Source organism: Isoptericola sp. NPDC019571 (assembly GCF_044389385.1).
In the GTDB taxonomy this organism is placed as follows: Bacteria; Actinomycetota; Actinomycetes; order Actinomycetales; family Cellulomonadaceae; genus Isoptericola; species Isoptericola nanjingensis.
On sequence record NZ_JBIRXZ010000010.1, the window covers coordinates 18,741 to 75,932 of the forward strand.

Here is a 57,192-nt window from a genome sequence, read left to right on the forward strand (position 1 = left end):
CCTTTTTTCGGGGGCAGCCCACGCTCTTTTCGGGGTCTCCCCCCGCCCCGCCCCCGGGGCCGCCCCCCCACCCCCCCCCCCCCCCCCCCCCTCTCTATCTCGGCGGGGGAAGTTCAGCCCTTCTCGGCGCGTGCGGCCGACGACTCGGCCTTCTGCTCCACCTTCTCGCCGGGCTGCTTCGGCGGCACGGAGGCCTTGCGGAACTCGTCGCGCGGGTCGTGCAGGGAGCCGAGGGACACGATCTCGCGCCCCATGAGGAACTGGCCGACCCAGCCGATGAGGATGCGCACCTTGCGGTTGCCGGTCGGCATCGCCATGACGTGGTAGCCGCGGTGCGCGAGCCACGCGAGCGGGCCGCGCAGCTTGAGGAAGCCGAACAGCTCCGCGACGCCCTTGTACAGGCCGAGGGACGCGACGACGCCGACGCTCTTGTGCGCGTAGTCCTCGGGCTGCTGGCCCTTGAGGACGGCGACCAGGTTGTCGGCGAGCTTCGTCGCCTCGCGGATCGCGTGCTGCGCGTTCGGCGGGCAGAACTGGCCGGGGTTGAGCACGTCCGGCACGGCGGCGCAGTCGCCCGCGGCCCAGGCGTCGGGGACGATCTCGCCGTCCTCCGTCGCGACCTGCAGGGTGGGCTTGACGATGACGCGGCCCATCCGGTCGAACGGGAGGTCCGACTCCTCCTTGATGACCGGGTTCGCCTTGACGCCGGCGGTCCACACGATCGTCTCGGTGTCGAACTCGACGCCCGTCGAGGTGACGACGTGCCCGTCCACGCAGGACGACAGGAACGTGTTGAGGTGGAACTCGATGCCGCGCTTCTTCATCTCGTCGAGCGCCCACAGGCCCATGGGCTCGGAGACCTCGGGGAGGATGCGGCCCGAGCCCTCGATCATGACGAAACGCAGGTCCTCGGCGTCGATCGTCGGGTAGTTGCGCGTGGCGTACCGCGCCATGTCCTCGATCTCGGCCAGCGCCTCGATGCCGGCGAAGCCGCCGCCGACGAACGTGAACGTCAGCATGCGCTTGCGCGCGTCCGCGTCCCACGTGGACGAGGCGACGTCCATGCGGTTGAGCACGTGGTTGCGGACCGCGATGGCCTCCTCCACGTTCTTGAAGCCGATCGCGTTCTCCGCGAGGCCCGGGATGGGCAGCGTGCGGGAGACGGAGCCGAGGCCGACGACGAGCTGGTCGTACGAGACCTCGTAGTCCGGCCCCTCCTCGGGGTGGATCGTGATCTTGTGCCCGGCGTGGTCGATGTGGTTGACCAGGCCCTGCAGCACGTCGATGCCCTTGAGGGCCTTGCGGTGCGGGGCGACGACGTCGCGGGCGTCGATCGAGCCCGCGCCGGCCTCCGGCAGGAACGGCGCGTAGGTCATGTACGGCCGCGGGTCGACGACGACGATCGCCGCGTCCTGCTTGCCGAGCTTGCGGCGCAGACGACGCGCCGCGTAGAGACCGACGGAACCACCGCCGAGGACGACGATGCGGGGCACCTTGCGGGGCCGCGGGGCCGCGGCGGGCGCGTCCTGGACAGAGGTGTCCGACGACAGAACGTTCTGAGGCATGAACACCATTCTACGACCGCGCCGGGGGCACGCAGTCGGGCCGTCCACCCTGCGACCCCCGGCAGCTTTCGCGCAGGTCAGGCCGCACGGGTCACACGAGCGAGAGGGCGATGCCGTCGAGGATGTCGCTCTCGCTGGTCACGACGTCGGTCAGCGTGCCGCCCGCGGCGGCGACGTCGTCGCGCACCCGCCGCACGACCTCGGACCAGACCAGCGCGCCCGCGCCGATGACGTCCGCGCGACCGGGGTGCATGAACCCGAGGGCGAGGCGCTGCTCGCGAGTGCGGTGCAGCAGGTCGTCGCACGCGGCGAGCACCCGGTCGACGCCGAGGACGGCGCCGTGCACGGCATCGCGCCGGTACTCCGTGAGCCCCAGGACGTGCGCGGTCACCGACGTCACCGAACCGGCGAGCCCGACGAGCGTCGTGGTCCGGCCGAACGGCACGGTGCGGGCGGCGTCGTCGAGCGCGGCGCGCACGTCGGCGCGCGCGGCCTCCACCTCGGCCGGCGCGGGCGGGTCGGAGTGCAGGTGGCGCTCCGTCATCCGCACCGACCCGACGTCGAGCGAGAGGGCGGCCTCCGGCGTCGTCGTGCCGAGCACCAGCTCGGTCGAGCCGCCGCCGAGGTCCACCACCAGGTACGGCCCGGGGTGCTGCGCGGCGACGCCCGCGGTCGCTCCGCGGAACGACAGCTCCGCCTCCTCGCGGCCCGAGGCCACCTCGGCGTCGACGCCCAGCGCCGCGCGGACGCCGTCGAAGAACTCCCGCCGGTTGCGCGCGTCGCGCGTGGCCGACGTCGCGACGAAGCGCACGCGCGTGGCGCCCGCCTCGCTGATGACCCTCGCGTAGTCGCGCGACGCCTCGAGCGTGCGCGCGAGCGCCTCCGGGGCGAGCTCGCCGGTGCGGTCCACGCCCTGCCCGAGCCGCACGATGCGCAGCTGCCGGTCGATCTCGGTGAGCGTGCCGCCGGGGCCGACGTCGGCGACCAGGAGGCGGATGGAGTTGGTGCCGCAGTCGATCGCGGCGACCCGCGTCGCGCGGGTGGAGCTCTCTGTCACGGGCGACACTGTCTCATCCGACACCGACGGCCCGCCTGCCGGACGTCAGCAGGTGCAGCGGTCGGGCCGCCACTGGTCGCGGACGAGGGCGAGCGCCTCGTCGCCGAGCGGGTTGACCCCGGGCCCGGCGGCCAGCGCGTGCCCCATGAGCACGTGCACGCACTTGACGCGCGTGGGCATGCCGCCGGCGGAGATGCCCTCGATCTCGTCGACCCGCCCGAGCTCGGCGCGCCGGGCGAGGTAGTGCTCGTGCGCCCGGCGGTACGCGGCCGCCAGCTCCTCGTCCTCGGCGAGGCGCGCCGTCATCTCCTTCATCACGCCGTCCGCCTCCAGCCGCGACGCGGCGGCGACCGCCCCCGGGTGGGTGAGGTAGTACGTGGTCGGGAACGGCGTGCCGTCGGGCAGCCGCGGCGCGGTGCGCACGACGAGCGGGCGACCGCACACGCAGCGGGCGGCGATGCCGACGACGCCGCGCGGCTCACGGCCGAGCTGCTCGGCGAGCACCTCGAGGTCGCGGTCGGTGACCACGGTCGGGTCGGCGTCGCCGACGGGGGCGGAGTGGTCGGTCATAGGGGCGGTCCTCGGGGCGTTCGCGGGCGGGGCAGCACCCATTCTCCCCCGGGCGCTCCGCCGCCGGCGCCGCTGCCGGGGTGCGTCCGCTCACCACTCCGCGAACGAGCCGTCCGCGTGCCGCCACACGGGGTTGCGCCACCGGTGCCCGACGGCGGCCCGCTCGCGCACGTAGTCCTCGTCCACCTCGATGCCGAGGCCGGGGCCGCGCGGGATCTCGACCGACCCGTCGGAGTAGGCGAAGACGGACGGGTCGACGACGTAGTCGAGCAGGTCGTTGGAGGTGTTGTAGTGGATGCCCAGGCTCTGCTCCTGGATCACCGCGTTGTAGGTGACGGCGTCGAGCTGCAGGCAGGCGGCGAGCGCGATCGGCCCGAGCGGGCAGTGCGGGGCGACGGCGACGTCGTACGCCTCGGCCATCGCCGCGATCTTGCGGACCTCGGTGATGCCACCGGCGTGCGAGAGGTCGGGCTGGATGACGTCGACGACGCCGGACGTGATGACGTCCTTGAAGTCCCACCGCGAGTACAGGCGCTCCCCCAGCGCGATCGGCGTGCTCGAGGCGCGCAGCACGTCCGCGATGCCGTCGACGTGCTCGGACAGCACCGGCTCCTCGACGAACATCAGGTGGTACGGCTCCAGCGCCTCGAGGAGGACCCGCGCCATCGGGCGGTGCACGCGTCCGTGGAAGTCGACGCCGATGCCGACGTCGGGCCCGACGGCCTCGCGGACGGCGGCGACGTTGGCGACGACCCGTTCCACCTTGTCCCGGGTGTCGAGGTACTGCAGCTCCTCGGGGCCGTTCATCTTCACGGCGGAGAAGCCGCGGCCGACGGCCTCGACCGCGGCCGCCGCGGTCTCGGCCGGCCGGTCGCCGCCGATCCACGAGTACACCTTGATGCGGTCGCGCACGCGCCCGCCCAGCAGCTCGTGCACGGGCACCCCGAGGGCCTTGCCCTTGATGTCCCACAGCGCCTGGTCGATGCCGGCCAGCGCGCTCATGTGGACGCCGCCGCCCCGGTAGAAGCCGGAGCGGTACAGCACGGTCCAGTGGTCCTCGATCTGCCGGGGGTCCTTGCCCACCAGGTAGTCGGACAGCTCCTCGACGGCGGCCGCGACGGTGGCGGCGCGCCCCTCCAGGACGGGCTCTCCCCAGCCGACGATCCCCTCGTCCGTCTCGATCTTGAGGAACAGCCAGCGGGGCGGGACGGCGAACGTCGTCAGCGACGTGATCTTCACGGCTTCCCTTTCAGCGTGCGACGCGCGGTGAGTGGTTCGTGTGCTCGGCCCAGACGCGGACGAGCTCGGCGGCGCGCACCGCGACCGTCTCCGCGGTGTCGCCCGGCCGGTACAGCGAGGTGCCCAGGCCCGCGCCGGCTGCACCTGCGCGGGCCCACTCGCCGAGGGTCGTGGCGTCGACCCCGCCCACGGGGACGAGCGCTGTGCCGGCGGGCAGCACGCTCGCCCAGGCCCGCAGGCCCGCGACGCCGACCGCGGCGGCCGGGAAGAGCTTGACGGCGGTGGCCCCGGCGTCGAGCGCGGCGAACGCCTCGGTGGGCGTGGCCGCCCCCGGGTAGCTCTCCAGCCCGAGCCGCACCGTCTCCGCGACGACGTCGGGCCTCGTGTTCGGCGACACGACGAGCGACGCCCCGGCGTCGGCAGCTCGGCGCACGTCGTCGGGGGTGAGCACGGTGCCCGCCCCGACCCGCGCGTCCGGGCCGGCGGCCTCGCGGATGCGGCGGACCGACGCCAGCGGGTCGGGAGAGTTGAGCGGCACCTCGACGGCGTCGAACCCCGCCCCGAGGACGGCGGCCGCGACGTCGACGGCCTCGGGCGGCGTCACTCCGCGCAGGATGGCGACGAGGCCGACGGGTCGGTGCGTCATGAGAGTCCTTCCTCGGTGCGGGACGGGGTGGTGGCGTGGTGGCGGCCCCGGGCCCCGGGGCCGGGTGCGGCCACGAGCCCGGCGTCGCGGGCGACGCGCCACAGGCCGCGCACCGCCACGTCCTGGCCGGCGACGCGCGCGGCGGCGCCGTGGCGCCCGAGCGCCCGGTCGTAGCGACGCGCGGTCGCGCGGGAGGCGCACACCGTGACGCGCGGGGCCGGGTCGGCGCGCAGCGCGTGCCGCACCTCGGACCCGACGAGGAGGCCCGAGACGTAGTCCGCCACCTCGGCCGGCCGGAGCATGCCCGCCATGACGAGGGTGCGCGCCGTGAACAGCAGCGCCGCCAGCCCGCGCTCGTCCCCGCGCCGCGCCTCGGCGTCGAGCCCGCGGTCGAACACCGCCCACGAGCTGGGCCCGGGGACGTCGTCAGCACCGTCGTCGGGGCCGCCGTCGGCGAGGCGGGCCAGGATGCTGTCGCGCAGCAGGAGGGCGTACAGCTCGCCGGTCATGACCGTGCTGAAGCCCGTGACCAGGTCGCCGTCGAGGTGCACCCACTTGGAGTGGGTGCCGGGCAGCACCGCCGTGGCGAGCGCCGCGCCGCCCTCCTCCCGGGCCTCCTCCAGCGCGCCGAGCAGCTGCACCTCCTCCCCGCGCAGGACGTCGGGGTCCGGCCCGACGACCCGAAGGCCCGGCACCAGGTGCACGACGGTGCCGACGTCGGTCCCGGTCACCGGCACGGGCGTGAGGTGGTCGGCGAGCCGCGGGAGCGCCGCCGGCACGTCGAGGTACCCCGCGTCGGCCCACCCGTGGTTGGAGCCCACCATCCCCGCGGCCAGCACGGGCAGGCCGGGGCGGCGGTCGAGCCAGGACCCGCACAGGCGCACGAACGTGCGCTCGAAGGCGGCGGCGCGGTCCGGCGCGGAGCCGGCGCCCGCGGAGCAGAGGAGGGTGCCGTCGTCCGTGCGCACCTCGTCGAGGACCCCGCCGGCGGCGTCCAGGAGCCAGCCCCGGAAGCTGGAGGTGCCCCAGTCGAGGGCGACGAGCGCGGCGTCGCGTTCGGGTACGTCATCGGCCATGGTCGTGAACGGTAGGCAGCAGTTCCCGATGACGAGAACTGCGTCCCTATTATCGGGATAGCCTCGTCGTCGTGAGCCTGCCCCTCCCCCCGGAGTCCCCCGCGCCCTCGGGCACGCAGACGCTGGCCCGCGGCATCGCCGTCGTCGACGCCGTCGCACGCGGGCACGGCCGCCTGCGCGACATCGCCGCCGACACCGGCATCGGCCGCAGCACCGCCCACCGTCTGCTGCAGCTCTTGCTCGCCACCGGGTACGTGCGCCGGCTCGAGGACGGCCGGTACGCGCTCGGCCCGGCGCTCATCGAGCTCGGCTACCAGGCGCTGCAGGAGAACCCGGTCGCCGACGTCGCCCCCGGGCCGCTCCGGGCGCTCGCGGCCCGCGTTTCCGACACCGTGCACCTCGCCGTCGAGGACCGCGGCCAGGTGCTCTACCTCGACAAGATCCCGGGCACCCGCGGCGCGGAGATGCGCTCCCGGGTCGGGCACCGGATGCCGCTCACGCGCACCGGGGTGGGCAAGGCCCTGCTGCTCGACCGCCCCGACCGGTGGCGCGAGCAGTTCGTCGCCGAGCGGCGCGTCGGCGGGGTAGCGCCGGAGGGGCCGGCGGCCGACGTGCTCACGCCCGACGAGTTCGTCGCCGTCATGGAGGCGTCCGCCCGTCGTGGGGTCGCGTTCGACCTGGAGGAGAACGAGCCCGGCATCCTCTGCGTCGCAGCGCCCGTGCGCGACGCGTCCGGCGCGATCGTCGCCGCCGTGAGCGTCGCCGCCACCCGTCCGTACATGCCGCCCGCGCGGGTGGAGTCGCTCGTGCCCGTCGTCCTCGACACCGCCGCCACCGTCGCGGCCGGGCTCGGCCACCGGCCGGGCGGCCGCTGACCCACGGCCCGCCGGCGCGGGTCAGCCTCCCGACGACGGGCTGGGGGAACCGCCGGGCCCCGGCTCGTCGCCCGTGGCGTCGTCGCCCGTGCCGTCGTCCGTGGTGGCCGGTCCGTCGGCCACCCGCACCGACTCCCAGACCGACTGGTACCAGGGCACGCTCGGCCCCGTGGACGTCCCCACCGGCCCGGAGCCCACGGCCTCGCCCGTCACCGGGTCGACGTCGTCGTCCCCCGCCGCGTCGGGGTCGACGACACGCCACACCCTGTCGGCCGGCATGACGAAGCTGAGGCGCGACCGCGCCTGCTCCTCGACGTACGACCGGTCCTCCCAGCGGCCGAGCTCCACCTCCAGCCGGTCGCGCTCGGCCCGGTTCTGGGCCAGCTCCGTGCGCAGCCGGTCCAGCTCGTGCGCCTGCGTCACCGCGCCGCGCACCGTGGGCAGCAGGAGCACCACCGCGAGCAGCACCACCACCGACAGCACGATGAGCCGGACGGTGAGCACCTCCGGCAGCACGAGCCCGTAGCGGCTGCGCCGCCGGTCCTCGCGCGCCGGCCCTGCCGGACGACGCGACCCGCGCCGCGTGCTCGCCGTGCCCGCGCCGGAGCCCTTGCCGGAGCCCTGGGACGCACCCTTCGACGTGCCCTTCGCGCCGGCGCTCTTGCCCGTGCCCTTCGCCGGGGCCTTGGGCTTGGTTCCCACCGACGCGTTCGACGTCGTCGTGGGCCGCGCGGAACCGCCGCGCGCCCCCGAGGGCCGCGACGCCGGACGGCGGGCGGCGGGCGAGGTCGGGCGACGGGCAGGCACGCCCCGATTCTGCCGAGCCGCACCGCCCTCGCCCGGGACCGTCGTCGGCGCGCCCGCGAGGACGACCCTCCGAGGCGGCACCGAGTCTCCCCGGGGGGTAGTACGCATCTCCGCGAGGTAGTACTACCTCGCGGAGATGCGTACTACCTCGGCGCGGTGCGTACCACCTCGTGGGACGACGACGGCCGGCCGCCCCCGAGGGGAGCGACCGGCCGTCGTCGTGCAGCGTCCGGGGTGTCAGCCCTGGAAGCGCGGGAAGGCCGAACGGCCGGCGTAACGACCGGCGTCGTCCAGCGCCTCCTCGATGCGCAGGAGCTGGTTGTACTTGTTGATGCGCTCGCCGCGGGCGGTGGCGCCGGTCTTGATCTGGCCGGCGTTGGTCGCGACGGACAGGTCGGCGATGGTGGTGTCCTCGGTCTCGCCGGAGCGGTGCGAGGTCATCGTCGTGAAGCCGTTGCGCTGCGCGAGCGTGACGGCGTCGAGCGTCTCGGTGAGCGTGCCGATCTGGTTGAGCTTGACCAGCAGCGAGTTGGCGGCCTTCTCCTCGATGCCGCGGGCGAGGCGCTCGGGGTTGGTGACGAACAGGTCGTCGCCGACGACCTGCACCTTGTCGCCGACCTCGGAGACGAACTGCGTCCAGGCGCCCCACTCGTCCTCGGACAGCGGGTCCTCGATGGAGACGATCGGGTAGTTCGCGACCAGGCCCTCGTAGAGCTTGATCATGTCCTCGGTCGAGTGCACCTCGCCGTTCTTGAAGTGGTACGCCCCGTCCTTGAAGAACTCGGTCGCGGCGACGTCCATCGCGATGGCGACGTCGGAGCCCGGCGTGAAGCCCGCCTTCTCGATCGCCTCGACGATGAGGTCCAGGGCGGCGGAGTTCGACGGCAGGTCGGGGGCGAACCCGCCCTCGTCGCCGAGGCCCGTGGAGAAGCCCTTGCCCTTCAGCACGCTCTTGAGGGCGTGGTAGACCTCGGTGCCCGTGCGCAGGGCCTCCTTGAAGGTCGGCGCACCGATCGGCGCGATCATGAACTCCTGGAAGTCCACCGTCGAGTCGGCGTGCGACCCGCCGTTGATGATGTTCATCATCGGCACGGGCAGCACGTGCGCGTTCGGGCCGCCGACGTAGCGGAACAGGTCCAGGCCGGCCGACTTCGCGGCGGCCTTCGCGACGGCGAGCGAGACGCCGAGGATCGCGTTGGCGCCCAGCTTGCCCTTGTTCGGGGTGCCGTCCAGCTCGATGAGGGTCTGGTCGATGATGCGCTGCTCCTCGGCGTCGTAGCCGATGAGCTCGGGGGCGATGTCGTCGATGACGGCGTTGACCGCGCCCTCGACGCCCTTGCCCAGGTAGCGCCCCTTGTCGCCGTCACGGCGCTCGACGGCCTCGAACGCGCCGGTCGAGGCGCCCGACGGGACCGCGGCGCGGGCGAAGGTGCCGTCGTCCAGCGCGATCTCCACCTCGACGGTGGGGTTGCCGCGCGAGTCGAGGATCTCGCGTGCTCCAACGGCTTCGATGCTTGCCACGGGTGCTCCTTCAGACGGGGGTCCGCGGGCGACCGCGCGACCACGCTCAGGCGAGTGCCCGGGGCCGCTGACGCCCGCGACGGTGCTGGGTTGACCCGCCCAGCCTAGACCGGCGTCCACCCGGCGGCTCCCTCGACCACCCTGCGGGCACGGCCGCGCCGATAGCGTGGACCCCGTGGACAGCGTCTGGGACTTCCTCGGCTCCTACTGGTGGCTGATCTTCTTCGTCGGGCCCGCCGTGGGCGGCGCCGCCCGGAGCATCTCGAGCTGGGACCGGCAGCGGCGCCAGGACAAGCTCGAGATGTACCGCATCAAGCACGGCGCCCCGCAGCCCGCCGCCCCGGCCGAGCAGGCCGACGAGGAGGCCCTGACCAGCGAGATCGAGCGCACGGTGGCCGCGCACGACGCGACGCAGCAGCGCTGGCTGGCGTACGAGCTCGACGCCGTGAAGTCCCTCGAGTACCCGCTGATGTCGGACATGCGCGAACAGGTGACCGTCGACTTCCACCGAGCCCGGCGGGCGGCGGAGGACCTCCGCCCCGACGACCTGGACGAGCTGCGCGACCGCCGCCGCCTCGACCGCTACCGCGACGCCGTCCGCGAGATGCAGGTCCGCTTCGACGTCGCGGAGCGGGAGGCGAAGCGGCGCCGCGCGTCCGACTTCTCCCCCGCGGAGCGGCAGGCCCTCGACCGGGCGAAGAAGCTGCTGGCGATGGCCGACGACGAGGGGTCGTCGCAGGCCGAGCGGCAGTCCGCGTACCGGCGGGCCATGAAGGAGCTCGAGGGGATCGTCGTGCTGCCGGACGCCGCCACCGACGCGCTCGAGCAGCGCATCGCCGGCGAGCTGGGGCGGGCCGCGGGCGACTGACGCGGTCGGCCGAGGCGGCCGACCGACCGGTCAGCGTTCGTCGGGCAGCTTCTGGCGGGCCTCGCGCCGCAGGGACGCCGCGAGCGCGTCGCCCATCCGGTCCAGGAAGGCGCGCACGGCCGCGGGATCGGCCCCGCCCGCGTGCTTGAGCGCGATGCCGACGGGCTTGCGCACCACGGGGTCGGGGTCGGCGTGCAGCAGCTCCACGAGGCGGAGCAGGTCGGCGATCCCCGCGGCGTGCGGCGGCCGCGTGTACGCGAGCGGCGCGGTGAGCGCCGTGCGGCGCCGCAGCGGGTCGTCCGAGCGGGCGAGGTCGAACAGCGGCTCGCGGGATCGGTCGCGCAGGTGGACCCCGACGACGCGCGGCGCCGCCCGGTCCACCATGTCCCACGTGTCGATGCGGTCGTGCCGGTCGAGGTACGTGCGGTACCGCGCCTCCCGCTCGGCGTCGGTGACGCGCGGTCGCCGGACGGCGAAGTCGAGGACGCAGAACGCGGCGAGCCGGGGCTCGTACGCGGGTTCGTCGAGCAGGCGGTGCACCTGGTCCAGCGGCATCGCGGCGTACCGCTTCGCCACGTCGAACAGCGTGCCCATCCGGACGCCGAGCACCTCGCCCGAGCCCGCGTAGTGCCGGTTCGGGTGCGCCGCCGGGTCCGCGACGGCGTGCAGGTCGGCGACGAGGGCGTCGGCGGTGAGGTCCACGGGACCACGGTAAGGACCCGGGGCGGCGCCCGCCCGGCTCCCTCAGGCGGCAGTGGCCACCAGCCGCTCGAGGGTCGCCCGGGCGGGCGGCCCCCAGGTGGGCTTGCCGCCCGGGCGGCCGTGGTCGCCGGCGTCGCCGACGAGCAGCCCGCCCAGCGCGGTGGCCGCCGCCCACCCGCGGGCGCGACGTCGGGTCGCGTCGTCGGCGGGGCGGCCGTCCGGTCCCCGGTAGGCCGCGAGGAAGCGCTCGACGGCGCCGTCGGGCAGCAGCCGCCACGCGCCGGCCAGGTCGTAGGCGGGGTCGTCGGCGCACAGGTCGCCGAAGTCGATCACGCCGCTCAGCGCGCCGTCGGCGGTGACGACGTTGGCCGGGTGCAGGTCGGAGTGCAGCCAGACCGCCGGCCCGTCCCACGCGGGGGCGTCGACGGCGTCGTGCCAGACGGCGCGCACCGGCTCCGGGTCCGCGAGGAGCCCGCGCTCGACCACCTCGCCGAGCCCGTGCTCGACCCCGGAGGTGTGGTTCGCGAGCGGGCCGCCGCGGCCGCGGCCGGTGGGCGCGCCGTCCGGGGCCGGGCGGTGCAGCGCGGACAGGAACGCCGCGAGGACGTCCGCCGACTCCGGCCGCGTGACGGGTGCACGGTCGGCGGGCTCGCCGGGCACCCACGTCGTGACGATCCAGGGTCGACCGAACAGCGCGCCCGGCTCGCCGAGCCGCTGCGGCACGGGCACCGGCAGCGGCAGGGCCGGGGCGAGCCGGGGCAGCCACGCGTGCTCCTTGCGCAGCAGCGCGTCGGCCGACCCCGTGGCCCACGGCAGCCGCACGGCGAGGTCGTCGCCGAGCCGCCAGAGCTGGTTGTCCCAGCCGCACGCGCCCAGGCGGACGGGGAGGTGGGCGAGGTCCGGGTGCTGCTCGCGCAGCAGGTCCCGGACCAGGTCGGCGGTGATCTCGACGTCGGTGGTGGTCACGCCGCGTCACGCTAGCGGCGCGGGTGACCGCACCGGCGCGGCGCCACGACCCCGCACCGGATCGTCACGACGTCGGCACGCACCGACCGCCGCCCCGTCAGTGGCTGGGCTGCGCCGCGGCGGGGACGTCGGGCGGCGTGGTGGTGTCGTCCGGGGTGCCGTCGTCAGCGGCGTCACCGGGCCGAGGCGGACGTGCCACGAGCTCCAGCAGCGCGATGAGGACGCCCGCCACCAGCGCCGTACCGATGATGAGCCCCGGCGTGGGGCTGCCCGCGAGCAGGAGCACCAGGGCCGCGATCACGATGATCGTCACGCGGACCAGGGTGCGGTACCGGCCCAGCCAGTCGCCCACCGGCCCGGTCGACACCCCGCGCCCCTCGCCGTAGTCGCGCAGCCGCGCGAACCCGCGGCCCGCACCCGCGCGCAGCGACCGCGCCGACGCGCTGCTCCCGCCCAGGTAGGCGACGATCGCGACCACGAGTCCGAGCACGCCGATCGTCCGCAGCGTGACCCTCAGGAACGACACGACCTGGTCGAACAGCACCTCGGCCGCGTCGAGCCGCAGCACCACGTCCTTGAGCGCGTCGAGGTAGATCCCCCGGCCGATCGCGAGGCCGATCGCCAGGACCACCATCGAGGCCGCGAGCGCCAGACCCGCCACGACCAGGGTGCGCGACTTGTGCCGCGCGACGAGCACGCCCGCAGCCAGCAGACCGAGCGAGATCCACGGCAGCCACGTCCCCAGCGCCACCACCTGCGCGTACCGGTTCTGCACCTGCACCAGCTGCGACGTCTGCAGGAGCGTGAACGTCGCGTTCACCTCCGGGATCCGCGCCGCGACGCCCAGGCCCCGGTCGACGAGCCGCTGCTTGAGCAGGTCGATCATCCCGGAGAGCTGGATGGTGAGCTGGCCGTCCTGCCCGATCTGCAGCAGCTCCCCGCCCTCGCCGCGCATCGTCGCGACGAGCTGCTGGTGCGCCACCCGGTTGGCCTGCACCCAGGCGTCCTCGAACGCGTCGCTGGTCACGACGCCGTCGGCCGCGCGGCGCACGAAGGACTCGACACCGCTGGTCAGCGGGCCCTCGAGCTGCGTCAGCGCGTCCGTCGCGCGGGGCCCGACGCCCCGCTGCTCCAGCCCGTCGACGACCGTCCCGAGGATCGCCTGGACGTCGATCTGCTCCATCACGACGTCGGTGAGCCGGCCGGCGACGGCGCCCTGGATCGCGGGGTCCGCGGCGATCGGCCCGACCGTCGCGACGTACCGGTCCGTGTCGGTGAGGGTGCGCTCGGCCCAGGCAGCGACCACGGCGACCGGCGCGAGCAGCGCCCCGAGGACGACGAGGACGACGGCGGCCGCCGCCCGGCCCCGGTGGCGCGGCTCGCGGGGCGCGGGCGGCGCGGCCGCGACGAGCACCGGCTGGCCGCCGGCCGCGAGCCGCGCGCGCAGCTCGGCGTTCTCCCGCTCGAGCGCGGCCAGGCGCGCCGCCGCGTCCTGCGGCGCCCCCGCGCCGTCGCGCCCGTCGTCGGTCGTCCCGCTCATCGCGTCCCCGTCCGTCGCCCTGCCGGCCCGCGGTCGCGGGCCTCGCGGAGGGCGCGGCCAGCCCGCGCCGCGCCCGTCCGCTCCTCATGCTAGGAACGGATTCCGCTCGCCACCTGGCGAGACGGCAAATCCACCCGGATGCGGCACCAGCGATCATTCCCGGCCCCCGCGGAGGTCGACCCGCCATGACGACCGCACCCGGGACCGACCCGCTGACCGACCCCCTGCCCGGCCCCGCCCACCTGCCGGAGACCGCCCGCCGCCTCGTCGCCGAGCCCCACGTGGCGCACCTGGCGACGCTGCTGGCCGACGGCTCGCCGCACAGCGTGCCGCTGTGGGTGTCGTGGGAGGGCGACCTCCTCGCGTTCCTCACGGGCCCGCGCTCGCAGAAGGCGCGCAACGTGGAGCGCGACCCGCGCGTCGCCGTGTCCGTGACGCACACCGAGCGCCCCTGGGAGATGGCCATGCTGCGTGGCCGCGTGGTGCGGGTGCTCGACGGCGACAGCGGGTGGGCCGTCGTCGACAGGATCGCCCGTGCGCACACCGGCGCCGACTACCCGCGCGGCGAGGAGCGCGTGGCCGTCCTCGTCGAGGTGGAGCACGCGACGGCGCGGTCCTTCGGCTGACGCGACGCTCGGGCTCCAGGCCCGCCGTGCTGGCCCTCCTGCTGCGACGAGGGGTTGTGCCGGGCGGGCGCCCCGCCCCCGGACGGCGACTACCTCGGCGAGGACGTGCCGACCGAGGCAGCGGCGGAGACCTCGCCCAGGACGACCGCGTCGATCAGCTGCCGCGCCCAGGCGAGCACCTCCGCCCCGCGCAGGGGTCGGCCGCCGATGCGCGCCGTCGTCGGGAACGGCACGAGGAACGCGCGGATCGCGGGCTTGAGGATCGTGCCCGGGTACAGCCGCTTGAGCCGCAGCTGCGCCGACTCCGCGAGGTCCACCGGCGCGAACCGCACGAACTTGCCCTGCGCCGTGACGTCCGTGAGACCGGCGCGGCGGGCGTGGTTGCGGAAGTCCGCGACGTCGAACAGCGCGGACGCGACCTCGGGGAGCTTGCCGTAGCGGTCCACGAGCTCGGCGCGCACCTCCGCGAGCCCGGTCGCGTCCTGCGCGGCCGCGATCTTCTTGTACGCCTCGAGGCGCAGCCGCTCGGTCGCGATGAACGACTCGGGCAGGTGCGCGTCGACGGGCAGCTCGATGGTGACCTCGGGCTGCTCCTCCTCGCGCTCGCCGCGGAACGCGGCCACGGCCTCGCCCACCATGCGCACGTAGAGGTCGAAGCCGACGCCCGCGATGTGGCCGGACTGCTCGCCGCCCAGCAGGTTGCCCGCGCCCCGGATCTCCAGGTCCTTCATGGCGATCTGCATGCCCGCGCCGAGGTCGGTGTGCGCGGCCATGGTGGAGAGCCGGTCGTGCGCCGTGTCGGTGAGCGGCCGCTCCGGCGGGTACAGGAAGTACGCGTACGCGCGCTCCCGCCCGCGGCCCACGCGGCCGCGCAGCTGGTGCAGCTGCGACAGGCCGAGCACGTCGGCGCGCTCCAGGATCAGGGTGTTGGCGTTGGAGATGTCCAGGCCGGTCTCGATGATCGTCGTGCAGACCAGCACGTCCAGCTCCTTCTCCCAGAAGGCGCGGATCACCTGGTCCAGCTGGTGCTCGCTCATCTTGCCGTGGGCCACGCCGATGCGGGCCTCGGGGACGAGCTCCGCCAGGCGCGACGCCGTCTTCTGGATGGTCTCCACCTTGTTGTGCACGTAGAAGACCTGGCCCTCGCGCAGCAGCTCGCGGCGGACGGCCGCGGCGATCTGCTTCTCCTCGTACGCGCCCACGTAGGTGAGCACGGGGTGCCGCTCCTCCGGAGGCGTGGCGAGGGTCGACATCTCGCGGATGCCGGTCACCGCCATCTCGAGCGTGCGCGGGATCGGCGTCGCGGACATCGCCAGCACGTCCACGTTGGTGCGCAGCTGCTTGAGCGTCTCCTTGTGCTCGACGCCGAACCGCTGCTCCTCGTCGACGATCACGAGGCCCAGGTCCTTGAACCGCACCGACCCGGTGAGCAGGCGGTGCGTGCCGATGACGATGTCCACGGTGCCCTTCGCGAGGTCCTCCACCGTCTCGGCGGACTCCTTGTCCGACTGGAAGCGGGACAGCGCCCGCACCGTGACGGGGAATCCCGCGTACCGCTCGGAGAACGTGTCGAAGTGCTGCTGCACCAGCAGCGTCGTCGGCACCAGCACGGCCACCTGCTTGCCGTCCTGCACCGCCTTGAACGCGGCGCGGATCGCGATCTCCGTCTTGCCGTAGCCGACGTCGCCGCACACGAGACGGTCCATCGGGACCGGCTTCTCCATGTCTGCCTTGACCTCGTCGATCGTCACGAGCTGGTCGGGCGTCTCGACGTATGCGAACGCGTCCTCCAGCTCCCGCTGCCACGGGGTGTCGGGGCCGAACGAGTGCCCCTGGGTGGCCATGCGCGCCGAGTACAGACGGATGAGCTCGCCCGCGATCTCCTTGACGTGCTTGCGGGCGCGCGCCTTGGTGTTCTTCCAGTCCGCGCCGCCCATCTTGGACAGCGACGGCGCCTCGCCGCCCGTGTACTTCGTGACCTGGTCGAGCTGGTCCATCGGCACGAACAGCCGGTCGCCCGGCTGGCCCCGCTTGGACGACGCGTACTCGATGACCAGGTACTCGCGCGTCGCCGCGTTCGCGCCCGCGCCGAGCGTGCGCTGCACCATCTCGACGAACCGGCCCACGCCGTGCTGCTCGTGCACCACGTAGTCGCCGCCGCGCAGCTGCAGCGGGTCGACGACGTTGCGCCGGCGGCTCGGCATCCTGCGCATGTCGCGGGTCGTGGACCCCTGCCGGCCCGTGAGGTCGGACTCGCTGAACACCGCGAGCCGCAGGTCCGTGGCGACGAACCCCTTGCCGACCAGCGCCGGGGCGACGAGGACGACGCCGCCCTCGGGCTCCTCCCCCAGCTCGGCGACCATGCGCGCGGCCGTGTCCTGCGCGGCCAGCTGCTCGACCATGCGCTTGGCCGGGCCGTGGCCCTCCGTGGTGAGCAGCAGCCGCCAGCCCGCGCGCTGCAGCGTCTGGACGTCGTCCAGCGCGCGCTGCAGGTCGCCGCGGTACGACTCGACGTCGCGCGCCCCGACGGTGAAGGTCGTGACGCCGTCGACCTCCGCCTCGGCCACGGTGCCCTCGTCGCCGCCCGCGTCGAGCGCGAACGACGACAGCGTCCACCAGCCGAGGCCGCGGCGGGCGGCGACGTCGCGCACCTCGGCGAACGTCTCGAACGACGCCGCGGACAGGTCGATCGGCGCGGCCCCGCCGGCGACGGCGCCCGTCCAGGCGGCGGCGAGGAACTCCTCGGTCGTGGCGACGAGGTCGTGCGCGCGACGGCGGACGCGCTCGGGCTCGTCGATGACCAGCAGCGCGTCGTCGGGCACCAGCTCGAGCACCGGGACCATGCGGTCCACGAGCACCGGGGCGAGCGACTCCATGCCCTCGACGGCGACGCCCGCGGCCAGCTTGTCGAGCATCTCGATCGCGCCGGGCAACCGCTCCACGAGGCCGGCCGCGCGCTCGCGCACCGTGTCGGTGAGCAGGATCTCGCGGCACGGCGGGGCCCACAATCCCTGCTCGGCGATCTCGAGGGAGCGCTGGTCGGCGACGGCGAACCAGCGGATCTCCGTCACCTCGTCGCCCCAGAACTCGATGCGCAGGGGGTGGTCCTCCGTCGGCGGGAAGACGTCGAGGATGCCGCCGCGGACGGCGAACTCGCCGCGACGCTCGACCATGTCCACGCGCGTGTACGCGGCGCCGACCAGGCGGTCGGCGACGTCCGTGAGGTCCGCCGTCGAGCCGGAGTGCAGCTCGACCGGCACCAGCTCGCCCAGCCCCTCGACCACCGGCTGCAGCAGCGCGCGGGCGGGCATGACGAGCAGGCGGACCGGGCCGGTCTGGCCGGGCTCGGGGTCCGGGTGCGCCAGCCGCCGGAACACCGCGAGCCGCTTGGCGACCGTGTCCGCGCGGGGTGAGAGCCGCTCGTGCGGCAGCGTCTCCCACGCCGGCAGCACCGCGACGTCGTCGGCCCGGTCGTCGGGCAGGTAGGCGCGTACCGAGGCGGCGAGCTCGTCGGCCTCGCGACCCGTCGCGGTGACGACGACGAGCGGCCGCCGCTCGGCCGCCGCCGCCAGCAGCGGGGCGCGCACGCCGACCGGCCCGACGACGTCCGCGAAGCCGCGCGCCGGGACGTGCTCGAGCGCGGCGGTGGCGCCGGGGTCGGCGAGGAGGGCGGGGACGATGCCGGTGAGGTTCATGCGGGTCCTTCGGGCGGGGTCTGCGGCGCGGTGCGATCGGGACGTGACTCGGTGTGCGGGCACGACGACAGGCCCAGCTCTCCCCGGGACGCACGGGGTTCCGGGGCCACGTCGTGGCCGGGGAACCTTGCGACCGGCGGGGGTGCCGGGCGTGCCGCACCAGACTACGCCGACCCTCCGACGTCGCCCCGCGAGGTAGTACGGGAGCTGCCGAGGTAGTACGAACCTTGCCCAGGTAGTACGAGGCCTGCCGAGGGAATGCTCCCTCGGCAGGCCTCGTACTACCTCGCGGGCTCCCGTACTACCTCGCGGAGACCGGTACTACCTCGGCAGGTGCAGGACTACCTCGCCGGGCCCGTCGCGGCGGTCAGCTGCCCGGGATGCGGCTGGTCAGGTCCTCGGGGAGCTGGTCGCGGATGCCGTCGGGCAGGCGGTCCAGCAGGTCCTCGCAGGAGACGGGGTCGCCCGCCTGGCACTGGCCGCCGAGCTCCTGGAGCTGGTCGGCGTCGCCGAGGGTGCCGGCGAGGTCCTGCAGGTCGCCGAAGGAGAGGTCGCCGGTGAGGCCGCCGAGCAGCAGGTCCGGGACGGACAGGTCCGTCTGCGTGAGCTGCTCCGCCTCGTCCAGAGCCTGCTGGATGTCGTCGCCGTAGGTGTTCCAGAGCCACAGCCCGGCGATGACCACGAGCGCCGTGAACACCACCTGGATCGACCCGAACGCGATGCCCGTCTTGGCCATGCCACGCCCGCCGGAGCGGCGACGGCGGGTCCGGTCCAGGCCGATGCCGCCCAGGATGATCGCGAGCACGCCCAGCAGCGGCACGACGAACCCGAGGATGCCGGTGATCAGCGCCGCCACGGCCGTCGGCTCCGTGCCGCGGCTCGCGGGCTCCGGGGCGGCCCGGCCCGGCCCCGACGGCCCCCCGTGCCCGGGCGCAGGCGCCGCGCCCCACGGCGACAGGGCGGCCGCGCGCTGCGGGGACGGCTGCGGGGCCGCCTGCGGGGCCGGCTGCTGGGCCGGCGCGGCGGGCTGGGGCGCGGCCGTGCGGGACGCCGGCGCGTGCGGGGCGGGCGTCGCGGCCGGCGCCGACAGCGACCCGACCGGGCGGGACGAGGTACGCCGCGGCGGGGCGGCGTTCGGCAGCACCTGCGTGCCGTCGCCGTACCCCCCGGGCGACGGCGCGGACGGCAGCACCTGCGTGCCGTCGGCGTACCCGGAACCCGCCTGGGCCCGCGGCAGCACCGCCGTCCCGTCGACGTACCCGCCGAACTCCTGCGCGGACGGCAGCACGGTCGTGCCCTCGTCATGACCGCTCGCCCCGCGCGCCGGCAGCACCTGCGTGCCGTCGTCGTACCCGCCCAGCGCCTGCGTCGCCGGCAGCGCCGACGTGCCGTCCTGGCGCGGCGGGATCACCTGGGTGTGCGGGGCATCGGGGGCGTCGTACCCGCGCGGCTGGCTCATGGTCCTCCTGGTCGGATCGTCTGACGGCTCGTCGGGGATCACGGACGGTCGGCCGCCGTCCGGTCCGCGATGCTACCCACCCGCGAGGGCCGCGCGGCCGTCCTGACCGGCGTCTTCGCCGGACCCCCACACGACCGGCAGCCGGCGGCCCCACCTGCGAGGGCGGGGCCGCCGGCCGGCGCGCGGACCGTCGGCCCGGCTACCTCCGCGTTGGGGCGACCGGCGCCGAGACGACCGTGACGGCGTCCAGCCCGCGGGCGTGCGCCGTCACCTCGACGCTCACCTCGTGCCCGACGTCCGCCCCGCCGACGCGGTAGGTCGAGCCCGCGACGGAGAGGAGCGCCTCCGGGTCGGCCTTGCCGCGCAGCACCTGACCGGTCACCTCGAGCAGGCGGGCGAGGTCGGTCAGGGCGCCGAGCTCACGACGGACGGGGTCGCCGTCCCGCAGCCACCGGTACGTGTACCGCACGCGCTCGCCGTCGGGCGAGGTCCACTCCCCCGGGTCCGCGAGGAGCACGGCGCCGGGGGCGGTGCCCTTCCGGCCGTCGGCGACGACGGTCGGGGCCACGACGTTCACCAGCCCGTCGGGCTCGGGCTGCTCCGCCGCCACGAGCCTCCCGACGCCCCACCGGGCGGTGGACTGGTAGCCCGTGCCCGTGGGGTCGGCCCAGTCCCGCACCGCGGTGCGCGCGCCGGCCGTGCCGTCGTTGACCTGGAAGTCCAGGCCGTGGAAGGTGCCCGCACCGCCGGCCCCGAGCAGGTCGACCGCCGCCTCGACGACGTACCCGCCGTCCACCGCCGCGGTCGCCGACGTCAGGCGGGCCGCCTGCGCGGCCTCGTCGCCGGTGCCGAACGACGTGACGTTCTCGGCGCTGATGCGGATCTGCGTGTCGACGTCCCGGTAGGCGCCGTTCTTGGCGTTGCCGGCGTCGAGGAAGATCTCGACCGAGTCCTGCACCCACGGGTCGGAGCCGCTGACGTCCGGCGTCGGGTCGGCGACCTCCGCGAGCACGTACAGGGTGTCGCCGGACCAGAGCGTGCGCACGGTCGCCGTGGCGCCGCCGTCGCCCTCGATCTGCCGGTCGGTGCTCACCGCGGAGGCGTCGGCCCACGCGTCGTCCACGACGCCGTCGACCTGCGGCGCCGTCGTGGCCTCGGCCACCTCGAGGTAGCTCAGCCCCTCCAGGAGGGTGAGGGTGCCCAGCGAGCCGGGGGTGTTCCAGCCGGACGTCGTCGCACCGTCGGAGACGCGGACGTCCAGGCCCGCGGTGCCGCCCTCGACGGCGCCCGCCAGCGGCAGGTGCGCGACGACGACGTACCCGTCGTCGGACGCCTCGACGACGGCGGCAGCGCCGTCCGGCCCGGTCACCGTGCCGTCCCGGCCGACCGTGGTCGGCGCACCGTCGACGTCGAACGTCACGGCGTCCGCGTCGTCCGGGTCGGCGTCGGTCACCCGCACCTGCGCGGTGAGATGGTCGGCCGCCCAGCGCAGCTGGAAGTCGGCCACCGCCTCGCCGCTGCCGTCGTCCGCCTGGACCGTGTGCCGCGGCAGCCGGTCCCACACGGGCGACGTCGTGGCGTCGTCGTCGAGCGGGACGTCGCCGGCGAACACGCCGGCCGACTTCAGCCGCGCGGGGACGTCGCCGTCGACGGCCCCGTGGTACGCCGGCTTGGCCTGGCGGTCGCCGTCGAACAGGAGCGGGCCGCCGTCGTCGCGCCACGACCGGTCGTCCGTGAGACCCCACACCGTGACGCTGAACAGGCCGTCCGCCCGCTCGCGGAACACGCGGAACGCGTCGCGGAACCAGTAGCCCTGCTCGACGAGGCTGGCCGCGGTCGCGGGGTTGCCGATGCCGACGTCGAGCTCGGTCACGGCCTGCGTGACGCCCAGGTCCGCGAACCGGTCGAGCGCGGTGGCCAGCGCGCCGACCGGCGTGGACAGCGACACGTGGAACTGGTGGCCGACGCCGTCCACCGGCACGCCGCGGGCCAGCAGGCGCTCGACGAGCGCGTGGTAGCGGTCCTGCTTGCCCGACTGCTCGGTGTTGTAGTCGTTGATGAAGAGCGTGACCGGCCGGTCCGTGCCCTCGGCCGCGTACGTGTCGTTGAACGCCTCGTCCGCGTACTCGAAGGCGAGGTCGATGAAGCCCTCGCCGAGGATCCGGTACCACTCGCTGCGCCGCAGGCCGTCGTCCGGGTCGCTCGTCGTGCCGTCGTTCACCACCTCGTTGACGACGTCGAACGCGGCGACCGGGTTCTCGCCGCCGCCGAACTCGCCGTAGGTGTCCGACATCCACCCCGCGACGGAGAAGATGTGCGTGCGCAGCCGCTCACGCAGGAGCTCCTGGTCCGCCTCGGACGTGGTCAGCGGCGTGCCGTCCTCGGCCTGGAAGAACCAGTCCGGCGTCTGGCTGTGCCAGGCCAGGACGTGCCCGTACACGCGCAGGTCGTTCGCCACGGCGTAGTCCATGAGCGCGGCGGCGTCGGCGCTCGGCCGGAACCGGTGCTCGGCGTCGTACCAGGCCTCCACCTTCATGCCGTTCTCGGCCGTGATCTGGTCGAAGTGCCGCAGCAGCAGCTCGGACGCCTCGCCCGTGATCTCGCGCTGGTCGATCGCCACCCCGACGGGGAAGTCGACCGTCTCCTTGACGCCGGTGAGGTCCTGCACCGGCGGGGACGTGCGCTCGGCGCCCGTGACGACGAGGTCGTCCACGAGGAACGACGGGTGCGCGCCGTCGACCGGCGCCGCCTCGACGTAGAGCTGGGCCGCCGTGAGGCCCGACGGCATCGTGTAGGAGCCGCCGACGCGCACCCAGCCGTCGGCGGTCGCGTCGACGGCGCCGCCCACCCAGGTGTACGCGTCGCCCGCGGCCGACGTCTCCTGGACCGTGAAGTGCACGGCCGCGCTGCCCGCCGTCCCCGCCGGCAGCTTCACCCAGGCCTCGACGTCGTAGTCGCCTCCGGCGGCGAACAGCCCGCCGACGGCGGTCGCCGGGCCGTTCCACTCGGCCGTCCGCCCGGTCACGGACAGCGCCCCGGCGCCCGTCCGCGCGTCGTCCGAGATCGCGAGCGTCACCGCCCCCCGCGGGCCCCATGGCTCGTACGCCACGTCGAAATCGTTTTCGAGAACGACGGGGTCGTCCCCCGCCGCCATGCTCGCGCCCACGACGCCGGTCACCGCCGCGCCGCTCACCATCACCGCCACGGTCGCCGCACCGGCGACCGCCCGTCTCACCCGCTGCCTCATCGTCGCTCCCTCGCGATCGGTGGGGCCCTGGCGGCGGCTCGGCCGACGCCCGGGACCGACGGCGCGTCGGCGCGCCGTCGGGGACACCGTAGGGCTCCGACGGCATTAGGGGCAACGATTGAACGAAACTTCCTCAGGCGCCCGGGAGCACGAGAGGCGACGCCATCGACACGTCGAACGACTCGAAGTCGCTCGGGTCGAGCTGGGAGACCAGCGCGACCGCGAAGACGAGGACCAGGATCCACACGACGACCCCGACCGCGCCCAGCACGATGCCGGCGATCGCCAGCCCCTTGCCCTGCTGGCCCGTGCGCTTGATCCGCGACAGGCCGATGATCCCCAGCACGATCGGTATCACCGCCAGGCCGAGGATTCCCGTGACCAGCGCCGCGATCGACCATCCGTCCGTCCCCGCCGACGGCGCGTACGGCGGGGCGTACTGCCCCTGCGGGTACGGCTGGGCATACGGCTGCTGCGGGTACCCCTGCGCCTGCGGCGGAGGCGGGCCCGCCTCCCCGGGCTGCGGCGCGCCCGCCCCCGGAGGGGGGTAGCCGGGCTGCCCGTAGCCCGGCGGGTACCCGGGCTGGGGCCGGGGCTCGGGCTGCTGGTACGGGTCCGGGGGTCGGGGCGGCTCCGTCCCGCCGGACGGCGTGGCCGCCCCGGGCGCGTCGGGCCGCGGCTCGCCAGGGTCCGGCTGCGTGCCGTCGTCGTGAGTCATGGCCGTTCCTCCTCGTCGGCGAGGCGCGACGGCCGGGCCGGCCGCCCCCGCTCCTCCCACTATGCCGGAGGACGCGAGCTCAGGCGGGTTCACCTCACCGTTCACCCTGGGAACCCCTCCCCGCGCCGCACCGGGGCTGACATCCTGAGAGCGGCGGGCCGGACAGGGACCTGGCCCGCCACCACCGGCCGGAGGAGGCAGCATGCGGGTCGTCGTCGTCGGGGGCGGGATCATCGGGCTCGCGACGGCCGCGCGGCTCGCGCGCCGCGGCGACGACGTGACCGTCCTGGAGAAGGAGCGCGAGCTCTCCTGCCACCAGACGGGCCGCAACTCCGGCGTCATCCACTCCGGGCTGTACTACGCGCCGGGCAGCCTCAAGGCCCGGCTCGGCACCGCGGGGGCCGCCTCCATGACGCGGTTCGCCGCAGAGCACGACGTGCCCGTCGCCGTCACCGGCAAGCTCGTCGTGGCGACCGACGCCGGCGAGCGCGACCGGCTGCGGACCCTCGCGGAGCGCGGGGCCGCCAACGGCGTGCCCGTGCGCGAGCTGGACCCCGTCGAGGCGCGCGAGCACGAGCCCGAGATCGCGTGCGTCGGCGCCCTGCGGGTCGAGTCCACGGGCGTCGTCGACTACCGCGCCGTGTGCGCCGTCCTCGCGCGCCAGGTGCGCGACGCGGGCGGGGTCGTGCTGCTCGGCCGCGCGCTGCTCGGCGCCCGGACGGTGGGCACGCAGGTCCGGGTCGACGTCGAGGAGGTGGGCACCCACGCCGGGTACGAGCTGGTCGCCGACGCCCTCGTCGTGTGCGGCGGCCTGCACGCCGACCGCCTCGCGCTGGCGTGCGGCGTCGACCCCGGCGCCCGCATCGTGCCGTTCCGCGGCGAGTACTTCGACCTCGCCCCGCGCGCCGCCGACCGCGTGCGCGGCCTCGTCTACCCCGTGCCCGACCCGCGGTTCCCGTTCCTGGGCGTGCACCTCACCCGCGGCGTGCACGGCGACGTGCACGCCGGGCCCAACGCCGTCCTCGCCCTCGCGCGCGAGGGCTACCGGCGGCGCGACGTCGCCTGGCGCGACGTCGTCGACGCCGCGTCCTGGCCCGGCCTCTGGCGGCTCGCCGGGCGCAACCTCGTGCCGGGCACGGCGGAGGTGGCCCGCTCCGTGTCGCGCACGCTGTTCGCCGCCTCCGTCGCGCGGCTGCTGCCCGGCACCACCGCCGACGACCTGCACCCCGCCCCCGCCGGCGTCCGCGCTCAGGCGCTGCACCGCGACGGACGGCTGGTGGACGACTTCCTCGTGCGCACGGCGCCCCGGCAGGTGCACGTCATCAACGCGCCGTCGCCCGCCGCCACCGCGTCCCTGGAGATCGCGCGGCACGTCGAGGCGGAGCTGGACCGGACCATGGCGGCCATCGGGTGACGCGCCCAGGACGGCGGGCCGGGTGACCGACCGGCGGCACCGCGGCCCGGTCGCGCTCGCCGTGTCCGCCACGTCGGCCGGCCTGTTCGCCGCCCTCTTCGCGGTCGCGGTGCTGACCGAGCCGGGTCAGCGCGCGGACGTCGCGGGTCTCGCGCTCCTGACCGCCCCCGAGCCGATCCTCGCCGGCGCCGCGCGCCTGGTGCGCGCGCTCCTGCCGGTCGTCGCGGCGGGCGTCCTCGTCGCGGTCCTCGTCGTGGCGGTGCGGCGGCGAGCGGGCGGGCGCGCCCTCGTCGTGGGCGGGCTCCCGCTCGTCGTCCTCGGCCTCGCGACCGTCCTGCGGGACGTCGTCCTGCCCCGGCCCTTCCTGGGTGCCCACGGCTACCTCCACAACACCTTCCCGAGCGCCCACACGGCGACGCTCGCGGCCTCGTGCGTCGCCGTGGTCCTCCTGCTCGGTCGCCGCCCGGGCGGGTGGGCGACGGCGGTGCTCGCGACCTCCGTGCTCCTGGCTGCCTGGGCCAACGTCGCGACCCAGGCCCACCGGCCCAGCGACGTCGTGGGAGCCCTGCTGCTGGTCGGGGTCGTCGCGCCGTGGGCGGTGCTGGCGAGCCGACCGGGCTCGCGAGACGGTCAGCCGACCCCCGAGTCGACGAACCGGAGGTAGTCCTCCCGGGCCCACGCGTCCGGGACGTCGAGGCGCAGCGCCTTCTCCCCGGCGTCGGGCAGCCCCCGCCGGAGCGCACGCTCGATCCGGCGTTGCGCGACGGCGTGCCCCACCAGAGCCGTCGTCGTCGCCCATGCCCGCGGCCGTGCCGCGGTGTAGAGCCGGCCGCCGCGGTGCGGGTCGCCGGGCAGGTCGGGGACGCCGCGGCGGCGGTCGAGCGCGGCGGCGGCGCCCCGCAGCGCGCTCGGTGCCCGCAGACCCGTGCCGCCGAGCGACTCACCGCCCAGGCCACCGAGCACCCGCGCGGCGCGGTCGACGACGAGCGCCACCGGCGCATCGATCCGCATGGCTCGGGCACGCGGGCCGACCTCCTGCCGCGCACCGTCGCACGCCGCGACGGCGCCGGCGACGTCGACGAGCCACAGGAGCCGCCCCGCACCCGCCTGAGCCGCGTGGAACGCCAGCACCAGGACCGAGTCGACCGGGTCGAACGTCGGGACGTCCCGTCCGCCGCCCAGCGCCAGCGTGCGGCGCCGGGCGATCATCGCCTCGGGGTCGGTGCGGAAGCTGCGCCGCAGCCCGTGCGGCACGGCGAAGTCCCAGTGCAGGTCGAGGTGCACGCCGAGGGGCCCGCGCATCGCGTACTCCGCGCGCCGCTCGCGCGCCATGAGGGGCCAGTTGCGGTCGACGCCCGTGCAGCCTGCCGCGTGCAGCGCCTCGACCGCCGCCCGGAAGCCCGCCCGCGGCACGTACAGGTCGAGGTCGTAGTACTCCCGCATGTCCGGCGAGGGCCAGAGCGCGGCCGCCGCCGGCCCCTTGGCCACCACCCACGGCACCCCGGCGCGGTCGAGCGCCGCACCCAGGACGGCGAGCTCGGCGAGCGCGCCCAGGTGGCGCACCACCTGTTCGTCGCGAGCGCGCCGCAGCGGCGCCAGCCACGGCTCGGGGCAGTCCGGGCGGCCCGCGACGTGCTTCGCCACCGCGGGCAGGATCCGATGGTCCTGGGCGGCGTCGGCCAGGAGCTCGAGCCGTATGCCGTCGAGGGGGACGGGCGTCGGGCCCGGCGGCGGACGGTCGGAGGGCACGACGGAGTCGAGCAGGATCTGCGCCAGCGGGCGGCGCACCGTCGGTCGTGCCCCCATCCCGGCAGGATAGGGAGCGCTCGGCGACGGTGGGGCGTCGGCAGCGGGCGAATTCTCGCCCGGAGCGTCCTCCTGCCGCCCCGGCACGGCTAGCGTGTGTGAGGCCGGGCCGGGCCCCGGCGGAGGACGGAGCGGTCGGTGGCAGACAGCGCGGTGGGCGGGACGCCGGAGAGCGACGAGCGCAGGGGACGCCGCCTGCTGCGCCTGCTCGGCGGCTCCTTGCAGGTGTCCTGGCGCGCGAGCCGGCCCCTGTTCGTCGCGATGCTGGTCCTCCAGGTCCTCGTCGCGGGGGCGCTGGCAGGCCAGGTGCTCGTCGTCTCCGCGCTGCTCGACGTGCTGCTCGCGCTCGCCGACGGCACGAGCGGCGTCGCGGCGGTCACCGGACCGGTCCTCGCCCTGGCCGCCCTGACCGGCCTCGCCTCGGTCGCCGGCGGGCTCCAGGCCTCGGCCCGCCGGGTGCTCGGCGAGCACGTGGCGCGGCTGATGGCCGAGGACGTGCAGGAGGTCGCGACGAGCGTCCCGCTCGAGCACTTCGAGTCGCCCGCCTTCTACGACCGTCTGCAGCGGGTCCGCGTCAACGCGCTCTCGAGGCCCTTCCAGGTCACGCAGGGGATGTTCGACCTCCTCGGGTCGTCGATCGCCACGGTCGGCGTGGGCGCCGCGCTGGTCGCGCTGCACCCCGTGCTGCTCCCGCTGCTCGCGCTCGGCGGCCTGCCCCTGCTGTTCACGGGCCGGCGCGAGGGCAGGCTGGAGTTCGCGTTCAAGGTGGCGCAGACGACCAACGAGCGCGAGCGCATCTACACCAACTACGTGCAGAGCAGCCGCGACGAGGCCAAGGAGATCCGCGCCTTCCAGTCGGCCCCGTGGCTGCAGGCGCGCTACCGCGAGCTGTACGGCACGTACCTGGCCGACCTCGCCCGCCACGTGCGGCGGCGGGCGCTGACGAACGGCGCGGGCAACCTCGCCGCGGCCGTGGTGCTCGCGGGGGTGCTGCTGGTGCTGGCCTGGCTCATCACGCGCGGCGAGGTGACGTTCTCCGAGGCGGGGGCCGCCGTGGTCGCGGTCCGCATGCTCCAGGGGCAGATCCAGGGCATCTTCGGCGGCGTCCAGCAGATCTTCGAGTCGGGGCTGTTCCTCGACGACGTGCACGCCTTCCTCACCGACGGGCGGGCCGCGGCGCGCGCGGCCACCGGGAGCGAGGAGCCGCCGGCCGCCTTCCCGGGCGTCTTCGCCCGTGGTGTCTCCTTCACCTACCCGGGCTCGCGGCGACCGGCGCTGCGCGACGTGGACCTCGCGCTGCGCCCTGGGGAGGTCGTGGCCCTCGTGGGCGCCAACGGCTCCGGCAAGACCACCCTCGCCAAGCTCCTCGGCGGCTTGTACGAGCCGACGTCGGGCACGGTCCTGTGGGGCGACCGGCCGCTGTCCGGGATGCGCGGAGCGGCCGTGCGCCCCCAGGTGGCGGTGATCTTCCAGGACTTCGTCCACTACGCGTACACGGCGACGTGGAACATCGCCCTCGGCCGGCCGGACGTCCCGGTCGACCACGAGCGGGTACGGCGCGCGGCCCGGGTCGCCGGCGTGGACGCCGCGCTCGCCGGCCTGCCCGACGGCTACGAGTCGCGGCTGTCGCGCATGTTCCCGGGCGGCACGGAGCTCTCCGGCGGCCAGTGGCAGCGGGTCGCGATCGCCCGGGCCTTCTACCGGGACGCGGCGCTCGTCATCCTCGACGAGCCGACCGCCGCGATGGACCCGCTCGCGGAGCACGACCTGTTCTCGTCGCTGCGGGCCACGCTCGACGGGCGGACCGCGCTCTTCGTGTCGCACCGCTTCTCCACCGTGCGCTCGGCGGACCGCATCGTCGTGCTCGACGACGGCGTGGTGGTCGAGCAGGGCTCGCACGACGAGCTGATGGCCCTCGACGGCGCCTACGCGGAGATGTTCACGGTCCAGGCCCGGTCCTACCTGGACGCCGCGTCGGCCCCGACCAACGGGCGCGCCGAGGCCTCGCCCACCGACCGGAGGACCTGAGCGCCCAGCCCCGGCGCGAACGGTGGCCCCCACGGGACGTCCGCCACCAGCACGGGGACGGTGCGGGCGACGTCGGCGAGGTGGCGCAGGTGGGCGCTCTGCACGCGCTCGTCCAGCCAGCCGTGCAGCCGCGGGTAGTGCAACAGCTCGAAGAGCGCCGCGGTGCCGGTCCGTCGGCGCACGACGAGCTCCCCTCCGTCCCGGTCGGGCTGCGGCACGACGACCGCGCGCAGCGGGCGACGGTCGCGCGCTCCCGCGCCGAGCTGCAGCACGTGCCGGGCGTCGGCGCTCACGCGGCGCCCGGGCGCCCGCGCGGCGAACCGCTCGGCCAGCGTGTCGGCTCCCTTGCGCAGCCGCACCTCCGTGGCCCCCAGGCGCGCCGCGAAGCCGTCGTCACCGCGGTCCAGGCGCAGCACGTCGTCGGTGACGAGGGCGGCCCCCTCCGCGCACAGCAGCGTCGCCATCGTCGACTTGCCCATGCCCGAGTAGCCGACGAACGCGACCACGCCGTCGTCGTCCTCCACCGCGCTCGCGTGCAGCACCGCCTCGCCGCGCAGGTACAGCTGGAACGCGAGCATCCCGCCGGTGGTGAGCACCCGGCTCAGCCCGGGGTCGACGCCGTCCGCCTCCCGCAGCACGACGTGGCGCAGGTCGGCCGACACCTCGAAGTCGCACGCATCGTGGAACCGGAGCAGATAGCCGTCGGCGCCCAGGTCCCAGGCGGTGTACCAGGGGTCCCCGGCCAGCTCGTGGTGCAGGACCGGCCGCCCGACGGGGGTGGTGCGCTGGTCGGTGCCCGGGCCGGCGGCGACCACGACGTCGGCCCGGGCCGCGCCCTCCTCCGCCCGGTCCTGGTGCAGGTCGAAGGGCGCCTCCACGATCAGGCCGTACAGCAGCTGGCGGTCCATGTCACGCTCCCTGGGTGGGGACCGCGAGCGGCCGGAAGCCCGTGCCGCGGTCCAGGTCGAGGTCCTTGTCGTCGATGCGCAGCCAGGCGTGCGCCCGCACGACGCCGCCCGCCTTGGCGACGCCCAGCACGAGCGCGGGACGACGGTGACGCAGCAGCCGGCCGGCGAGGATCGCCGAGCGCAGGCAGGTGCCGTTCACGCCGGGCAGCCGCAGCACCCGCCGCAGGACGCGGAGCCGCCGTCGTTCCGCGTCGTCCAGCACGCCGGGATCGAGGTCGCCGGACGCAGGCTCGGCGGACGCCAGCAGGGCGAGGTCGTACCGCCGGGCGACGCGCGCCACGTCCCACCGGCGCAGCCGGCGCTCGAGCAGCAGCAGGGCGCCCAGGAGCCGGAGCGCCAGCGGGACGGCGCTCACCCGGCGCCACACCCCGGACGGGGTCACCGGACCGGCTCCGCCCCGACGGACGCCAGCCACGCCTGCTGCAGCAGCAGGCTCGTCGGACCGGGCGGGAAGCCGGACAGCCACGCGGCGCGGAGCCCGTCGACGTCGACCAGCGCGGCGTCGACGCCGTCCCCGCCCCACCGGCGGGCGAAGTCGCGCGTCGCGCTGCCCAGGTACGCGCGGTTGAACGAGGCCTTGTCGGACCGGGCGCACACGGCGTCCGGCAGCAGCGTGCCGAAGACGGCGCGCATGCCCGCGGTGCGGTCGGGGAAGCCCCAGGGGTGAGCCGCGCCGAGCGCCCCGAGGAAGCCGTCGTCCAGCAGCGGGTGGGCGAGCACGACGTCGTGCTCGGCGGCCACCTGGCCGAACGTGTCCAGGAAGACCCGGCTCGCGCGCCTCCGGCGCAGCCAGCGCAGGCCGCGTGCGTACGACAGCGGCTCGGCCGCGGCGTCGCGCGCGATCTCGTCGGCGAGCCGAGCTGTCGTCTCGCGCCCCAGCCAGGTGAGCGCCGCCGTGCTGCGCGCCGCGGCGGTGCGCTCGCGCCATCGCCGCGCGGGCAGCAGCGAGTCCAGGGCGACCCGGCGGGGCGTCCCCGCCCTCCCCCGGCCGCGCGCGACCCTCAGCAGGGCCCGGGAGCGGCGGTCGCCGAACACCTCGTCGCCGCCCTCCCCCGTCAGCACCACATGCCCTCGCAGCTCGCGCAGCATCGCGTCCTTCACGTGCATGGTGGCGGGGAAGAGCAGCCCTCGGCGCACCAGGCTCTCCCGCGCCGCGTCGCCCAGCAGGTCGTTCTCGCCTCCGATGTCGATCCGCCGCCACGTGGAGAGCCCGAGGTGCCGCACGACCGACTCCTGCCACGCGGACTCGTCGGCCTCCGCGACCCCGGGGTAGCGGAACGTGACGGGCACCGGGTCGGGGTGCCCGTCCTCGCGGGCGACGGCGGTCGCGGCGGCGAGCACGGCGGACGAGTCCCGCCCGCCCGAGAAGGTGACGGCCACGGGGCGCCCGCCGGTGGCGCGGCGCACGGACGTCTTGATCGCCTCCAGCGGCCTGCCGACCTCTCGGGGCGTCGTCGGCACAGGGTCGGGCACCAGCCCTGGCAGCCAGCACGCGGCGACCTCGAAGGCCGTCGGGCGGTAGAAGGACGTCATCGTCGGTCCAGGCTGCTCGGGGGACGCTGGGGGGAGGTCTCGGAGGACACCGGAGGTGCCGGCCGTTCCGACGTCGGAACGGCCGGCACCCTGTCCCTGAGTGGGTTCAGGACGCCTTGCCCTTGTGGAACAGGTCGCCGTCGTAGTCGAAGGCGAACTGCTGCTCGAGCGTGACGTCCTTGACCGAGCCCACCTCGGTGATGCGCGGTGCTTCGTACATCGGAGCACTCCCCTCTCCTCGTTCGTGCAGGACGCGCCCAACGTCGCGCCGCGTGCAACGACCGGTCAAGGGCTTCGGGCCGAAGTCACCCCGCTCCCGGACGCCTTTCACCCGACGCCGGGTGAAACCTCCGTCCCGCCCCCACCCGGTGCCCCGGATCGGCCTATTCTCGGGGCGGCACGACCCGAGAACCGCGACGAGAGGCACGGCGATGAGGCTGCGCGAGGACGGCGTCACCTGGCAGGAGATCGACGGCGAGCTGGTCATCCTCGACCTCGCGTCGTCCACGTACCTCACGACCAACGGCTCCGGCGCCTTCACGGCGAAGCTGCTGCAGGAGGACCGCACCACCGGCGACCTCGCGGACGCGCTCGCCGTCGAGTACGACATCCCCGCCGACGTCGCGCGGCGCGACGCCGAGGCCTTCGTGGACGCGCTCCGCGACCGCGGCCTGCTCGTCGAGGAGTGAGCGCGGTCAGGCCGTGAGCAGGGCGAGGTCGTGCCGCACCATGCGGTCGACGATCTCCTCGAACGCGAGCGTGCCGCCCCATCCCAGCACCGTCCGGGCCCTGCGGGCGTCCCCCACCTGCTCCGTCGGGTCGGCAGGGCGCACGAACCGCGGGTCGACCGTGACGTGCGGCTCCCAGTCGTGGACGCCGGCCGCGGCGAACGCGGCGGCCACGAAGTCGGCCACCGAACGAGTCGTCCCGGACGCCACGACGAAGTCGTCCGCGACCGGGTGCCGGACCGACCGCACCATCGCGTCGACGTAGTCGGGCGCCCAGCCCCAGTCGCGGCGCGCGTCGAGGTTGCCGAGCGCCAGGGTGCCGGAGCCGCGGTGCGCGATCCGGGCCGCGGCGGCGGTGATCTTGCGGGTCACGAACGTCTCCGGGCGGCGCGGCGACTCGTGGTTGTAGAGCACGCACGTGGAGACGCCGAGCCCGCGCACCCGGAACACCGCGGCCATCTGGTGGGCGTACGCCTTGGCGGCGCCGTAGGGCGACGACGGCCGTACCGTCGTGCCCTCGTCCTGCGGCGCACGGTCGGGCACGCCGAAGATCTCCGCGCTCGACGCCTGGAGCACCCGGACCGCACGCCCCGAGTCCTCCTGCAGGCGCCATGCCGCCTCGTAGAGGGCCACCGCGCCGAGCCCGGAGACGGCACCCGTCTCGACAGGGTGCCGCCACGAGTACGCGACCGAGCTGATCCCGCCCAGGTTGTAGATCTCGTCCGGCCCCGTGCGACGCACGAGCTCCGCGAGGCCCTCGGCGTCGCGCAGGTCGCCCCCATGGAGGCGCACCCCGCCGGGCAGCCCGACCGGGCGTTCGCCGGCGCGCACCAGACCGTGCACCTCGGCCCCCTCGGCGGCGAGCCGCTCGGCGAGGTACGACCCGTCCTGGCCCGCGACGCCGGTGACGAGGGCGACCGTCACGGGCGCATCCCGGCCAGCTCCGCCTGCTCGTCGAGGTCGTTCTCGACCATCATCGCGACCAGCCGCTCGAAGTCGACGCGCGGCTCCCAGCCCAGCACGTCGCGGGCCTTCGACGGGTCCCCGATGAGGAGGTCGACCTCCGCGGGCCGCATGAAGCGCGGGTCCTGCGCGACGTAGCCGCTCCAGTCCTCGACGCCCACGCACCCGAAGGCCGCGTCGAGCAGGTCACGGATGGAGTGGGTGCGGCCGGTCGCGACCACGTAGTCGTCGGCCTGCGGCTGCTGGAGCATCCGCCACATCGCGTCGACGTAGTCGCCGGCGAAGCCCCAGTCGCGGCGGGCGTCCAGGTTGCCCAGGGTGAGCGAGTCCTGCAGGCCGAGCTTGATCCGCGCCACCGCCTGCGACACCTTGCGGGTGACGAACTCCGGCCCCCGGCGCGGCGACTCGTGGTTGAACAGGATGCCGCTGGAGGCGTGCAGCCCGTACGACTCGCGGTAGTTGATCGTCATGTAGTGCCCGAACACCTTCGCGACGCCGTACGGCGACCGGGGCCACAGGAGGGTCGACTCGCGCTGCGGCACCTCCTGCACCTTGCCGAACATCTCCGAGCTCGACGCCTGGTAGAAACGCACGGCGCCCGGGTCGTCGCCCGCGTGCAGCCGGACCGCCTCGAGCATGTTGAGCACGCCCTTGCCGGTCACCTCGCTGGTGAGCGTCGCGTTCTCCCACGAGTAGGCGACGTAGGAGATCGCGCCGAGGTTGTAGACCTCGTCGGGCCGCGCCGCGCCCAGCGCCCGCAGCAGGGACGACAGGTCGGTCAGGTCGCCGGTCACGAGGCGCACGTCCGGCACGGTGTGCCGCACGAGGTCGAGCTTCGGGTTGTTCTGCCCGCGGATCAGACCCCAGACCTCATAGCCTTTCGAGAGCAAGAGCTCGGAGAGGTAGAGACCGTCCTGGCCGGTGATCCCGGTAATCAGTGCTCGAGGCATTTTGCTCACCGTTTCTGTGCGCCGAATCAGCGCCGTCCCCCGGCGGCACTCCCCTTCTGGGACGCCACCACGCTAATCAGCAAGAGGGGCGCGGAGACCGTCCGCACCGGGTGAACAGGGCCCGTACCGGGGTGAAAGTGCGCCCGGCGCGCCTGCCCGCCCGCTCGAACTTCATCCGCCCGCGCCCTCGACCGGGCCGCACGCGAGCGAGAACCATCGATGGCATGTCACGCCGGGAGCGGGGACGCCGCGACCACGCCACGCGGGCCGCAACGCTGGCCGCAGGCTTCGTGCTGCTGTACGGCGCCGGGGTCGTCACGCCGTGGGGACAGTGGGTCGACGCGGTGGCGTTCAGTGTCCTGACCGGCGCGGGCGCGATCCTGCACCCCGTCGCAGCCGTCGCCCGTGAGGTCCTGGTGCTGGGGCTCGGCGTCGTCGTCGCGGCGCTCGCCGTCCGCGCGGTCCGCGACCGGCGATGGCGGGCCCTGGCGGCCTGCCTGGTGCTCGCCGCCGCGGCGGTCCTCGCCCTCGTGCTGCGTGGCGCCGTCCTGCCGCGCCCCGTGCACGAGGTCGCGCTCGGCTACCCGTACAACACGTTCCCGAGCACGCACGTCGCGGCGACGGCGGCGCTCGCCATCGCGCTCGTCGTCCTCTGGTCCGGCCGTACCAGGGCCGGGCACGTCGTCGTGCGCGAGGTGGCGGTCGCCGCGGTGCTGGTCGCCTGCGTGGTCAACGTGGTCGCGTTCGCCCACCGCCCCGTCGACGTCCTGGGGTCGCTCCTGCTCGTCGGGGCTGCCGCCTCGGCGGCCTCCGCCGCGTTCCCCGGAGCGCTTTCACCCCGGGTCGACGGCAAGTTCACCCAGGTCGCCGCCCTGCGGGCGCGGGACGCGGCATAGCGTCACCGTATGACCACGCGACGCCGCCGCGCGGCACGGCTCCTGGCCCCCGCCCTCGTCCTCGCCGCCGGCTCGATCTCCCCGGCCGCGGCCGAGGACGGAGAAGCGCCCGCGCGCACGGAGTCCCGGGCGGTGACCTGGACCTGTACCGGCGAGCCGTGCCCCTGGGGGGAGACGACCACCGGGAACGCCGCCGTGTGGCCCGACGGCTCGGGCGCGCTGTCGGAGCGGTACGGCTACACGACGTCGGGCGCCATCTACCTGCCCGACGACGCGGCCGAGGACGCCACGATCACCGTGGTCGAGGGTTCGGCGGGCGTGTGGGCCGGCCAGCTCGACGGCCCGCACCGCCACCTCGCCGCGCTGTCGGCCGGCGACGCGTTCACGGTCGGCGACCTCGCCGACGGCGAGGTGGTGTCCCTCCAGAACGACGGCGCGACCTTCGCCTACGCGTTCACGCCCGGGGGCGAGGCCCCGCCCGACCCCGAACCGACGCCCACGCCCACGCCCACGCCGTCCACCGAGCCGACCCCCGGGCCGAGCGAGAGCGCCGGCGCCGCGTCGCGCCCCGTCACCTGGAGCTGCACCGGTGACCCGTGCCCCTGGGGTGCGTCGACGACCGGCCACGCCGTCGCGTGGCCCGCGGGCTCCGGGGCGATCACCGCACGGCACGGCTACGTGACGTCCGAGCCCGTCTACCTGCCCGCCGAGGCGGCGAACGGCGACACCATCACGGTCGTCTCCGGGTCGGCCCGGCTCTACGCGGGCACGCCCTCCGGACCGCACCGGAGCATCGGCCAGCTCTCCGCGGGCGACGAGCTCACCGTCACCGGCCTTCCGGCGGGCGAGGTGCTGTCCGTCCAGAACGACGACGGTCCGTTCCGCTACCTCCACGCCGCCGGAGACGCCACCACCCCGGAGCCGACGCCCACCCCGACGCCCACGCCGACGCCCACGCCGACTCCGACGCCGACGCCCACGCCCGGCCAGGACGCAGCGTCCCTGCCCGTCACGTGGCGCTGCACCGGCGAGCCGTGCCCGTGGGGAGAGACGACGTCGGGCCATGCGATCGCCTGGCCAGAGACGTCCGGCGCGATCACGACCCGCCACGGGTACACGACGTCGGAGGCCGTCTACCTGCCCGCCGCCTCTGCCAACGGCGACACCGTCGCGGTCCTCACCGGCTCCGCGACCCTGTACGCGGGCACGCCCACGGGGCCGCACCGCAGCATCGCGCGCCTGTCCGCCGGCGAGCAGCACACGGTGACCGGCCTGCCGTCCGACCAGGTGCTGTCGGTGCAGAACGACGACTCGTCGTTCACCTACGTGCACACCCCCGGGGACGGCTCGACCCCGGACCCCGAGCCGACCCCCACGCCGACCCCCACGCCCACGCCCACCGTCCCCGCGGACGCCGTCGTGATGAGCTCGACGCTCGCGCTCTGGCACTGCGACGCCTACGCGACGTGCGCGGACGACGGCTGGACGCCGTGGGTGGGCGGCGCGCTCGCCTGGCCGGAGTGGGCCGCGTACCCCACGAACGCGCGCGAGGGTTCGAACTCCCGCACCGTGCGCGACCTCGACGGCGAGGTCATCCACCCCTACATGGGGTCGTGGGCCGACGGCTGCCGGATCCAGGTGCTCGAGGGCGACGTGCTGGTGATCGAGTGGAAGCGCGGCACGGACACGTGGCGGCCCACGTACCTGTCCCCCGGCGACGTCTACACGATCGAGCTCGAGGGCGACGAGGACGGCGCCATGATCGAGACGCCGGACACGCCCACCACGTTCAGCGTCGCGCTGACCGGCTGCGCCCCGCAGCCGGTGCCCTGACCGTCGCCGTCGGGCGTGCCGAGGGGTACGGGTCAGGCGCGGTAGAGCGCCTCGTACCGGTCGACGACGCTCTCCAGCGTGAACTCCTGGACGCGCTCGAGCGCCGAGGCCGCGAGCTCCTCCCGCCGCGCGTCGTCCGCCAGGAGCTCGGCGAGCGCCGTGCCGACGTCCTCCAGCGGCACGACGACGGCGGTGCGGCCGCCGTCCGTCACGTACCGCGCGCCGGGGTTCGGGGTGGCGACCACGGGCAGGCCCGACGCCATCGCCTCGACGTACGGGATGCCGAAGCCCTCGTAGTCGCTCGGCAGGCAGAACGCCCACGCCTGCTGGAAGGCGAGCGCCAGCTCGTCGTCGGTCAGCCGTCCCAGAGCGCGGACCCCGGGGCCAACGTCGTCGGGCACGTCCTGGCTGACCATCCACAGCTCCGCGTCGGGGTGCTTCGGCAGCACCGTCTCCTGGAACTGGCGCGCCAGCTCCTCGCCGCGCTTGCGTCCGCGCCAGTAGCCGACGAACAGGACCACCGGGTGGTCCGCCCGCCGCGCGGCGTCGGGCCGGAACCGGCTCACGTCCGTGCCGCAGGGCACGACGTCGCGCACCCACGGGTACCAGCGGCGCGTCTCGGGCGAGATGACGACGGTGCGGTCCGCGACGAGGGACGCGAGCACCTCGGACAGCCCGAGGAGCACCATCCGCGTCTTCTCCTTGACGCCCTTGATGGTGCGCGCCTCCTCGAAGCACGACCCTGCGAGGGTCCGCACGTGCCGGGGCACGCGCCGCCGCCACAGCCAGTAGTCGTCGCCCCAGGCGTGCAGCACGTCGTAGGACGAGAGGTCGACGCGGCGCAGCGCGAGCGCGAACCGGAACGTGCGCAGCGAGCCGGTCATCCGCACGTGCCGGTGCCCGTAGACGGCGCCGTCGACCGCCGGGCAGTCGCTGAGGACCGTCACGTCGTGGCCGCGCCGTGCGAGCTCGGTCGCGAGCTCGTGCACCTGGTAGCCGATGCCCTGCTTGCTGGTGCTGGGCAGGTAGTAGGAGACGATCGCGATCCGCAGCGGTCGGGCGGCACCGGCGGCCTCGGCCGTCATCGCAGGCCGTCCCGCAGCGCCTCGAGCCAGCCGCGACCGTGCCGCAGGTCGGGCTCCAGGTGGTTGCCCTCGGCCCACTCGTTCCACGACTTGACCCACAGCAGTCGTTCCTCGGCCGGCCGGTGCGCGATCGACGCCACCGCCTGCCGCACGTTCTCCCCGAACTTCTCCGGGCTCGCACCGTGCAGCACCACGCCCCCGCGGCCGGAGCGCGGCGTGTTGTCCCAGTTGGGGTAGACGCACGGCTGGACCAGGTCGCCGGTGCGGTTCTGCCCGGCCCAGTCGGTGGAGTACGGGAAGACCTCCGGCCCGCCGGCGACCTTGCGGAAGGCGCGCATCCGCAGCAGCTCCGACCGCGACGTCCCCGCCGGCATCCGCATGTACACCCCGGCGTCGAACCCGTCCTCCTTGACCCGGTCGTACCGCGGCCCGCCGCCGAGGAGGTCGCTCATCTCCGCGACGAGGTACAGGCCCTCCAGGCCAGCCCTGCGCGCCAGCTTCTGCCAGAGGTCGACGAAGTCCGCGGCGTCGGGCAGCTCCTCGGGCCGGAAGACGTAGAACACGGGGCGGCCGCCCACGCGCAGGTAGCGGGGGTCGCGGAACGCGGGCAGCACGGCCTCGAAGTGGGCCGTGTAGTCCTCGACGCCCGGGTAGTGCTGCTGCACGAGGATCCGGTCGGCCTCGCCGTGCCAGATGCCGCTCCACGTCTGGTTCGCCCACGCCAGGCAGAACGACACGTCGGGCGCGCCGGAGGCGAGCACCTCCGCGAACGGGCGCTCCAGGATCCGGCGCCCGTTGCCGAACCAGTAGTGCCAGTAGGCGAACGCCTCCACGCCGTACTGGTGCGCCAGCTCGGACTGCGCCGCCCGCGCCTCGGGCAGCCGCAGGTCGTAGAACCCGAGGTCCGCGGGCACCAACGGCTGGCGGTGCCCCGGGTAGAGGCGCCGGGCGCGTGCCACGTTGGTCCACTCCGTGAACCCCGGCCCCCACCAGGCGTCGTTCTCGGGGATCGGGTGGAACTGCGGCAGGTAGAAGGCGACGGCCCTGGCTTCCAACGTTTCGTTCCTCTCGTTCGACGTCATGCCCGGCTCGCGGAGACGACCCTGAGCAGCGGCACGGCCACGGCGCGCACCCGCGCCGGCACGGACCGGGCCACCGCGTCGGCATCGGCGGGCGTGAGGCCCGACCGCGTGAGCCGCAGAGCTCCCACGAAGAGCCCGAGGCCCAGCACGGCGGCCACGACCGCCGACGGCACCGGGGGCGCCCCGACCGCGTCGACGCCCCACCACGTCAGCACCGAGATCGCGGCGCCGAGCAGGAACGGCTGGACCATGGCCAGCGCCCGCCGGACCGGCAGGTCCAGCGACCGCGCCTCGAGGATCAGCAGGCCGCTGAAGAGCAGCACCGCCGCCGTCGTGTTGCCGAGCACCGCGGCCCAGACCCCGAGCGGCCGGATCAGCGCCACCGTCAGCCCGACGTCCACCACCAGGCAGGCGAGGTTGGCCCACAGCAGCCAGGTGCCCTTGAGCCGTGCCATGAGGAACGCCTTGAGCGGTCCGGCCATCACCAGCAGGCCGCCGGCCACGCTCAGGACGACGAGCACCGGGGGCACGGCGGAGAACTCGGCACCGTAGATCGTCGGGACGAGCAGCGCGAACGCCGGGGTCGCCGCCGCCACCACGCCCGCCGTCGCGGTCGACGACGCGCGCAGCGCGCGGCCGAGCGCGCGCGCCACCGCCTCGTGGTCCACCTCGCGCAGCCCCGAGATCGCCGGCACGAGCGGCCCCAGCAGCGACTGCGCCGGGGCGAACAGATGGACGCCGAGCCCGATCGCGAGGGCGAACACTCCCGCGGCCTCCGGCTCCGACATCCAGGTCAGCACCAGCACCTCGCTGCGCGACGAGACGAACGCCTCGACCAGGCCGGCTGCGCCGGCCGGCAGCGCGAACGCCCAGAAGCCCGGCGGGAACCGGCGCAGGCGCGGGCGCAGCAGGACCCTGCGGTACATGGGCGCCACGAAGTACAGGTAGGCCACCGCGCCCAGGCCGGCCGCGACGAGGCGCACCGCCCAGATGGCGTCGGCGGTGCCCACCGTCGTGGCCGCGACCACCACCAGGACCTGCGCGACGAGGTTGACGACCATCGCCGCCTGCGCGTTCTGCGCCGTCTTGTTCTCGATGGCGAGCGCGTCGCCCGCCCCGGAGAACGTCAGGGGCACCAGCACGCCGAAGACGAGGGCGATCACCGTGAGCACAGGATCGGCGTCGATGAGCAGCAGCACCGCCGTCCCCACCACGGGCACGCCCACGAGCATCTTGTAGCCCTGCGCCGCCTGGAGCATGTGCCGCACCTCGGAGAACCGGCCCGCGGCGTGCGCCTTCGACCCGAACTGGACGAGGCCGGTCCCGACGCCCAGGTCGATGGTCGTGAGGACGAGCGCGAGCACGGTCGAGAGGTACGCGAGGCGCCCGTAGTCGACGACACCGAGGACACGCGCGACGACGATGTTGACGGCGAAGGCCAGCGGCAGCATCACGGCGACGTGCACCAACGTCCACAGGGCGCCCCGGATCGCCCGGTCCTGGAGCTCGCCGCGCGTCATGGCCTCGCCGGGCGTGTCGTCGCTCGGCACCGGCGCCGGCGGGACGGACTTCTCGTCCGTGCTCATCGCACGCACCGGGCCGCCGCCGGACGGTCGGCGCGGAGGAGGACGACGTGTGCTGTCACACCGGCCATCGTTTCCGACGACAGCCGGCATTCCGAGGGCCGGAGCGGTTTTTCAGCCGGGCGCGGGCACGTTTCACCCCCGGGAGGACACCGCTCCCGACCTAGGCTCGACGGCATGGCCATCGGAGTCCCGGCCGGGAGCCACCTGCACGTGATCACGCCCGGCGACCACTTTTCCCCGTCGACCGGGAGCGCCCTGCCCTCGGTCGTGCACGGCCTCGCGGCCGCGACCCCGCCCGGAGCCCCGCGGTCGGTCGTCGCCGTCGCGCGCGGCACCTACCCCGACCGCTACCCGAGCGCGGACGTCGTCGAGTACGACCCCGTGCCGCAGCAGCGCGCCGACCGCTATCGCGACGCCGCGGCGGCGCGCCTGGGCCTGCCCCGGAGCGGCGCCCGGCGGCCACTCGCCGCCGCGCTCGCGGACCAGGCGCGGTGGCCCGCCTCCGTGGTCCTCGGCCACAACCTCCCCCAGCTCGTCCCGCTCGTGGACGCCGACCGGCACGCGGCCGTGCTCTACGCGCACAACGAGCTGCTGCGCACGTACTCCCCGCGGGAGGCGGCCCGGGTGCTCGACCCCGCGGGCGCCGTCGTCTGCGTCAGCGGCTACGTCGCCGAGCGGACCGCGGACCGTCTGCCCCCAAGGCTGCGCGACCGCGTGCGAGTGGTGCACAACGGGGTCGACACCGCGCTCTTCCGTCCCGGTGACGCGGACCGGGTCGCCGGGGAGCCGCTGCGGGTCGTGTTCGTCGGGCGCACCGTGCCCGACAAGGGGCCGGACGTCCTCGTGGACGCCTTGCTCCGGCTCCGCCGGCCGGACGTGGTCGCCACCGTCGTCGGCACGCCGCACTTCGCCCCCGGCGCGCCCCTCACCCGGTACGAGCGCGAGCTGCGGGCCGCCGCCCGGCCGCTCGGCGACGCCGTGCGCTGGCTCCCGTTCCGGCCCCGGGACGAGGTGGCCGCCCTGATGCGCGCCGCCGACGTCGTGGTGGTGCCCTCCCGGTGGGCCGAGCCGTTCGCCCTCACCGTGCTGGAGGGGATGGCGTCCGGCGCCGCTGTCGTCGCCGCACGGACCGGAGGCATCCCCGAGGCGGCCGGCGACGCCGGGGTGCTGGTGCCGCCCGGGTCTCCCGACGCCCTGGCCGCCGCTCTGGAGGGGCTCGCCGACGACCGCGCGTTGCTGGCCACGACCCGTGAGCGCTGCCTGCGACACGCGCGGGCGCACGACTGGCGCGCGGCGCGGCGGACCCTCGACGTCGTCCTCGGCGACCTCGGCCTGACGTCCGTCAGGCCGGCGGGGATGCCCGCGGCCTGAGCCGGCGTCAGCCCGGCCCGATCACCAGCAGCCAGTCGCCCCCGCCGTCGGCGTTGCGGCCCGGGGTCCTCATGCGGTCGGTCAGCGCCACAGGAGTCGCCGCGCCGGACGACGGGTCCACCCAGCGCGCCCTCCCCGCGGAGGCGAGCACCGCCAGGTCGAGGCCGAGCTCGCGCTCCGTCGGGACGTAGACGACTGCGGCGCGACCGTCCGCCGTGACCGCCGCCGTCGCGCGGTCACCGTCGAGGACGTCCGTCGTGTCACCGGTCCGCGCCGCCCCGGCGCCGGAGCGGACGAGGTCGTCGGAGGGGCGCAGCTCCCACCAGGGCAGCGCCTCGACCACGTCCCGCACCACGCCGACCTGCCGGAGGCCCGGCGCGTCGAGGCGGCCCTGCCAACCGTCGAGGAACTCCCAGTCGTCGCTGCCGTAGACGTCCCCCGGCGATCCCGACGTCAGGGCCCACGCGGCCTGCCGTCGCAGCGACTCGGGGGTCGTCGGCGGCCCGCCGTCGTTGTTCTCGCCCTCGTAGCCGCCCTCGGCGAAGAGCGCGGGGACGGCGGGCTCGCGGTCGTAGGCCTGTCGGACGGCGTCGTAGGCGGGCGGGTAGGAGTAGACGAAGGTGAAGTCCACCCGGGAGGCCCAGTATCGGTCGTCGGTGGAGACGGAGCGCGGGTAGCCCAGCTGGATCGAGAACGGCCGGTGGTCTCCCGTGTCGCGGATGCCCTGCACCACCTGGTCGAAGCACCGGTCGACGTCGCTGCCGGCCGCCGGGTCGTCCGCGGCGGGGAAGTAGTCCCCGCCCGTCATCCAGACGACGCCGGGCAGGTCGGCTGCCCAGGCGCCCACCCGCTCGCCGTAGGTACGGCACTCCTGCTGCGAGGACGGCGAGAACGCGCGGCCCACCGTCCAGCCGTCCACCGGGTAGAGGAACACCGACATGCCGCGCTCCGCCGCGGCCGCGAGGGTCGCGTGCGCCCGGTCCCAGTACTCCGGCACCCAGGACAGGACGTCACCGTCCACGAACGGGAGCAGACCGTCCGCGGTCGCGCCGTCGTCGGACGGCCCGCCGTTGGCCGTCGCGCCCAGCAGCGAGACGATCAGGGCGTTGACCCCGCGCCCCTGCCGGTCGTCCAGGTAGGTCAGCGCCTCCTCGGGGGACAGGTCGACCAGCAGCGACCAGGGCGAGTCTCCGCGCACCAGGACCGGCGCGCCGTCCTGGTCGACGAAGTACCGCCCGTCCGGACCGATGCCCGTGACGAGGTGTGCCCCGTCCGGCGTCTCGGGCGCCGGCGGCGGCGTCACGGGCAGCTCCGCGGCGACCGGCCCGGCCGTGCCACCGATCCGGCTCGCCTGCCCCTGGTGCTCCCGGTCCCACCACCATGCGGCACCGGCGACCGCGAGCGCGACGACGGCCGTCGTCGCCACGACGGCGACGACCCGGCGTCTCCGCCCGTGCGACCTCTCCCGCACCACGACGCCGCCCGCTCAGCCCGCGAACCCGGCAGCGGTCGCGACGTCGCGGGCCATCCCCCGCCACCTCGGCAGCACCCAGCCCGGCACGATCCGCGACCAGCACCGCGCCTTCTCCCGGAGCGGGAGGCCCGTCGTCGCGACGGCCCGGTACAGCTCGAGGTTGAGCCGCGTCTGCGGGAAGGCGAAGCGGACCCGCGCGGACGGCGCGTGCCACTTCACCTGCTCCTGGCCCTGCAGCGAGAGCTGCTCGGGCACCCGCCGCTGCAGGAACGCCCGGTCGTCCACGACGACGGCCGGTCCCTGGCAGAGCAGCTCGGTCAGCAGCACGATGTCGTCGCCCACCATCGGGCGCAGCGGGCGCGCGCGGGCCAGCGCCGAGCGCCGGATCACGCCGTACATGACGTGCGACGCCTGCGACCGGAACAGGCGGCGCAGCCGCTCGTGCGCGGCGTCGGCGTCCAACCCGAGGTCTGCATCCCCGAGGCCGTCGGTGATCGTGCCGTCGCCGTCGACCAGCCGGGCCCGCGTCATCGCGAGCACGGCGTCGGGGCGCTCGTCGAGGGCCCGCACGCACGAGGAGGCGAACGTGGGGAGCCAGAGATCGTCCACGGCCGCCCAGCTGAACAGGGGGGCCGAGGACCGTTCGAGGACGCGCCGGTAGTTCCACGTCCCACCGCGGTTCGTCTCCGCGCGGAGGTACCGCACGCGGGGGTCCGCCGCGGCGACGGCTCGGCAGATCTCCTGGGTGCCGTCGGTCGAGCCGTTGTCGGAGACGACGACCTCGAGGTCCTCCAGGTCCTGCGCGAGCAGGGACCGGAGGGCTCCCTCCAGGAACCGCTCGCCGTTGTACACCGGCAGCCCGAAGGACAGCACGGGGGCCGGCGCGCCCCGCGTCACGGTGTCCCCCGGCCGAGCGACAGCACGCTCTTGGTCACGGTGTACGCCTCGGCGTAGCGGCTGCGGCACTCCATCCCGCGCAGGCGCAGGAGCCCGAGGAACACCTCGTGGTCCCACCAGTCGTGAGCCTTCTGGGAGGCGTAGCAGGCGTCGAGCAGCTCGACCTTGCGCCGCGCCAGCGCGTCGGGGACCGGCACGTAGGTCGACGGGCGCCCCATGTCGCCGTCCCACTTGGGGATCTCGTAGTGCAGCACGACGGCGTCCCGCCAGACCGTCGGAGCCATCGTCCCCACCAGCCGGTGGTCCTGGTGCGCGTCGTCGGGCCGCGGCGCCAGCACCAGGTCCGGTGCAGGGACCCGCTCGGCGTGCTCGTGCAGGGCGGCCCGCGCCTCTCCCCACCGGTCCGGCAGGCGCCCGTCCGGAAGCCCGCCGAACACGCTCGTCGCGCCGGGGAGGAAGGCCTCGGCGGCGGTGCGCGCCTCGTCCTGGCGGGACGGGTCGCCGGTGAGCGTGAGGTACGCCGCCTCGACACCACCCCGCGCCGCGAGCGCCAGCAGCGTGCCGCCGCAGGCGATCTCGACGTCGTCCGGGTGCGCGGCGAGGCACACCACCCGCAGCGGGCCGTCGGGGAGCGCGAGGCCGATCATCGGGCGGCCCCCGACCTCTCGTGCGTGCTGCTGGCGGCGGCCCCGGGGACCGTCGAGGCGAGGACGTCGCGGAGCCGCTCCTCCTGGGCCGCCAGCCGTCGGGCCGCGTCCGCGAGCACCGGCCGCGTGTCCGGCGCGGGCTCCCGCAGCAGGTCGAGCACCTGGTCCGCCACCTCGTCCGGGTCGAAGCCGTCGACCGCGTGCACCTGCTCCCCCTGGCCGAACTGCTCGAGCAGCCGTCCCTGCTTCGCGCCGTAGCCGAGCGAGACGGCCGGGACCCCCAGCCGCAGCGCCGTCACCAGGTGGTGGTACCGGGCCGCCGCGACGACCCGTGACCCGGCCGTCTCCCGCGCCACGTCGGCCAACGACCCCGCCTCCACGGCCTCGACCCGGCCTGGGCCGGCCGACGCCGCACGGGCCGCGACCTCGCGGGCGGTCGGCGCGTCCGGCAGCGCGCCGCCGAGCACGACGACGTCGGCGCCGGACGCCGCCACCCGCTGGACGACCCGCACCATCCGCGCGACGTAGGCGGCGCGGTCCGCCTCCCCCTCCGCCGTCCCGAGACCCCGGTAGTCGATGACTCCCACGACGACCCGCGGCCGCTCACGGCGAGGGGCGCCGGGCGCCGGGAGCCCGAGGACGAGATCGGGCACCACGTCGAGGGGGCGTCGCACCCCGAGCCGGCGCGCGGCGCGCGCCGACCCGTCGTCGCGCACCGTCACGAGGGTCGCGGCGGAGAGCGTCCAGCGGAACAGTCGCGCCGTCACGGGGTGGAAGGCGGCGTCGACCCCGACCGACAGGGCGAGGAAGGGCCGCCCTCGGAGGCGGGCGGCGAACGCGTACCAGAAGAGGGTGAGCGGGATCCCCCCGGGGGCGATCGCCAGCCCCTCGAAGATCCCGGTGCCGGGCACGACCACGGCGTCCAGGTCGCCGACCGTGCGCCACGCGCGCCGCGCGTCGGCCAGCTTGCCGAGCAGGCCGCCCGCTCCCCCGCGGCGGGCACCGGGATGGTGCAGGGGCACGGCCGCCACGCCGTGCTCCGCCGTCACCGCCTCGCACCGGTCGGCCACCACCACCGGGACCACCCGGTCGTCGGCCCGCAGCACGCCCAGCATCGCGGCGAGCGAGGCCTCGTTCCCGAAGTTGTGGACCCCGAACTCGCCCAGCAGCCCGACGTGCACCTTCACCTCGCCCACCGGGACCTCGTGCACCGGGACCTCACGCGCCGGCACGAGCCGGACCCACGACCTCGCCGACCTCGACCTCGGGCACGCGCCGCGGCGCGGGGCGCGCGCCGCTGTCCCACACCGCCCACGGCCGGTCGCCCACGCGGTTCATCTCCTCCAGCGCGGACCGCTCCTTGAGCGTGTCCATCGGCGCCCAGAACCCGGTGTGCGGGTGCACGCGGAACCGGCCGGCGCGAGCGGCGCGCACGCAGGCGTCCATGACGAGGTCCTCGCCCTCGCCCAGGTAGTCGAAGATGCCCTGCCGCAGCACGAAGTACCCGCCGTTGATGCACATGCTCATGTCGGCCACGGGCTCCAGGTCGCGCATCGTGCCGTCGGGGTCGTAGCGCACCACGTGGAACGAGTCCTGCGGGGCCACCGCCATGAGCGACCCGACGGCGTCCGTGGCGAGGAAGTCGTCGACGATCCGGTCCATCGGCGCGTCCGTGAGCACGTCGCCGTAGTTGGCGAGGAACACCTCGTCGTCGTCGAGGAACCGGCGCACGCGCCGCAGCCGCTCGCCGATCGCCGTGTCGATCCCCGTGTCGACGAACGTGATGCGCCACTCGCTGATGTCGCTGCTGAGCAGCTCGACGTGCTCGCCGCCCTTGGTGAGGACGAAGTCGTTGGAGTGCGTCTCGGAGTAGTGGAGGAAGTAGTCCTTCACGGCGTTCGCGCCGTGCCCCAGCGCGAGCACGAACTCCGTGTGCCCGTAGTGCGCGTAGTACTTCATGATGTGCCACAGGACGGGCCGCGACCCGATCGGCATCATCGGCTTGGGCAGCGAGTCGGGGCCGGACCGCATCCGCATCCCCAGCCCGCCGCAGAACAGCACGACCTTCATGACGTCCCTCCCAGGGCCTGCCCGTCGTCGGGCGTGTGACGGACACGGCGCGGCGCGGCCCGCTCCCGCAGCGCGGGGGCGACGGGCCGGCCGACGAGGAAGCCGTCGGTGCCGCCCGCGTCCAGAGCGGCGGCGTAGACGGGCAGCGCCCCGGCGACGGCCTCGACCGTCCGGTCGACGTCCGCGTCGGTGTGCGCGGCGGAGATCACGAACGACTGCGCCAGCACGCCGCGGCGCAGCAGCTCGGCGAGGAACAGGGTGCGGTACGCCTGCGAGGGCGCGCCGTCGTGGTCGCGGGTGCCGAAGACCAGGCACGCCGGGTGCCCGGACACCGTCACCGAGCCCGTCAGACCGGCGGAGTCGACCACCTGCTGCACCCCGGCACGCAGCCGCTCACCCTGGGCGGCCATCGCGCCGGGCACGTCGCGCGCGGCGTACTCGCGGTGCACCGCCAGCCACGCCGCGAGCCCGGCCGTCTCCGCGCCGTGCGTCGTCGAGAGCAGGAAGACCCGCCGTGCGTCCGTCGCCAGGCCGCCGAGCTCCATGAGCTCGCGCCGGCCCGCGAGCGCCGAGACGGCGAACCCGTTGCCCAGCGCCTTGCCCCACGTCGACAGGTCCGGCACGACGCCGTACACGGTCTGGGCGCCTCCGGCGGACCACCGCATCCCGGTGATGATCTCGTCGAACACGAGCACCGTCCCCGTGCTGTCGCACAGGGCGCGCAGCCCCTCGAGGTAGCCGGGCGGGGGGCTCGCGTGCGCGGTCGCGGCCTCGAGCACGAGGGCGGCGACACGGCCCTCGTGCCGGGCGAGCAGCTCCTGGACGGCGACCAGGTCGCCGTACGGGAACCGGACCGTGAGGTCGCCGATCGCCCGCGGGATCCCGGCGTCCATCGGCGTGGTGCCGATGAACCAGTCGTCGGTGGAGAAGAACGGGTGGTCGGCGCAGACGGCGACCAGGTCGCGGCCCGTCGCGGCGCGGGCCAGCCGCACCGCCGCGGTGGTGACGTCGGAGCCGTTCTTCGCGAACTTCACCATGTCGGCGCCCGGCACCTGCGCGCAGAACGCCTCGGCCGCCTCCAGCTCCCACCGGCTGGGCCGGGAGAAGCTCACGCCGTCCGCGATCGCCGACGTCACGGCGTCCACCACGGGCCGGAAGCCGTGGCCGAGCGTGACGCTGCGCAGGCCCATCCCGTACTCGACGTACTCGTTGCCGTCCACGTCCCACACGTGCGCGCCCGCGCCCCGCGCCAGCACAGGGGCCATGCGCTCCGGGTACTGGTCCGCGCCGCGCGCGTACGTGTGCGCGCCCCCGGGCACGAGACGGTGCAGCCGGGCCTGCGCGGCCGTCGACCGGTCGAAGGACCGGGCGGGGTCCGCGGGCTGCGACGGGTCGGGATGCGTCGCGTGCTGCGTCAGCTGCGTCAGCTGCGTCATGGTGCCCCCGGGTGCGGTCGGGAGGTGGGTCGTGAAGTCTGGTGGGGCCGGCAGGGGGCCGGTCCCGCCGCCAGTCTGCGGCGCGGCACGGCACGGATGAAGGGCCCGCAGGGCTTTTCATCCGGCGCCCGCACCGACTTCACCCGACCGCTCCCCGGACCCTCTCCGTACCGTGTGGAGCATGCAGGTGCTGCCCACGACCCTCGACGGCGTGCTGATCCTCGCCCCCACCCCGCACCGGGACGAGCGCGGGCTGTTCATGCGCACGTTCGACACCGCCACCGCGGCGCACGCAGGCCTCGACCCGGCGGCGTTCGTGCAGGACAGCCAGTCCCGCTCGCGGCGCGGCGTCGTGCGGGGGCTGCACGGTCGGGTGGGCGGCGGCGAGGCCAAGCTGGTGCGGGTGGCGCACGGTGCCGTGCACGACGTCGTCGTCGACGCCCGCCCGGGCTCCCCGACGTTCGGGCGCTGGGAGGCGTTCCGGCTCGACGACGTCGACTTCCACGTCCTGTACGTGCCGCGCGGCTGCCTGCACGGACACCAGACGCTCACCGACACCGCGGACGTCTGCTACCGCATCGACGCGGAGCACGACCCGTCCGAGGACGTCGCGGTGCACCACCTCGACCCCGACCTCGGGGTGCGGTGGCCGCTGCCCGTCTCGCTCGTCAGCGACCGCGACGCCGCCGCGGGGCCGTGGGTGGCGCTCGTCCAGCAGCTCGGCGGGGCGGCGTCGGGGCCCGGCGCGGACGTGCTGTAGCCCGACGCCGACGAGGTCGTCCCAGGACGGCCGACGGCGTCGCGCCGCGTCGAGCCTGCCGTTCCCCCTGGGGACGAGCTGCTTCTCCACAGATCTCGTCGACTCCCTGGTCGATTCGAACGTGCGTTCGATAGCGTCCTTCGTGTCATGGCGCGCCGACCGAGGAGGGACGATGCCCGCCACCACTGCCCCTGCACCCGTGCCGCCCACCGGCCCGGACCCGGCGAGCGGCACGGTGTCACGGCTGCTCGACGCCCTGGCCGCCCTCGAGGGCGGGGTCGCCGCGCTCGCGGGGGCCGGCGAGGAGATCGGCCTGCACGACGTCGGCCGGGACGTCCTCGAGCAGGCGTCGGCCCGGCTCCGGAGAGTCGGCTCCCGGGTGGACGCCGCGCGGTGGCGGGTGCTGCCCGCGCTGGAGGCGGACGGCCGGTGGTCGCTCGACGGGTCGCGCACCTTCGCGCACTGGCTCGCCCGTGCCGAGAACGTCGGGCTGCCCACCGCGCGCCGCGACGTCCGCACGGCCCACGCCCTGCGCGACGTCCTCCCGGCGACCGGTGCCGCCGCGCTCGCCGGCCGGCTCGGCGCCGACCACCTGCGCGCCATCGTCGACGTCGCCCCGACCTCCGAGGCCCGCCGAGACGCGCTCCTCGCTCCCGCGCCGACCGCGAGCGAGACGAACCGCACGACGGACAGCGGGACGACGGACGACGAGAACCCGGAAGCGCCGGACGCCGGCCTCGCCGCGCCGACCGGCGAGGAGCACCTGCTCGCCACCGGCTCCTGGTACACGCCCGCGCAGTTCCGCCGGCTCGTCAAGCGGTTCGCGTACGTGACGGACCCGGAGTCGGACGAGCGGGGCTACGCGCACGCCCGCGAGAAAGAGTTCGTCGACCTGTCGCCCACGTGGGACGGCTACCACCTCGCCGGGTTCCTCACCGAGGAGCACGGCCAGGCGCTGCGCGCCGCCCTCGACGCCGTCGCCGGCCGGCCCGCCGCCGGGGAGACCCGCACGCCCGCGCAGCGACGCGCCCAGGCGCTCGCCGACCTCGCGCGCGTCGCCCTCGACTCCGGGACCGTGGGGTCGGGCGCCGCCGTGCGCCCGCACCTGACCGTCACCATCTCCCTGACCGAGCTCCGTCGCCTGCTCGCTGCCGGTCACGGTCGCGCCACCGAGCTCGGCCCTCCCGTCGCGGGATGGGCCGAGTCGCTGGGAGTCGACCCCGCCGAGTTCGTGGACGGCCGCGGCCCGCTGCCCCCGTCCCTCCTCCGCCGCATCGTGTGCGACAGCGAGGTGACACGGGTGGTCCTCGGCCCGGAGTCGCAGGTGCTCGACGTCGGGCGTGCCCGGCGCACCGTCACCGGCCAGCTGCAACGCGCCGTCGTCGCCCGGGACCGGCGGTGCACCTGGCCCGGCTGCGACGAGCCACCTGCACGCTGCGAGGTCCACCACGCCGTGGCCCACTGGGCGGACGGCGGCAGCACGTCCGTCGACAACTCCGCCCTGCTGTGCTGGCACCATCACGACCGCGTCGACGCGCTCGGCATCACCATGCGTCGCGACGGCGGCACGTGGCACTTCACCGACCGTCACGGTCGCCCGGCGGCTCAGGCGCCGGGCGTCCCGCTCATCGCTGACCGCCGCGGTCCCGGCTGAGCGGCTCGACCTCGACGGGCTCGGGCTCGGCGATCACCCAGCGACCCCCGAGCGCCTCCACCTCGGGGTGCGCGAACCGCACCTCGTCGAGGAGGTCGGGCACCAGCAGCAGCACCTTGTCGGGGCGGATCTCGGCAAGGATGTCGGGCCCGAGCACGGGCACCCGCGGCCCGGGGCCGCCCGGCATGGACCTGCCCCGCTTCGCGGGCGACGCGTCCACCACGGCGAGGACGTCGTCCGCGGTGACGCCGGCGAGTGCGAACAACGCGACCGCGCGCGACGCGGCGCCGTAGGCGACCACCTTCCCTTCGCTCGCGTCGAGCCAGTCGCGGAGGGCCGCGGCCGACGCGGCCACCTGCCGTTGGAGCGCCGCCACGGCCGCCGGCTGCGTGATCCCCGCCGCGGCCTCGGCCGCCAGCTCGGTGGCGACGAGGTCGCCCGCGGCGCGGGCGTGCCGACCGGCGGGCTGCGAGCCCTCCCGCGCCAGCGCGAGCAGCCGCGTCCCGCCGTACAGCGGATAGCGCCACAGCCCGACCGGGACGAGCCCGGTGCTGCGCGCCATCTCCACGAGCACCGTGAGCGAGTAGTACGCGAAGTGCCCGTGCCGCAGCGCGTTCCAGGTGCCGTCGCGCAGGATCACGGACAGCGGGTGCACGTGCAGCGCGAGGACGCCGTCGGGGGCGAGGGAGTCGAGCCGCAGGTCCCAGGCCGCGCGCTGGTCCGCCTCGTGCATGATCCCGAGCGAGTCGACGACGAGGTCCGCGGCGAGCCCGGGCACCGTGCCGGGGCCGTCGAGCAGCACGGCGTCCGGCACGATCTCCTGCACCCGCGCCAGCCAGGAGCCCCCGTGCGGGGAGCGTATCTCCCCCACCCACGTGCCGGGGCCCAGCAGCCCGCCCCCGACGAGGTCGGCCACTCCCGCCCGCGCCTGCGCGACAAGTGCGGCAGGCTCCACTCCGAGCGGCTCCTCGGGACCTGTCGGGTCCTCCTCGAGCTGGGCCAGTCGGCACCGGTCGCACATCACCATGCGCAACGGGTGCACGGGGTCAGGAGCGGGTGCCTCCGGCTCGGGGAACAGGTCGGCGGCAGGCTGGGAGCCCAGGTCGAGCACCACGGTGGCGCGGTCCGACTGGCACCACCGGCAGCGCCAGCCCGGCACGACGGCGCTCACGTGCCCGGCTCGAAGACCTCGAGGCGCGGCAGGAACGTCACCAGCCGGCCTCCCCAGTCGGCGACGTGCGCGAGCTGGGCCGAGATCTCCCGCCGCAGGTTCCACGGCATGACGACGACGTAGTCGGGCCGGGCCGCGTCGAGCGCCTCGGGCGCGTGGATGGGGAGGTGCATGCCCGGCGTGAACCGGCCGTGCTTGTACGGGTTGCGGTCGACGGCGAACTCGATCAGGTCGGGGCGTACGCCGCAGTGGTTGAGCAACGTGTTCCCCTTGCCGGGCGCCCCGTACGCCACCACGCGCCTGCCCTCGCGGCGGGCGGTGAGCAGGAAGCGCAGCACGTCGTCGCGCACGGCGGCGACCTGCTCGGCGAAGCCGGCGTGACCTTCCACGGTGTGCAGGCCGGCGGCGGCCTCTGCGGCGAGCACGCGCGCCACGGCGGCGGACGGCGCGGGCCCACCGCCGGCTGGTGCGCCGTCGGGCGTCGGCACGGACCACGTGCGCAGCGAGCCGCCGTGGCTGGGCAGCTCGTCCACGTCCACCACGGTGAGCCCGGCGGCGGCCAGCACCCGCTGCGTCGTGAGCAGCGACAGGTAGCTGTAGTGCTCGTGGTAGATCGTGTCGTACTCGTTGCCCTCGACGAGGCGCAGCAGGTGCGGGATCTCGATCGACACCCGCCCGTCGTCGGCGACGAGCTGCCGCAGCCCGCGCGAGAAGTCGACGATGTCCGGCACGTGCGCGAAGACGTTGTTGGCCACGACGAGGTCGGCAGGGCCGTGCTCGGCGCGCACGCGCCGGCCCGTCTCCTCGCCCAGGAACTCCACCACCGTGGGCACGCCCCGCTCGACCGCGGCCGCGGCCACGTTGCCCGACGGCTCGACGCCGAGGCAGCGGATCCCCCGGTCGACGACGTGCTGCAGCAGGTAGCCGTCGTTGCTCGCGACCTCGACGACGAACGACCGCTCGGGGGCGAGCCCGAGCCTGTCCACCGCGTCGTCGACGTACCGCCGCGCGTGCTCCACCCACGACGCGGAGTAGGACGAGAAGTAGGCGTAGTCGTCGAAGATGTCCTCCGCCGGCACGTAGGCGGGCAGCTGCACCAGCAGGCACTGCTCGCACACCCGCACGTGCAGCGGGTAGAAGACCTCCGGGCCGTCGACCTGCTCGGCGGTGGGGTAGGTCTCGCACGGCGGCGACATCCCGAGGTCCACGAAAGTACGGGTCAGGGGTGCGCCGCACAGTCGGCACGACGGCGCGGGCACCGCGGACCCCTCGGGCGCGCCGGCGGCGTGCCGCGCCGCGGACACGGCGGTCATGCCGGCACCGCCGTGGTGCGCAGGTTCTCCAGGTCGAGAGCGCCGCTGGCGGCGAGCTCGCTCACCCGGTGCAGGCGCACGAAGCGCGGGCCCTCGAAGTCGTCGGCGGTGAGGCCGAACCGGTGGACGTCCTGCCAGATCTGCCGGATCCCGTCGCGCACCGTCCAGCGGGGCGCGGCGGCCGGGAGCTCGGTGCGGATGCGCGTGAAGTCGACCCGGTAGTTGCGGGTGTCGGCCCCCGCCCCCGCGGCAAAGGTCACGGGGGCGCCGGTGACCTCGCTGACCTGCTCGGCGACGGTGCGGATCTGGACGACGTCCTCGTCGCGGCCCACGTTGAACGCCCGGTCGTGCACCACCTCGCGGGGGGCCTCGAGCCCGGCGAGGAACGCCCGCGCGATGTCCTCGACGTGCACGAGGGGCCGCCACGGTGAGCCGTCCGACTGCAGCCGCACCTCGCCGCGCGTGTACGCGGTGCCGGTGAGGTTGTTGACCACGATGTCGGCCCGCAGCCGCGGTGACGAGCCGTACGCGGTCGCGTTGCGCAGGAACGTGGGCGAGAAGTCGTCGTCGGCGAGCGCGGAGAGACCGCGCTCGGCCTGGATCTTCGACTCCCCGTACGGGGTGACGGGGTGGAACTCGGCGCCCTCGTCGACGGGCTCGTCCCCCGCCGCCCCGTACAGGGAGCACGACGACGAGAACAGGAACCGCGTCACCCCGGCCGCCTTGGCCGCCCGCGCCATCCGCACGGCGCCGTCCGTGTTGACGGAGAACGTGGCCTGCGGGTTGAGGTGCCCGAGCGGGTCGTTGGAGATGGCCGCCAGGTGCACCACCGCGTCGAAGCCGGCGAGGTCCTCGGGCCGCGCGTCCCGGACGTCGCCGGTGCGCTGCTCGTACCCCGTCACCGGAGGGCCGAAGTCGCAGCCGTCGTACCAGCCGGCGTCGAGGCCGACCACCTCGTGGCCTGCCGCCTGCAGGAACGGCACCAGCACCGCACCCACGTATCCGCGGTCACCATCGACGAGCACTCGCATGATCCGTCCCCCGTCGTCGTCCGGCCGGTCCCGCGGGCAGGGAGTCCCGCGAGCCGGTGGCTTCACCGCCGCCTCGACGCTAACCAGCGACCTCCTCCCACCGTGAGGGTTGCCCGGGGTGAAAAGCCTCGTCACCCGGGTGATTCCGCCCCCGGGACGTTCCGCGCCCGCACCCCGGCGGCGAGGATCGGGAGCCATGAAGGTCCTGCGCATCTCCCACAGCGCGGTGGTCGACGCCTGGCGCGGCCGCGAGGTCGAGCTGCGCCGGCGCGGCGACCACGTCCGCGTCGTCACGGCCGCCGTCTGGGACGAGGGCGGCCGCGACGTGCGCCCCACGCCCTCGCCGGACGAGGAGCTCGAGACCGCGCGCACGTTCGGCCGGCACCCCGCCCTGTTCCTCTACGACCCGCGGGCCCTGTGGCGGGTGCTCGGCGAGCGGTGGGACGTCCTCGACATCCACGAGGAGCCCGTGGCGCTCGCGACCGCGGAGATCCTGGGCGTCCGCGCCGCGCGACGGCTCGTGGACGCGGCGCGCGGGCGCCGCTCCCGCCCCGCGCCCTACCTCCTCTACTCCGCGCAGAACCTCCTCAAGCGGTACCCGTGGCCGTTCCGGGCGCTCGAGGCGGCCGCGCTGCGCGGCGCCGCCGCCGTCGTCACCTGCAACCACGACGCCGCCCGCATCGTGCGCTACAAGGGCGCCCGGGGACTGGTCGAGCGGATCCCGCTCGGGCTCGACACGACCGTGTTCTCTCCCGCCGACGACGCAGAGCTGGGGACGCAGCCGGCCGGGCCGCGCACTCCGGGACGGGTGCGCGTCGGGTACGCCGGGCGCCTCACCGCCCAGAAGGGGGTGGACGTGCTCCTCGCGGCTGTCGCCCGGGACGAGGCGCTGGACCTCGTGGTGGCGGGCGCCGGTCCGGAGGAGGCGCGGCTGCGGCGGGTCGCCGCCCGGTTGGGCGACCGCGTCGACTTCCTCGGCCCGCTCGACACCGACGACCTCCCCGCCTTCTACCGCGGGCTGGACGTCCTGGTCGTGCCGTCGAGGCACGCCCCGGGCCTGGCCGAGCAGTTCGGCCGCGTGGTGGTCGAGGCGATGGCGTGCGGCACCCCGGTCGTGGCGACCCGTGTCGGCTCCGTGCCGGACCTCGTCGCCGGCGCCGGTGTCCTCGTGGCACCGGACGAACCCGAGGCCCTGCTGGACGGCATCCGGCAGGCGACCCACCCGCGGACCGCGCGCACGCTGCGCCTGGCCGGGCTCGACCGTGCACGCGAGTGCTCGTGGCCCGAGGTCGCCCGTCGGTACCGCGCGGTCTACGAAGCGGCCCTCGGCGCGCCGGCACGCGACCACGGTTCCGCCGCGCACGACGGCGCAGCACGTCGGCCGTCCCCCCGTGTCGAGGTGGTGGTCGTCGCCTACGGCCACCCCGACCTGCTGCGCTCCGCGCTCGAGCCTCTGGCGGGAGCCTTCCCGATCACCGTGGTCGACAACTCGTCCGACCCGCGGCACCGCGCGCTCGCCCAGGTCTTCGGCGCCGCCTACCACGACCCCGGGCGCAACCTCGGGTTCGCGGCGGCCGTCAACGTGGCGCTCGCGCACCGGCAGGACCCCGGAGCGGACGTGTTCCTCCTCAACCCCGACGCCGTCGTCGGGCCCGAGACCGTCGCCACGCTCCACGAGGCCCTGCACGGGGACCCCGGGCTGGCGAGCGTCGGCCCCGCGCAGGTCGACGGTGCGGGCCGGCCGGGACGCGTCGTCTGGCCGTTCCCCTCTCCGGCGCGGGCATGGCTGGAGGCCGCCGGTCTCGGCCGGCTCCGGCTGCCGCGCGAGCGCACCTTCGTCATCGGCTCCGCGCTGCTGATCCGCGCGGCCGCGCTGCGCGGCGTCGGCGGGCTCGACGAGCGGTTCTTCCTCTACGCCGAGGAGACCGACTGGGCGTACCGGGCCGACCGGCAGGGCTGGCGGCACGCCCTCGTGCCCACCACCGAGGTCGTGCACGAGGGCGCGGGCACGGGTGGTGACGTCCGGGTCCGCGAGCTGCACTTCCACGCGTCGCAGGAGCGCTACCTGCGCAAGCACTACGGTGCGGCCGGCTGGACCGCCGCCCGTGCCGGTCTCGTCGCGGGCGCGGTGCTGCGGTCCGCCGCGCTCCGCGGGCCTCGCCGGGAGCACGCCCAGCGGCGTCTGCGCGCGTACCTCGGCGGGCCCGCGTCGCTGGAGGACCGCGAAGCGGTGCCGTCGTGAGCGCCGGCGGGCCCGGCGCCCACCACCTGCGCCCTCGGACGGGCGGGGGGCCGCGGACGGGCACGCAGACGGGCATCGCGTCGAGCCTGCGGTCGACGACGCGCGTCGCGACGTGGGCGGCGGTCCTCGGCGTCGTCGTCCTCGCGGCGACCTACGTGCTCGCCCACGACCTCACCCTCGGGGTGGCCGTGACGTCCGTCGCGGTGCTGGCCTGCGTGATGCTCTACGACCCCTCGCTGGTCCCCGTGATCGCGATGCCCACGTTCGTCGTGGCCGAGCGGGTGGGCGGGGACGCCCTGAACATGTCGCTGGGCGACGTGACCCTGTTCGCGACGTTCTGGGTCGCCGTCCTCTTCTCGCCGCGCCCGTTCACGCCTGCGCTGCGGTCCATGCTCTGGCTGTCGGCGGTGTACCAGCTCGCGACGCTCTTCGCCGTCGTCGCCACCCCCTTCGCCCAGAACTCGATCGAGTGGTTCCACGCGTGGCTGCTGGTGGGTGGGGCGCTGGTCGTGGGCTGGGCGGTGGGCCGGTCCGGGCACGCGACGCTCGGACTGACGCTCCTGACCGTGTTCGTGCTCGCGATCGCGCTCGACGCCTGTGCGACCGCGGCCGTGCAGCTCGCGCAGGGCGACGTGTCGCCGGTCTACCCGAGCTGGCCGTTCGAGCTGCACAAGAACCTCGCGGGTCCGATCTTCGCCTCGGTCGCCCTGCTCGTCTTCGTGCGCCAGTCGTGGCTGCGGTGGCCGGCCTGGTTCCGGGTCCCGGCCTTCTACCTGCTGGTGCTCGCGCTCATGGCCGTGCAGTCACGCCAGGCGATCGTCGGCCTGGGCGTCGGCCTCATCGTCCTCGCGCTGCGTGCCGGCCGCGGACGCCGACAGACCCCGATCCTCATGCTGCTCACCATGGCCCCCGCCGCCATCTTCGTCGCGAGCCGCGTGCAGGACGACCTCTCCGGCGACGACCCGTTCAACTCCACGGCGTTCCGCGCCGTGGGCATCGAGGGCGGGTTCGACGTCTGGCGGGAGCACCTGTGGTTCGGCGCCGGGCTGCGCTGGTGGACCGTGGGGCCCGAGCTCG

48 protein-coding genes (1 of these 48 cut by a window edge) are annotated in these 57,192 nt (G+C 75.3%); 14 read left to right on the top strand and 34 right to left on the bottom strand.

Going from position 1 to position 57,192, the window contains the following annotated elements; all coding sequences use genetic code 11:
- Nucleotides 1-113: 113 nt before the first annotated feature.
- The 6 genes from ACH443_RS16720 to ACH443_RS16745 form a co-directional block, all read right to left on the bottom strand.
- On the bottom strand, nt 114-1,565 hold the full coding sequence (locus tag ACH443_RS16720) for an NAD(P)/FAD-dependent oxidoreductase (RefSeq protein WP_429764515.1): 1,452 nt from the start codon (nt 1,563-1,565) through the stop codon (nt 114-116).
- Between the two features lie 91 nt (nt 1,566-1,656).
- Entirely contained in the window at nt 1,657-2,622 is a 966-nt protein-coding gene (locus tag ACH443_RS16725) for an exopolyphosphatase (RefSeq protein WP_429764514.1), read from the bottom strand.
- A 45-nt stretch (nt 2,623-2,667) separates the two neighbouring features.
- Nucleotides 2,668-3,192 (bottom strand): DUF501 domain-containing protein, encoded by a 525-nt coding sequence (locus tag ACH443_RS16730; RefSeq protein WP_430590940.1) that lies wholly within the window; start codon nt 3,190-3,192, stop codon nt 2,668-2,670.
- 90 nt (nt 3,193-3,282) lie between these two features.
- Entirely contained in the window at nt 3,283-4,431 is a 1,149-nt protein-coding gene (dgoD, locus tag ACH443_RS16735) for a galactonate dehydratase (RefSeq protein ID WP_430590941.1), read from the bottom strand.
- A gap of 10 nt (nt 4,432-4,441) precedes the next feature.
- On the bottom strand, nt 4,442-5,077 hold the full coding sequence (locus ACH443_RS16740) for a 2-dehydro-3-deoxy-6-phosphogalactonate aldolase (protein WP_430590942.1): 636 nt from the start codon (nt 5,075-5,077) through the stop codon (nt 4,442-4,444).
- Nucleotides 5,074-6,153 (bottom strand): 2-dehydro-3-deoxygalactonokinase, encoded by a 1,080-nt coding sequence (locus ACH443_RS16745; protein WP_430590943.1) that lies wholly within the window; start codon nt 6,151-6,153, stop codon nt 5,074-5,076. The genes ACH443_RS16740 and ACH443_RS16745 overlap by 4 nt, the downstream gene beginning before the upstream one ends.
- Nucleotides 6,154-6,224: 71 nt before the next feature.
- Between ACH443_RS16745 and ACH443_RS16750 the strand changes: the two genes are divergently transcribed.
- Nucleotides 6,225-7,028, top strand: coding sequence for an IclR family transcriptional regulator (locus ACH443_RS16750; RefSeq protein ID WP_430590944.1), 804 nt, complete (start codon nt 6,225-6,227; stop codon nt 7,026-7,028).
- Nucleotides 7,029-7,049: 21 nt separating this feature from the next.
- On the opposite strand, the gene ACH443_RS16755 is transcribed toward ACH443_RS16750, so the two are convergent.
- Both ACH443_RS16755 and eno read right to left on the bottom strand, forming a co-directional pair.
- Nucleotides 7,050-7,835 (bottom strand): septum formation initiator family protein, encoded by a 786-nt coding sequence (locus ACH443_RS16755; protein ID WP_430590945.1) that lies wholly within the window; start codon nt 7,833-7,835, stop codon nt 7,050-7,052.
- Nucleotides 7,836-8,072: 237 nt separating this feature from the next.
- On the bottom strand, nt 8,073-9,356 hold the full coding sequence (gene eno, locus ACH443_RS16760; RefSeq protein ID WP_429764507.1) for a phosphopyruvate hydratase: 1,284 nt from the start codon (nt 9,354-9,356) through the stop codon (nt 8,073-8,075).
- Between the two features lie 175 nt (nt 9,357-9,531).
- Here eno and ACH443_RS16765 point away from each other — a divergent pair, with 175 nt between their 5' ends.
- Nucleotides 9,532-10,224, top strand: a complete 693-nt coding sequence (locus ACH443_RS16765) for a hypothetical protein (protein ID WP_429764506.1) — start codon at nt 9,532-9,534, stop codon at nt 10,222-10,224.
- Nucleotides 10,225-10,254: 30 nt separating this feature from the next.
- On the opposite strand, the gene ACH443_RS16770 is transcribed toward ACH443_RS16765, so the two are convergent.
- From ACH443_RS16770 to ACH443_RS16780, 3 genes are all read right to left on the bottom strand, one after another.
- A complete protein-coding gene (locus ACH443_RS16770) occupies nt 10,255-10,926 on the bottom strand; it encodes a DNA alkylation repair protein (protein ID WP_429764505.1) in 672 nt (223 codons plus the stop codon).
- 42 nt (nt 10,927-10,968) lie between these two features.
- Nucleotides 10,969-11,892, bottom strand: coding sequence for a phosphotransferase (locus ACH443_RS16775; RefSeq protein WP_430590946.1), 924 nt, complete (start codon nt 11,890-11,892; stop codon nt 10,969-10,971).
- A gap of 97 nt (nt 11,893-11,989) precedes the next feature.
- Nucleotides 11,990-13,432, bottom strand: a complete 1,443-nt coding sequence (locus tag ACH443_RS16780; RefSeq protein ID WP_430590947.1) for a hypothetical protein — start codon at nt 13,430-13,432, stop codon at nt 11,990-11,992.
- Between the two features lie 185 nt (nt 13,433-13,617).
- Between ACH443_RS16780 and ACH443_RS16785 the strand changes: the two genes are divergently transcribed.
- Nucleotides 13,618-14,058, top strand: a complete 441-nt coding sequence (locus tag ACH443_RS16785) for a TIGR03618 family F420-dependent PPOX class oxidoreductase (protein ID WP_430590948.1) — start codon at nt 13,618-13,620, stop codon at nt 14,056-14,058.
- 89 nt (nt 14,059-14,147) lie between these two features.
- Here ACH443_RS16785 and mfd read toward each other — a convergent pair whose 3' ends face one another.
- From mfd to ACH443_RS16805, 4 genes are all read right to left on the bottom strand, one after another.
- A complete protein-coding gene (mfd, locus tag ACH443_RS16790) occupies nt 14,148-17,753 on the bottom strand; it encodes a transcription-repair coupling factor (protein WP_430590949.1) in 3,606 nt (1,201 codons plus the stop codon).
- A 367-nt stretch (nt 17,754-18,120) separates the two neighbouring features.
- On the bottom strand, nt 18,121-19,212 hold the full coding sequence (locus tag ACH443_RS16795) for a DUF4190 domain-containing protein (protein ID WP_430590950.1): 1,092 nt from the start codon (nt 19,210-19,212) through the stop codon (nt 18,121-18,123).
- 199 nt (nt 19,213-19,411) lie between these two features.
- Nucleotides 19,412-22,447: an endo-1,4-beta-xylanase gene (locus tag ACH443_RS16800; protein ID WP_430590951.1), complete on the bottom strand. Its 3,036-nt coding sequence runs from the start codon at nt 22,445-22,447 to the stop codon at nt 19,412-19,414.
- A gap of 145 nt (nt 22,448-22,592) precedes the next feature.
- The gene (locus ACH443_RS16805; protein ID WP_430590952.1) at nt 22,593-23,177 is read right to left on the bottom strand and encodes a DUF4190 domain-containing protein; all 585 of its coding nucleotides are present in this window, start codon (nt 23,175-23,177) and stop codon (nt 22,593-22,595) included.
- Between the two features lie 202 nt (nt 23,178-23,379).
- Between ACH443_RS16805 and lhgO the strand changes: the two genes are divergently transcribed.
- The gene (lhgO, locus tag ACH443_RS16810; RefSeq protein ID WP_430590953.1) at nt 23,380-24,591 is read left to right on the top strand and encodes an L-2-hydroxyglutarate oxidase; all 1,212 of its coding nucleotides are present in this window, start codon (nt 23,380-23,382) and stop codon (nt 24,589-24,591) included.
- A gap of 22 nt (nt 24,592-24,613) precedes the next feature.
- Nucleotides 24,614-25,255 carry a phosphatase PAP2 family protein gene (locus tag ACH443_RS16815; protein ID WP_430590954.1) on the top strand — a complete coding sequence of 214 codons (642 nt, stop codon included), beginning with the start codon at nt 24,614-24,616 and terminating at the stop codon, nt 25,253-25,255.
- Here ACH443_RS16815 and ACH443_RS16820 read toward each other — a convergent pair.
- Nucleotides 25,222-26,397, bottom strand: a complete 1,176-nt coding sequence (locus tag ACH443_RS16820; RefSeq protein ID WP_430590955.1) for a nucleotidyltransferase family protein — start codon at nt 26,395-26,397, stop codon at nt 25,222-25,224. The two genes, ACH443_RS16815 and ACH443_RS16820, sit on opposite strands and share 34 nt — an antisense overlap.
- Nucleotides 26,398-26,535: 138 nt before the next feature.
- Here ACH443_RS16820 and ACH443_RS16825 point away from each other — a divergent pair, with 138 nt between their 5' ends.
- On the top strand, nt 26,536-28,425 hold the full coding sequence (locus tag ACH443_RS16825; protein ID WP_429764494.1) for an ABC transporter ATP-binding protein: 1,890 nt from the start codon (nt 26,536-26,538) through the stop codon (nt 28,423-28,425).
- Here ACH443_RS16825 and ACH443_RS16830 read toward each other — a convergent pair.
- From ACH443_RS16830 to ACH443_RS16845, 4 genes are all read right to left on the bottom strand, one after another.
- Nucleotides 28,356-29,333: a hypothetical protein gene (locus tag ACH443_RS16830; protein ID WP_430590956.1), complete on the bottom strand. Its 978-nt coding sequence runs from the start codon at nt 29,331-29,333 to the stop codon at nt 28,356-28,358. The genes ACH443_RS16825 and ACH443_RS16830 overlap by 70 nt on opposite strands.
- A gap of 1 nt (nt 29,334) precedes the next feature.
- Nucleotides 29,335-29,775 (bottom strand): lasso peptide biosynthesis B2 protein, encoded by a 441-nt coding sequence (locus ACH443_RS16835; RefSeq protein ID WP_429764492.1) that lies wholly within the window; start codon nt 29,773-29,775, stop codon nt 29,335-29,337.
- Nucleotides 29,772-30,926, bottom strand: coding sequence for an asparagine synthase-related protein (locus ACH443_RS16840; protein ID WP_429764491.1), 1,155 nt, complete (start codon nt 30,924-30,926; stop codon nt 29,772-29,774). The genes ACH443_RS16835 and ACH443_RS16840 overlap by 4 nt, the downstream gene beginning before the upstream one ends.
- Before the next feature lie 106 nt (nt 30,927-31,032).
- Nucleotides 31,033-31,146 (bottom strand): lasso RiPP family leader peptide-containing protein, encoded by a 114-nt coding sequence (locus ACH443_RS16845; RefSeq protein WP_176168750.1) that lies wholly within the window; start codon nt 31,144-31,146, stop codon nt 31,033-31,035.
- Between the two features lie 211 nt (nt 31,147-31,357).
- Between ACH443_RS16845 and ACH443_RS16850 the strand changes: the two genes are divergently transcribed.
- Nucleotides 31,358-31,615: a PqqD family protein gene (locus tag ACH443_RS16850; RefSeq protein WP_429764490.1), complete on the top strand. Its 258-nt coding sequence runs from the start codon at nt 31,358-31,360 to the stop codon at nt 31,613-31,615.
- A gap of 6 nt (nt 31,616-31,621) precedes the next feature.
- Here the strand turns inward: ACH443_RS16850 and ACH443_RS16855 are convergent, their stop codons facing one another.
- Both ACH443_RS16855 and ACH443_RS16860 read right to left on the bottom strand, forming a co-directional pair.
- Nucleotides 31,622-32,578, bottom strand: coding sequence for a GDP-mannose 4,6-dehydratase (locus tag ACH443_RS16855; RefSeq protein ID WP_429764489.1), 957 nt, complete (start codon nt 32,576-32,578; stop codon nt 31,622-31,624).
- The gene (locus ACH443_RS16860; protein ID WP_429764488.1) at nt 32,575-33,567 is read right to left on the bottom strand and encodes a GDP-mannose 4,6-dehydratase; all 993 of its coding nucleotides are present in this window, start codon (nt 33,565-33,567) and stop codon (nt 32,575-32,577) included. Before ACH443_RS16860 ends, ACH443_RS16855 begins: the two co-directional genes overlap by 4 nt.
- Nucleotides 33,568-33,791: 224 nt before the next feature.
- On the opposite strand from ACH443_RS16860, the gene ACH443_RS16865 reads away from it, so the two are divergent.
- Both ACH443_RS16865 and ACH443_RS16870 read left to right on the top strand, forming a co-directional pair.
- A complete protein-coding gene (locus ACH443_RS16865) occupies nt 33,792-34,463 on the top strand; it encodes a hypothetical protein (RefSeq protein WP_430590957.1) in 672 nt (223 codons plus the stop codon).
- Nucleotides 34,464-34,472: 9 nt separating this feature from the next.
- Nucleotides 34,473-36,296, top strand: a complete 1,824-nt coding sequence (locus ACH443_RS16870; protein WP_430590958.1) for a hypothetical protein — start codon at nt 34,473-34,475, stop codon at nt 36,294-36,296.
- A 32-nt stretch (nt 36,297-36,328) separates the two neighbouring features.
- On the opposite strand, the gene ACH443_RS16875 is transcribed toward ACH443_RS16870, so the two are convergent.
- From ACH443_RS16875 to ACH443_RS16885, 3 genes are read right to left on the bottom strand one after another with little or no spacing between them, the layout of a single operon-like run.
- Nucleotides 36,329-37,381, bottom strand: a complete 1,053-nt coding sequence (locus ACH443_RS16875; RefSeq protein ID WP_430590959.1) for a glycosyltransferase family 4 protein — start codon at nt 37,379-37,381, stop codon at nt 36,329-36,331.
- On the bottom strand, nt 37,378-38,436 hold the full coding sequence (locus ACH443_RS16880) for a glycoside hydrolase family 99-like domain-containing protein (RefSeq protein ID WP_430590960.1): 1,059 nt from the start codon (nt 38,434-38,436) through the stop codon (nt 37,378-37,380). Before ACH443_RS16880 ends, ACH443_RS16875 begins: the two co-directional genes overlap by 4 nt.
- Nucleotides 38,437-38,459: 23 nt before the next feature.
- Entirely contained in the window at nt 38,460-40,049 is a 1,590-nt protein-coding gene (locus ACH443_RS16885; RefSeq protein ID WP_430590961.1) for a lipopolysaccharide biosynthesis protein, read from the bottom strand.
- A 174-nt stretch (nt 40,050-40,223) separates the two neighbouring features.
- Here ACH443_RS16885 and ACH443_RS16890 point away from each other — a divergent pair, with 174 nt between their 5' ends.
- Nucleotides 40,224-41,420 carry a glycosyltransferase family 4 protein gene (locus ACH443_RS16890; protein WP_430590962.1) on the top strand — a complete coding sequence of 399 codons (1,197 nt, stop codon included), beginning with the start codon at nt 40,224-40,226 and terminating at the stop codon, nt 41,418-41,420.
- A 7-nt stretch (nt 41,421-41,427) separates the two neighbouring features.
- Here ACH443_RS16890 and ACH443_RS16895 read toward each other — a convergent pair whose 3' ends face one another.
- From ACH443_RS16895 to ACH443_RS16920, 6 genes are read right to left on the bottom strand one after another with little or no spacing between them, the layout of a single operon-like run.
- Complete coding sequence (locus ACH443_RS16895; protein WP_430590963.1) at nt 41,428-42,846, bottom strand: DUF4038 domain-containing protein; 1,419 nt, start codon at nt 42,844-42,846, stop codon at nt 41,428-41,430.
- 60 nt (nt 42,847-42,906) lie between these two features.
- Nucleotides 42,907-43,791, bottom strand: coding sequence for a glycosyltransferase family 2 protein (locus tag ACH443_RS16900; protein WP_430590964.1), 885 nt, complete (start codon nt 43,789-43,791; stop codon nt 42,907-42,909).
- Nucleotides 43,788-44,438, bottom strand: a complete 651-nt coding sequence (locus tag ACH443_RS16905; RefSeq protein WP_430556513.1) for a PIG-L deacetylase family protein — start codon at nt 44,436-44,438, stop codon at nt 43,788-43,790. Before ACH443_RS16905 ends, ACH443_RS16900 begins: the two co-directional genes overlap by 4 nt.
- Nucleotides 44,435-45,670 (bottom strand): polysaccharide pyruvyl transferase family protein, encoded by a 1,236-nt coding sequence (locus tag ACH443_RS16910; protein WP_430590965.1) that lies wholly within the window; start codon nt 45,668-45,670, stop codon nt 44,435-44,437. The genes ACH443_RS16905 and ACH443_RS16910 overlap by 4 nt, the downstream gene beginning before the upstream one ends.
- Nucleotides 45,657-46,508, bottom strand: coding sequence for a sugar phosphate nucleotidyltransferase (locus ACH443_RS16915; protein ID WP_429764477.1), 852 nt, complete (start codon nt 46,506-46,508; stop codon nt 45,657-45,659). Before ACH443_RS16915 ends, ACH443_RS16910 begins: the two co-directional genes overlap by 14 nt.
- Nucleotides 46,505-47,944, bottom strand: coding sequence for a glutamate-1-semialdehyde 2,1-aminomutase (locus tag ACH443_RS16920; RefSeq protein ID WP_430590966.1), 1,440 nt, complete (start codon nt 47,942-47,944; stop codon nt 46,505-46,507). Before ACH443_RS16920 ends, ACH443_RS16915 begins: the two co-directional genes overlap by 4 nt.
- Before the next feature lie 181 nt (nt 47,945-48,125).
- On the opposite strand from ACH443_RS16920, the gene ACH443_RS16925 reads away from it, so the two are divergent.
- Nucleotides 48,126-48,704, top strand: a complete 579-nt coding sequence (locus tag ACH443_RS16925) for a dTDP-4-dehydrorhamnose 3,5-epimerase family protein (protein ID WP_430590967.1) — start codon at nt 48,126-48,128, stop codon at nt 48,702-48,704.
- A gap of 172 nt (nt 48,705-48,876) precedes the next feature.
- Nucleotides 48,877-50,358: a DUF222 domain-containing protein gene (locus ACH443_RS16930; RefSeq protein WP_430590968.1), complete on the top strand. Its 1,482-nt coding sequence runs from the start codon at nt 48,877-48,879 to the stop codon at nt 50,356-50,358.
- Here ACH443_RS16930 and ACH443_RS16935 read toward each other — a convergent pair.
- From ACH443_RS16935 to ACH443_RS16945, 3 genes are read right to left on the bottom strand one after another with little or no spacing between them, the layout of a single operon-like run.
- The gene (locus ACH443_RS16935) at nt 50,330-51,529 is read right to left on the bottom strand and encodes a class I SAM-dependent methyltransferase (protein ID WP_430590969.1); all 1,200 of its coding nucleotides are present in this window, start codon (nt 51,527-51,529) and stop codon (nt 50,330-50,332) included. The two genes, ACH443_RS16930 and ACH443_RS16935, sit on opposite strands and share 29 nt — an antisense overlap.
- Nucleotides 51,526-52,842 (bottom strand): methyltransferase domain-containing protein, encoded by a 1,317-nt coding sequence (locus tag ACH443_RS16940; protein WP_430556519.1) that lies wholly within the window; start codon nt 52,840-52,842, stop codon nt 51,526-51,528. The genes ACH443_RS16935 and ACH443_RS16940 overlap by 4 nt, the downstream gene beginning before the upstream one ends.
- On the bottom strand, nt 52,839-53,873 hold the full coding sequence (locus tag ACH443_RS16945; RefSeq protein WP_430590970.1) for an NAD-dependent epimerase/dehydratase family protein: 1,035 nt from the start codon (nt 53,871-53,873) through the stop codon (nt 52,839-52,841). The genes ACH443_RS16940 and ACH443_RS16945 overlap by 4 nt, the downstream gene beginning before the upstream one ends.
- Nucleotides 53,874-54,069: 196 nt before the next feature.
- On the opposite strand from ACH443_RS16945, the gene ACH443_RS16950 reads away from it, so the two are divergent.
- Both ACH443_RS16950 and ACH443_RS16955 read left to right on the top strand, forming a co-directional pair.
- Nucleotides 54,070-56,115 (top strand): glycosyltransferase, encoded by a 2,046-nt coding sequence (locus ACH443_RS16950; protein ID WP_430590971.1) that lies wholly within the window; start codon nt 54,070-54,072, stop codon nt 56,113-56,115.
- Nucleotides 56,112-57,192, top strand: the 5' portion of a protein-coding gene (locus ACH443_RS16955; RefSeq protein ID WP_430590972.1) for an O-antigen ligase family protein. Its footprint extends 389 nt past the window's final position; the window shows 1,081 of its 1,470 coding nt (coding positions 1-1,081); the start codon lies at nt 56,112-56,114; its stop codon lies off the right edge, out of view. Before ACH443_RS16950 ends, ACH443_RS16955 begins: the two co-directional genes overlap by 4 nt.

Coding starts and splice junctions, on each gene's coding strand:
- ACH443_RS16840 (WP_429764491.1), bottom strand. CDS start 30,926: ATGACGTCCTTCTACCGCCCGACGGCCTTCGAGGTCGCCGCGTGCTGG.
- ACH443_RS16805 (WP_430590952.1), bottom strand. CDS start 23,177: ATGACTCACGACGACGGCACGCAGCCGGACCCTGGCGAGCCGCGGCCC.
- ACH443_RS16850 (WP_429764490.1), top strand. CDS start 31,358: ATGAGGCTGCGCGAGGACGGCGTCACCTGGCAGGAGATCGACGGCGAG.
- ACH443_RS16820 (WP_430590955.1), bottom strand. CDS start 26,397: ATGGGGGCACGACCGACGGTGCGCCGCCCGCTGGCGCAGATCCTGCTC.
- ACH443_RS16830 (WP_430590956.1), bottom strand. CDS start 29,333: ATGGACCGCCAGCTGCTGTACGGCCTGATCGTGGAGGCGCCCTTCGAC.
- ACH443_RS16730 (WP_430590940.1), bottom strand. CDS start 3,192: ATGACCGACCACTCCGCCCCCGTCGGCGACGCCGACCCGACCGTGGTC.
- ACH443_RS16865 (WP_430590957.1), top strand. CDS start 33,792: ATGTCACGCCGGGAGCGGGGACGCCGCGACCACGCCACGCGGGCCGCA.
- ACH443_RS16845 (WP_176168750.1), bottom strand. CDS start 31,146: ATGTACGAAGCACCGCGCATCACCGAGGTGGGCTCGGTCAAGGACGTC.
- mfd (WP_430590949.1), bottom strand. CDS start 17,753: ATGAACCTCACCGGCATCGTCCCCGCCCTCCTCGCCGACCCCGGCGCC.
- ACH443_RS16920 (WP_430590966.1), bottom strand. CDS start 47,944: ATGACGCAGCTGACGCAGCTGACGCAGCACGCGACGCATCCCGACCCG.
- ACH443_RS16740 (WP_430590942.1), bottom strand. CDS start 5,077: ATGACGCACCGACCCGTCGGCCTCGTCGCCATCCTGCGCGGAGTGACG.
- ACH443_RS16860 (WP_429764488.1), bottom strand. CDS start 33,567: ATGCCTCGAGCACTGATTACCGGGATCACCGGCCAGGACGGTCTCTAC.
- ACH443_RS16785 (WP_430590948.1), top strand. CDS start 13,618: ATGACGACCGCACCCGGGACCGACCCGCTGACCGACCCCCTGCCCGGC.
- ACH443_RS16885 (WP_430590961.1), bottom strand. CDS start 40,049: ATGAGCACGGACGAGAAGTCCGTCCCGCCGGCGCCGGTGCCGAGCGAC.
- ACH443_RS16915 (WP_429764477.1), bottom strand. CDS start 46,508: ATGAAGGTCGTGCTGTTCTGCGGCGGGCTGGGGATGCGGATGCGGTCC.
- ACH443_RS16875 (WP_430590959.1), bottom strand. CDS start 37,381: ATGACGGCCGAGGCCGCCGGTGCCGCCCGACCGCTGCGGATCGCGATC.
- ACH443_RS16940 (WP_430556519.1), bottom strand. CDS start 52,842: ATGACCGCCGTGTCCGCGGCGCGGCACGCCGCCGGCGCGCCCGAGGGG.
- ACH443_RS16720 (WP_429764515.1), bottom strand. CDS start 1,565: ATGCCTCAGAACGTTCTGTCGTCGGACACCTCTGTCCAGGACGCGCCC.
- ACH443_RS16780 (WP_430590947.1), bottom strand. CDS start 13,432: ATGAGCGGGACGACCGACGACGGGCGCGACGGCGCGGGGGCGCCGCAG.
- ACH443_RS16945 (WP_430590970.1), bottom strand. CDS start 53,873: ATGCGAGTGCTCGTCGATGGTGACCGCGGATACGTGGGTGCGGTGCTG.
- lhgO (WP_430590953.1), top strand. CDS start 23,380: ATGCGGGTCGTCGTCGTCGGGGGCGGGATCATCGGGCTCGCGACGGCC.
- ACH443_RS16950 (WP_430590971.1), top strand. CDS start 54,070: ATGAAGGTCCTGCGCATCTCCCACAGCGCGGTGGTCGACGCCTGGCGC.
- ACH443_RS16930 (WP_430590968.1), top strand. CDS start 48,877: ATGCCCGCCACCACTGCCCCTGCACCCGTGCCGCCCACCGGCCCGGAC.
- ACH443_RS16745 (WP_430590943.1), bottom strand. CDS start 6,153: ATGGCCGATGACGTACCCGAACGCGACGCCGCGCTCGTCGCCCTCGAC.
- ACH443_RS16905 (WP_430556513.1), bottom strand. CDS start 44,438: ATGATCGGCCTCGCGCTCCCCGACGGCCCGCTGCGGGTGGTGTGCCTC.
- ACH443_RS16795 (WP_430590950.1), bottom strand. CDS start 19,212: ATGAGCCAGCCGCGCGGGTACGACGCCCCCGATGCCCCGCACACCCAG.
- ACH443_RS16890 (WP_430590962.1), top strand. CDS start 40,224: ATGGCCATCGGAGTCCCGGCCGGGAGCCACCTGCACGTGATCACGCCC.
- ACH443_RS16925 (WP_430590967.1), top strand. CDS start 48,126: ATGCAGGTGCTGCCCACGACCCTCGACGGCGTGCTGATCCTCGCCCCC.
- ACH443_RS16870 (WP_430590958.1), top strand. CDS start 34,473: ATGACCACGCGACGCCGCCGCGCGGCACGGCTCCTGGCCCCCGCCCTC.